Origin of the sequence: Absicoccus intestinalis, assembly GCF_033971885.1 — a bacterium.
In the GTDB taxonomy this organism is placed as follows: Bacteria; Bacillota_I; Bacilli_A; order Erysipelotrichales; family Erysipelotrichaceae; genus Absicoccus; species Absicoccus intestinalis.
In genome coordinates this window covers 1-57671 of the sequence record NZ_JALBUS010000008.1, presented here as the reverse complement: position 1 = coordinate 57671, position 57671 = coordinate 1, and the positions used below count along the sequence as shown (strand labels likewise).

Below are 57671 nucleotides of genomic sequence, written 5' to 3'. Positions count from 1 at the left end.
AGATTGGCTTATTTTTTGATACTTTTCGATTAAGTTTGGCATGGTTATTTGGATATGCAGGAATGTGGTTGATGAAATGGACAGCCGCATCCATCATTTTAAAGCAAAATATATACAAAGAGGCACTCCAAGCAATTGTATTTCGAACAGCTACTAAATTAGGAGACATAAAAATCACGTATGGAAATGTTGTATCTCTAAATGTGGGACAAATTTCTAATATTCTGAAATTTATAATTTTTGTATATGTAATTAAGAAGTTAATTGAAATAATAATTCTATTAATTCAAGCTACAAAAAAAGATAGTTGGAAGATAAGTTGGAATTGTATGATATTTCTTGTAATAGCTTTGTATCCATTTGTTTGGTACTTTGTTTTAAAAAATCATTCGTATATTCATAATTTCTTTACGTACCGTAATTTATCAATTACCGTTTTATCTTTACTTTTTTTATTACAATTTGCTTTAAATGCAATTAAAAATACAATCAAGGAGGAAAACACATGAAATTTTTAGTAACTGGTGGAGCTGGATTTATTGGTGGTAACTTTATGCATTATATGGTCAATACATATCCAGAAGATGAATTTGTGAATTTGGATAAGTTGACCTATGCAGGAAATTTGGAAACTTGTAAACCCATTGAAGATAAACCCAATTATAAATTTGTGAAAGGTGATATTGCCGATCGTGATTTTATCTTTCAATTGTTTGAAAAAGAGCATTTTGATGTTGTTGTGAACTTTGCAGCGGAATCTCATGTCGATCGTAGTATTGAAGACCCTGAAATCTTTGTAAAGACCAATGTGATGGGAACCACTACATTATTGGATGCTTGTGTAAAATATGGTATCAAACGATATCATCAAGTGTCTACGGATGAAGTTTATGGTGATTTACCTTTGGATCGTCCGGATTTATTCTTTACGGAAGAAACGCCAATTCATACTTCCAGTCCATATTCTTCGGCAAAAGCAAGTGCAGACTTGTTTGTATTGGCTTATCATCGCACATATGGTTTACCAGTTACAATTAGTCGTTGCTCGAATAACTATGGACCTTATCATTTCCCAGAAAAATTGATTCCATTGATCATTTCACGTGCTTTGAATGATGAAACCATTCCTGTATATGGAACGGGAGAAAATGTGCGTGATTGGTTGCATGTCTATGATCATTGTACGGCCATTGATTTGATCATTCGTAAGGGAAGAGATGGCGAAGTATACAATGTGGGTGGACACAATGAGCGTACAAACCTACAAGTTGTGAAAACGGTATTGCATGCATTGAATAAGCCAGAAAGCTTAATTACATTTGTTGCAGATCGAAAAGGTCATGATCTTCGTTATGCCATGGATCCAACCAAATTAGAAACTGAATTGGGATGGAAACCAAAATATACATTTGATACTGGTATCCCACAAACCATTCAATGGTATTTGGATAATAAAGAATGGTGGGAAAACATCATTAGTGGTGAGTATCAAAACTATTTCCAAAAAATGTATGTGGATAAAGGAAGAGCAGAAGAATAATGAAAGTATTAGTAACAGGTGTAGCTGGTCAATTAGGCCATGATGTCATGAATGAATTGGCATCACGCAATTTAGAAGGATATGGTACGGATCTTGCAGAAACATATGCAGGCATTCAAGATGGAACCAGTGTTTGTCGTGCACCGTATGTATCTTTAGATATTACAGATGCACAAGCCGTTCAAACAGTGATGGATGAAGTGCATCCAGATGCCGTTGTGCATTGTGCAGCATGGACAGCCGTTGATAAAGCGGAAGATATGCCAGATGTCGTTCGTAAAGTGAATGCAGAAGGTACGAAGAATATTGTGGATGCTTGTAAAAAACAGGATATTCCCGTGATGTACTTTTCAACGGATTATGTATTCAATGGTGAAGGAACCAATCCTTGGATGGAATATGGACACCGTGAACCATTGAATGTGTATGGACAAACCAAATATGAAGGGGAATTAGCTGTTGAAAGTTATCCAAAACATTTTATCATTCGAATTTCTTGGGTATTTGGAAAGAATGGAAATAATTTTATCAAAACGATGTTGCGTTTAGGGAAAGAGCGTGGTGCCGTCAGTGTTGTCAATGATCAAATTGGTATGGTTACCTATACTTACGATTTAGCTCGTTTAGTGGTAGATATGATTCAAACGAAAGAATATGGAACCTATCATGCAACCAATTCCGGTGATTTTATTAGTTGGTATGATTTTGCCAAAGAAATCTTTAAACAAGCCGGTATGGATGTACCAGTAACCCCAGTGGATAGTAGTGCATTCCCAGCCAAAGCCAAACGCCCTAAGAATAGTCGTATGAATCAAACCGAATTGGACAAACACGGATTTACACGTTTGCCTGATTGGCATGATGCATTGGCACGATATTTAAAAGAACTGAAGGATTAATGAAAAAGGTCAGTAAAAAATGGTTTACTGACCTTTCGTTATGTAATTTTCATAAATCGAAGCTGGATTTTTACAGGCATTGTAAAAAAATAACGTATCATTTAAAATAATGTACAAATACTAAAGAAATAAAAGGATTGCAATGGAGTAATAAAAATGGATAGTGGATATAATTTAAAAAAAATACAAGAAATTGAATTAGAAATATTAGATGAAATCATTCGTATTTGTGATAAATATCAAATAAAGTATGACTTGGAAGGTGGCAGTTGTATTGGTGCCGTTCGTCATAGTGGTATGATTCCTTGGGATGATGATATTGACTTAGGTATGTTACGTAGTGAATACGATCGTTTTGTTGCTGTTTGCAAAAAAGAATTGGATGCATCTCGTTTTCTTTTTCAGGATATGAATACAGATCCCAATTGTGGATTGATTTTTGGAAAAGTTCGTCGAAAAGATACGATCCTCAGTGAGACTTATTCACATCAGCTTTCTTTTCATCAGGGTGTTTGGGTCGATATCTTTGCATATGATAATGTTGTGGATGATGATTCACAACGTATGAAAGAAAGAAAAAAAATAAAACGGTTACAAAATTTATACATCATTCGTTGTGGATATAAGTGTCCAGAAGGTGCTTCACGAGTGGAAAAACTAGGATATTTTTTGATAAAACCCTTTACCTATCTTTTTAGTTATAACTATTATGTTACTCATTTAAATCAAAGAATGAGAAAACATAATACTGAATCTTGTTCATATGTTTTTAACTATGGTGGTGCCTATCCAGACAAAGGTTTATTTTCAAAAACATTATTTACAAATTTGATCAATCATGAATTCAATGGTCGTCAAGTAAAGATATTTAAAGATTATGACTTATATTTAACCCAATTATTTGGTGATTATATGCAATTGCCACCAAAAGAGAAACGAAATGGTGGTAGTCATATTGTTTTTCAGTTTCAAGACAATCGAAACACAAGGTCATCATGAAATGACCTAGTGTTGAAGAATATATATAAAAGTGTTAAAGTAACCGAGTAAAAGTTGAGGATATATATGCAAGAAAAGTTCATTTTTTCTTATTTAAACAAAGATCAAAACGGTTTGTTTCGTGATTTGACATTGACGGCTAACCAATCGCTTATTGAGTTTTGGCCGTCTCATAAACAATTTAAACATTCCTATCAGAACATTATAAAAGATATATTCTTGAGCAAAAAAATCAATTCTTTCGTGACCATGCCATTCCAGTCTTTTTTTTATTACCTTGATAAGTATCCATTCACTTCATCTACAATTTATCATGTCATCATTCCGTCATCGAGTATTTGTTATTATTCAATGAATTATCTAGAAAAATTGAAACAAAAATATGAGAATGTATTTTTATATGCTCTTTTGACCGATTCATTAGAGGCGAATTCACCACATTTGAATTATGTCAGAGATAAATTATCTTCAAATGTTTGGGCTAAAGTTTTGACATATGATAAATATGATGCTAAGAAATATGGATTTACTTGGTTCGGTTATACATACTATTCATCCTTTGATTTTGTATCACCTTCACAACAAACATCTGATTTATATTTTGTGGGATATGATAAAGGAAATCGAGCATCTTTGATTGGTAAAATATTTGATACATTAGAATCACAAGGTGTAGATTGTAATTTTAAAATGGTATCGAATCATGCGGATACATTTGTAAATGGATCTCAATTGGCTTATACAAGAAAGAAGCAAACATATCCTGAAGTCGTTGCTGATGTCAAATCGAGCAAGTGTATTTTAGAAGTTTTACAAGAACATCAACAAGCGCAATCGATACGATATTTTGAAGCTATTGTGTATAATAAAAAACTATTAACAAATAATGTACATATTAAAGAATTACCTTATTATGATCCTCGATATATGTATTATTTTCAATCGGTGGATGATATTGATCCATGTTGGATAAAATCCGATTATACAGTAGACTATAAGTATCATGGTGAGTTTTCACCTGTGCACTTAGTTGATTTTATTAAACAATTAGAAAAGGAGAAAGTATGAATTATGCCATCATTTTAGCCGGCGGAGTTGGTCAGCGAATGCGAACGTCGGGGTTGCCAAAACAATTTTTAAAAGTTTTTGGGAAACCGGTCATCATCTATACATTAGAAAAATTTGAAATGTGTAAGGACATTGATAAAATTATTATTTCTTGCAATGTAAATTGGTTAGAATATATGCAGGAATTAGTAGATACATATCAATTAAAAAAAGTAATTTCTATTATTCCAGGTGGAAAAGATCGTCAAGGCAGTATTGAAAATGGATTGCGAGAAATCGAAAAGAATGGTGGAATCAATACCGACATTGTGGTCATTCATGATGGGGTACGACCATTGATTGAAATGTCGATCATTTCTGAAAACGTTCGTGTTGCCAAAAAATATGGCAGTGCCATGACCGTAAAACCGGTCATAGAATCGGTTGTTATCACAAATAAAGATACAGCTACTTTTAAAGATTTTAAAAAGCGAGATGATACATATAGTTTAACATCGCCACAAACGTTTCAATTGTGTCAATTAAAAGATGCTTATCAACATATGGTCAAAGAAAATGTAGAATTTCCTATATTAGATGCGGCACTGGCATATACCTATTTGGGAAATTCTATCCATATCGTTAAAGAGAACAACAATAATATAAAAATCACAACACCAGAAGATTATTATATCTTAAAAGCTATGTTGGAATTGGAAGAAAACAAATATGTTTTTGGAATTTAGGAGGATATATGGAAAAAAGAGATTTAGATATTATTCTGAATAGCCCAGTAAATTGGCGCATGTATCAAGACAAAACAATTTTGGTCACGGGTGCAACCGGTCGTTTAGGACGCTATATCGTCGAAACCTTGGTTGATGTGGATCTAAGGTATAACTTGAACTTGCGTGTAGTTGGTTTAGCACGGTCTAAAGAAAAATCACAAATGGTTTTTGGAAATTTATTAGAATTTCCAAATGTATCTTTTTTGTATCAAGATGTGAATACACCGATTGATTTTGATAGCGATATACATTTTATTTTCCATACAGCTGGACCGGCAGCGCCAAGAGATTTTAAAGAGAATGCTGTTGAAACTTTATGGGCACATGTAAATGGCACTCATAATGTTCTTGAATGCGCAAAGACGCATCATACGGAAAGAGTCTTTTATATTTCAACGGTTGAAACATATGGTGAATGGAAAGAAGAAAGAAATATTACTGAAGAAGACATGGGACCTTTACGCAATTTGAATGCTCGCGCATGTTATCCAGAAGCTAAACGTCTTTGTGAAACAATGTTGGCTTCTTATAAAGAGGAATACAACGTAGATTTTTGTGGCGTGCATTTCTCACATACTTTGGGGCCTGGTATCGTATTAGATGATGGACGAGCTTTTGCCGAATTCTTACAAAATGCGTTACGTGGGGAAGATATTGTTCTTCATTCGGATGGCAGTGCGATGCGAACATATACGTATGTTGCCGATGCTATGAATGCTGTATTCTTAATTATGGAAAGAGGCGAAAGCATTCTCTATAACGTAGGTGCCGAAGAAAATTTAATCAGTATCCGTGATTTAGCCCATTTGATTGCAAATTTATCTCCATCCGAAAAGACACAGGTGAAGTTTTCCGAAGAAGCAAGCAAAATGCCATATTTACCTTTTAAACTTGCCATTATGGATACATCTAAGGTACGTGACTTGGGATGGCGTCCACAAGTTGATAATGAACATATGTTTAAGTGGACATTGGAGTCTTTTCTATAATGTATAGTGTAGCTGTTTTAATGAGCACATATAATGGCGCTGCATTTATTGAAGAACAGATTGAAAGTATATTTCAACAAAAAGACGTAAAAGTTACACTTTTTGTGCGTGATGATGGATCCAATGATGATACCATTGCGATAGTTCAAAAATATCAGCAAGACCATCCCATCACAATTTTACCATTTGATCAAAATGTGGGACCTGGCATGAGTTTCATGAAATTGTTATTTCATGTGATGGGAACCGAAAAGAATTTTGATTATTACGCTTTTTCGGATCAAGATGATATTTGGTTACCAGAAAAATTGATACGTGGCATTGAAAAAATAGGAAAGGGTCCTACTTTATATTGTTCCAATCAATGGTTGTATTGTGATGGAAAAAAAGAACAATTACGTTATGATTTTATTCCGGATCAAACACTAGTTGGCCATATTTCAAAAAATGATTTTTCAGGGTGCACCATGATCATGAATCGTTCGATGGCTCAATGTGTAGTTTCCATTCCTTGTCCACCAAAAAGTCTATTGGATCATCGTATGCATGATGCCTGGATTGCGCTAATCGCTATATTGGTTGGTCAACTCGTTTATGATCCAAGATCCTATATTTTATATCGTATCCATTCCAATAATACAGTTGGCATTCAGAAAAGTTCTTTGAGTGAGCGAATTAAAGATGTAACTGGAATGCATACAAATAAATCAAAGTATCGAAACATTCGAAGCAATACGGCCAAGCAACTATTAAAAGGAGATTTGTGTTATAAACAAGAAGATAAAGAATTATTGTATTTATTAGCAAATTATCAAGCCGATTGGAAAATTAAAAATCAGTTGTTAAGAATAAAGTCCATTTATCAAAAAAGTGGCGAGTCATCGATTGTATATAAAATGAAAGTTCTAGCAAATATCATTTAATAGTGGGAGGAATACCTTGCAACAAAAAAAGTCGATTCAAGTAAATGCTGTATTGAATATCATTAAGCAATGTTGTGTTATTGTTTTTCCTCTTATTACTTTTTCTTATATTACCCGTGTATTGGGAAGTGGAAACTTAGGAAGATATAGTTTTTCCGATTCGGTGATTCAATATATCATTGCCTTAGCTAGTTTAGGCATACCAACATATGCCATTCGGGAAGTATCACGAGTGCGTAAAGACCCAGTACAAATGAAGAAGTTGACCGATGAACTTTTTTCAATCAATGTCATCATGATGATTTTGTCTTTGGTGTTGTTATTCTTATTAACAAAATTTATCCCAAGATTGAATCGTGAATCTGTTTTATTGGCCATTCTATCTATTAATGTGATTTCGAGTACCCTCGGACGAGACTGGATCAATAATGTATTTGAAGATTTTTTCTATTTGACTTTACGATATATCATTATTCAAACCGTTTCGATGATCTTTATACTAACCTTAGTAAAAACAAAAAATGATTTAATTCTATATACGTGGATCATGGCATTCTCATATTCTTTCAATTATATTTTGAATATTTTTTATACACGAAAATATATATCCTATGGATTTACATTTCATTTAAATTTAAAGACACATTTAAAGCCCATTATTTATTTGTTTTGTATTACCATTGCAGGCATGATCTATGTGAAATCAGATATCATCATTCTTGGTTTTTTTCGACCAGATAGTGAAGTCGGTGTATATTCGATTGCTTCCAATGTATATTCAGTCATCAAATCCCTTCTAAATGCTGTTATTATTGTGGCCATTCCAAGAATATCTGCATACTTGGGCGACAATGATAGAAAGAATTATATGTCCTTATTAAGTGGATTGCGAAATGTACTGTATGTATTTATTATCCCTAGTATCATCGGACTGTTCTTTTTGAGTAAGGATATTCTTTCTATTTTGGCACCAAATTCATTTGCGTATGGATATATCTCACTTCGTATCCTTTGTTTTGCATTATTTTTTGCGGTATTTGGATGTTTTTATTCACAAGCTGTTTTAGTTCCAAATCGAAACGAAAGAAGCTTCTTTTATGCAACCATCATCTCTGCCATTGCGAATATTGGTTTGAATTTTATCTTGATTCCTTTATGGGGACTGAATGGGGCAGCGATTACTACTGTTTTGGCAGAAGGAATAGTCGTCCTCATTTGTAAGCGAAGTTCGATGGATTTGACAGATCAATTTCGAACGATGAAAATAATTCCTGTTTTGTTGGGCTGTGCGAGTATTATGGTGATTTGTTATTTCTGTCAAGCATGTATTGGCTCACTCATTCTTCGTATCTTATTTTCGGTTATTTTTTCTGTTTTATCCTATGGACTTATTTTACTGATGGGTAAAAATGAAGTGGCTATTTCCGGTTTGAAAATGATTCAAGCAAAATTAAAAAGTAAACAGAGATAGATGTATTTAGCTGGAATTATTCATTTGGAATGTTTAACCTATGCTATACTATAGATGCATTAGGAGGAATTCTTATGAAGTGCATGCATTGTGGTCATGAACTCAATGGAAATGAAAAGTTTTGTCCCAATTGTGGACAACCTGTAGATATACAAGTAGAAAAAACGGTTGAAGAACAAAATTGGTATTTTGTCGAAAATAATGAGTCCAAAGGCCCTTTTACGGAATCGCAAATGAAAGAATTTTATGATGTGGGACGGATCAACGAGTTGACCTATGTATGGCATGATGGACAATCGGATTGGGAATCCCTAAAAGCTTCAAGTTTATCTTTTGGCGAATCGCAGGAAACAAAAGTGGATGGATGGTTTTTCATCGATCTTCACCAAAACCAGCATGGCCCTTATACAAAGGCGCAAATGAATGGTTTTTTAGCCAATAATACCATTGGTGCCAATACCTATGTTTGGCGGGAAGGCATGGCGGATTGGGACACCTTAAATCATACCGAATTGTATAGTCGATCCATGTATCCGCAAATACAAACCAATGGATCCGCATGGATCAAGCATCGAAGCATTCTTTCTTGTATCTTGTTTAGTATTTTTACTTGTGGTATCTATGCCATTTATTGGCAATACAGCATTGCTCGGGATACGAATATCCTGCTTCGGTCCAATGGCTATCAAGAAGGAACAAGCCCGGCACAAGTTGTCATTTTTTCCATGATCACCTTTGGTATATATGGTATTTATTTTGTATATAAAGTGGCAAAAAACATGAATCAAATCGATGAAATGTATGACAACAATGCCATATTGTATGTGATCTTAAGCATATTCGGACTATCCATTGTGGCCTATGCGATCATTCAGGATAATATCAATCGTATGATAGATGCATAATCTATCCTTGACAATATGATTCACTGTTCTATAATATTGAGGTAAATCAGATGAAGATAGAGGCAGCGATGCGTCAGAGTATGAAATGGAGTTGGCAGACGGTGAAGTTTCAGAAAGGTAATCATCGCCGAAAGAAATAAAATGGCAATTTTATTTCTTGGGGTTCTAAGAAATACTTAGTTCACTCCTTCGTTGCAGAAGAGGCGTTATCTGAAAGCAAGGCATGTAGGCTATGTGAAGATAACACATAGCCTTTTTTCTTCATTTGTAGAAAAAGGAGAGAGAGAAATGAAAAAATTATTAACGGCAATCGCGGTCGCATCCTTAAGCATGTCTTTGGTGGGTTGTGGCAGTGGTTCTTCCAATTCAAGTGCAGATTCAGACACATTTACAGTAGGTATGGAATGCAACTATGCACCATTTAACTGGCAACAAAGTAAGAAATCATCTACAGCTTCCAAACTAGGCAGTGGAGCTGGTTATTGTGATGGTTATGATGTTGTCATGTCTCGTAAAATTGCGAAGAAATTAGGTAAGAAATTGGTGGTAAAGAAGATCAGTTGGGATGGTTTACAACCAGCCGTTGAATCGGGTGAAATTGATGCCATCGTTGCCGGTATGACTGCCAATAAGAAGCGTGAAAAAGGAATCGATTTTACAACACCTTATTATCAAAGTGAAACCGTCATGATCGTTCGTGCAAATAGTGAACAAGCCGGTTATACGAGTATTCAACAGTTCTCTGGACAAAAAGTCATGGGACAAAAGAATACAAACTATGATACGATTATTGATCAGATCAATGGCGTAAAACACGAGACACCAAAAGCAACGTATCCAGAATTGGTGGTTGCTCTACAAAATGGTGATGCCGATGGTATTCCAGCTGAATTACCAGTTGCCAATGGTATCGTATCTGCCAACCCAGATTTGACCATTGTACATTTTGCTGATGGTCAAGGATTTGATAATGATACATCTGTATCCATTGGTTTAAAGAATGGAACACGTAAAACAAAATACTTCAAGAAAGTGCAGAAAGCTTTGGATTCTATCTCTCAAGAAGAGCGAATGAAATTGATGGAAGATGCTGTTAAGCGTGCACCTACAGAAGACTAATAAAGTGAGGAGTAGATAGAATGCAAATTGATTTTGCGTATGCATGGCAAACATTAGTGAATTCATGGCCCATGTTTGCTTACGGAATTCGTTTAACAATGGAATTTGCCATTGTCGGAACTTTAGTGGGTTTACTTTTAGGATTGGTGGTTGGTGCCATCCACGCGGTCGAAATTGACCCTTTTGATAAACCTGTTACCCGATTTTTCAAACATCTTGGTCACATTATCACCGGTTTATATGTTTGGGTATTCCGTGGAACGCCAATGATGGTACAAGCCGTATTCTTGTATTATTTATTAAAACCAGCTTTGGGATGGACAGGCTTTACGGCTGGTATGTTTATCATTTCTATCAATACGGGTGCCTATATGGCTGAAATCATTCGTTCAGGTATTCAATCCATTGATAAAGGCCAAACAGAAGCTGCTAAATCTATTGGTATGACCAATACGCAAACGATGATGCAGATCATCTTCCCACAAGCCATCAAAAATACCTTTCCGGCACTTGGTAATCAATTGATTGTCAATATCAAGGATAGTTGTATGTTGAATGCCATTGCCGTTACGGAACTTTACTTCCAAGCCACTTCGATTGCCGGATCCAACATGCGTTATATTGAAGTCTATATGGTAACTGCTATTCTCTATTTGATTCTAACCACTATTGCAACGATCATCTTGAACTATGTCGAAAAGAAAATAAATCACACCGACAAAGTGTCCTTTAAAGCCAATGTCTAGGAGGAATCAAAATGAGTGATACAGTTATTAAAATTGAACATCTACAAAAACACTTTGGTAAACTCCAAGTATTGAATGATATCAACTTCCAAATCACCAAGGGACAAGTCGTGACGATCATTGGTTCATCGGGATCGGGTAAGAGTACGATGCTTCGTTGCATCAACTTATTGGAAGTACCTGATGGTGGAAAGATCTATTATGAAGGAAAAGATATCTTAGGTGGTGACTTAGATGTCACGAAATATCGATCCAAAGTATGTATGGTTTTTCAGAGTTTCAATCTTTTCAATAATAAAAATGTTTTGGATAATTGTACCATAGGGCAAATCAAAGTCTTAAAACGCTCCAAAGCCGAAGCCGAAAAGATTGCGATGGAACATCTAAAAACCGTTGGTATGGAATCCTTTGCTCATGCCGCAAGTACAACGCTATCGGGTGGACAAAAACAACGAGTTGCCATTGCCAGGGCTTTGTGTATGAATCCGGATGTCATCTTATTTGATGAACCAACCAGTGCACTGGATCCAGAAATGGTTGGTGGTGTATTGGATGTCATGAAAGATCTAGCCAAAAAAGGAATGACCATGGTCGTGGTTACTCATGAGATGCAATTTGCTCGTGAAGTCAGTGATTATGTCGTTTTCATGGATCAAGGTGTCATTGCCGAAGCAGGAGAACCCGAAGAATTATTTGGCAATCCAAAAGAAGAAAGAACCAAACAATTCTTATCTCGTTATTCCAATCGTTAACGTCGTAGAAATACGACGTTTTTTTGTTATAATGAAAAACGAGAGTGGGGAAGAGATATGAAAAAAGTCGTGTTCTTTATACTTTGTGCATTGGTTTTGAGTGGATGTGGCCCTTACACCAAAGCAGAGAAAGCCCAATTAAAAGCAGCTGGTGTATATGCCCAAGCCAAAGACTGTACGCATACAGATAGTGTGAAAAAAATGCTATCTGGTGATTTTCAGGGTAAATATATTCAAAGTTATTGTGATTTAGATATTTCATCTACATCGGGTGTCAATACGTTGTTAAAAGGCGGCGTACCTACAAAGGTCGTTCAAGCTATGATCAATCGGGAAAATTATCATGGTTCCTTGGCCAAACGATACGCAGCCTACTATAAAAAACAGAAGACCAGTGCGAAACAAACGATCCTGGCTGTGAATACGAATCAAGATTTAGAACCGTATTCAAAAACGATCCTTGTGCATAAAGATACGAATCCAGCTTATCTAGTCAATAAATTCTATGCCTTACCCGAAGGATATGAACCCAGAGATCTAAAGCCCATCCAAAGTGTATGTACAGTAGGAGATACTGGATGCAACAGTGATGAACTCTATTTGCGAAAAGAAGCAAATACCGCTTTTCAAAAAATGGTGAAAGCCGGGAAAAAAGAAAATCTTAAGATCGTTGCGATTTCGGGATATCGTAGTTATGACTATCAATTAAATTTATGGACGACCAATGCCAATACGTATGGACAAGACTATGCCGATGCTTATTTTGCGCGAGCCGGCCAAAGTGAACACAATACTGGACTTGCAGTCGATATTACCTTTAATGATCATCCTTTTAATGAAATTGAAAACTACAAAGGCTATAACTGGATCTTAAAGAATATGCATTCGTATGGATTTATCCTGCGTTATCCCAAAGAGAAAGAAAAGGTAACACGCTACAGCTATGAAAGTTGGCATCTACGCTATGTAGGAAAAAAGGTAGCGAAGACTTGTTTTGAAAAGAATTGGACATTAGAAGAATATTGGGGGAATCAATGAAAAAAATCAACAAAAAGAAAGCACGACGGAATCGTGCCATATTGGTAGGTATCGTTGTGGTATTATGTGTGGGTGTATGGAACCATACCCGCTTGCAGCTGTGGCATGCTGGATATACCTTTAATCAACAAAGTGTCATCCTGCAAAGTGATGATGTATCCCATTACTTGGATACAAAGATTGATATCGATGCATGGGATACCAAGAAAAACCAGCAACATTATTATGACTATGCCACCGTTCATCAACAAACCGGACTTTCGAAAGCCAAGACCATTGCGTATGTCGATGGTGTCTATCAAGTGGTTCCATCCCTGAAAAAACTGGGTTATTCGATGGATACGATTCGTTCGTTGATGAAACAACATATGTCCATCAAAGAATTCAAAGCTTTGGCCAGTAGCAAGGTTTCTTTTACAACAGCTAAACAGTATTTAAAGATCAATGGATTTGTAGCTAAAGATCTAAAAAAATATGTGGCATCTAAGAAAAAGCCATTAGCTGCCATATTATCCATTTCTCATGCGCAGATCAATTCCAAAAATAAGGTGACACGGACTTATAGAATTGCCAATCCTTCGTATTTGACTTTAGTGAAAGATGGCTATGGGATTTCGAAAAACTATGTGCCCAATGATTTAGTTACCGTAAATCTGGCTACGGCTTCTGCGGATACACCGAATAAAATGCGTAAGGCAGCGGCCACGGCTTTAGAAAAAATGGCCAAGGCGGCCAAGAAAAAAGGCTTGGAACTGGTGATCAACAGTGCCTATCGATCGTATGCGCAACAAGAAGAACTTTACAATGAATATCATGCGATGTATGATACCCAAACAGCGGATGATCTCGTTGCCAAACCAGGCTACAGCGAACATCAATTGGGCTTAGGCGTTGATATGACCAGTCAAAGTGTCGTAGATGGAAAGTATTCGACATTTGGTGAAACGAAAGAATATCAATGGATGAAGAAGAATGCCTATAAATACGGTTTTATTCTTCGTTATCCATCTTCCAAAACAAGTATAACGGGTACTTCGAATGAACCATGGCATTATCGTTATGTCGGAAAGAAAGCTGCGAAAGAATGCTATATAAACAATTGGACCTTGGAAGAATATATCTTACATTATGGGTTTGATACCAAAATAATATATGCCGAGTAGAATCTACTCGGCACTTTCTTGTTCATCATCATCGTATTCATCTTCATCGTTTTTCGGTTCGGGTGGATCCATTTTAAAAATAGGTCGAATAGTCATGCCTAACAAAAGATAGCGAACCACATCAAACGCAACATAGAAAATAAAAGTTCGCATCGGATAGGTGGTATCTTGTGCACGCATATAACCAATAAAAGTTGGCAAGTAGAGGCCAATGCGAATCAGCTCACCTAAGATACAAGCTTTGACCAGTTGTTTCGATTTGGGGTGTTCATAATACATGAACAAAACCGGAACGGTCCATAAGATTGCACTAATCAGGCAGGATACAAACATATCATGATTGGCAAAAATATATTGGTAATCGTTGCTCGCAAATAAACTATGAAAGATTTGAATGAGGATCGGGAATAGCCCTAAACTACAATAGACAACGATACCAATACGCACGGCCAGTTTTTGATACGTTAAGGTCTCGACCAAAGCCTCCGATACCTCATCATCAATTTCTTGATGAGGCAATTCCACTTGTGGCTGCTCCATATCTACGACTTGTACGGTATCATCTTCTCCCATATTCAATTGTGAAATGGTTTTCTTTTGTTGCTTGGCAAGGTCTTTGGCAAAACGAGGATCTTCAAAATTCCCATTTTCATCCACTTCAATGATATGATCAAAAAAGACCTTTGCGGAAGGATCGTTTTTTAGATAGCTGCCCGTGCTCCATAAAACTTGGAGCTTTACGATCATACAAACCAATAAAACCAAGTACGAAAGCAAATGGCCCATATCGGTAATGGTTGTAGAAATCGGTACATACAGCAAGACCACCGAAAACGCAAAAGCCAGCCAATAGACATAGCGATAGATTTTTGATCCCGTTGTCAATAAGATAAAGATGACCATATAAATACCGACTTGCGAAAGTAAGATTCCTGATAATAGCACATCAAAGCCATTGGCATCCACTTGTAAAAAAGCGGTATTTAAGGCATAGGCCACACCTATACTATAGGCGATCAAAAAAAGGATCGTGATCAGTAAGCGTCGCTCCACCCGTCTTCGACAATTTCGATAAAGGATCAAATCTTGTTGATTGACATTGTTCATATGAATTATTATATCATATATAGAAATGGAGATAAAATATGAAGCAAACCGTAACAATCCACTGTATCGTCGAAAAAGCCCATTTGGCATCGACCATGAAAAGCGGGTCCTTGGATGTATTAGCGACACCGCAAATGATTGCTTGGATGGAACAAGCTGCCTGTCTGTGTCTGGACTTAGAAGAAGGTCAAACCAGTGTTGGCATTGCGATGAATGTAAGCCATGATGCACCCAGTCCGCTTGGCGCAGAAATTACGATCCAAGCAACCCTCACGGAACAAAAAGGCCGAATCCTTCAATATGATGTTGTGGCTTACCAAGGCCAAACTTGTATTGGCAAAGGCAAACATACACGATGCATTGTCAACAGTGAGAAATTTTTAGCAAAAGTCTACCAATAATGGGACCGTGTGATTCAAAAGAGAACAGAAAAGCACAAAAATAGGTCTAGAATCGCCAAAAATGGCATGTTTTCATAAACTATGGTAGTATTATTTTATGAACAAGAAGAATCAAAAGCGAATACAAATGCTCCAAGCCAGTTATCGCCATCATAAAAAAGGATTCTTTACAACCATTTTGGTGATTCTTGCACTTGTGATCTGTATTCCTGGAGTCGATGCTTTGATCCATCCGAAACGCTACATTGCCTGTAGTGGGGATACGCTCGAAGTTACCGTCTCGTACTATGCCCAAAATGATGAAGCGGGACAACGCGTGGTATCTATTCCTCGTGGGTCAGAAGTGGAATTGCGACAAACCGGTGAAAATACATCGACCATTGTCTATAAGAATGAAACATTGACAGTGGATAATACTCATTTGGTCAATAAGCTGGAAGATGCCATTCAGATTCAATATGTGTATCCACGCCGCTTGTTGAATCTTATGACCAACAAACAAGGAAACCTATCTTCTACGGTTGTTCGTAAAGGGGAAAAGGTCAAAGTTGTTTCGGTCAAGACCGAAGACCTCGATCGCAAGACGGGTCGGATCCAATGGTATCAAGTGAAGAAAAATGGTAAAAAATATTGGATCAATGGGGCTCATGTCGAAACGACCAAGAGTGCGGCGACGGCGAATTACGCCCAAGACATCACGTATTCTACCTATTGGGATGATTATTATGGCAAAGGCTATTCCAAAGATGCCTATGTGGATCAAATCGATTATAAACCGCAACCGGCCTCTCGCTACAAAGACAATCCGATTCGTTCGGATATCAATTCGGTACATGTCTCTTTAAGCAACTTAAAAAATCATAAACAATATTATCTATCCCTGATCAAAAAAACGGGCATCAATTCCATTACCATTGAGTGTAAAGGCGATGGTGGCAATCTATTTTATGATAGTGATGTACCTAAAAAATATCTTTCAAAACCATCCGAAGCCTTGTCCGGATCGGTCATGTCCAAACAAGAACTGAAAGATCTCATCCATGAATTTCAAGATGCCGGCTACTACATGATTGCTCGATGTGTTACGTTTAAAGATTCGATATTTGCGAAACAAAATAAAAAAGAAGCCATCGTGGATAAAAAAGGCAACTTCATCGAAATCAATGATGAATATTGGCCAAGCATCTATTCGCGAAAAGCTTGGATGTATAATGTTGATATCTGCAAAGAAATTGCCCAGATGGGCATCAATGAAATTCAATTTGATTATTGTCGTTTTCCAGATGGTACGGCTAGTCAAAAAGATGATCTGAATATGCGCAATACATATAAGGAAAGTAAAGCAGCGGCCATCCAGGGTTTCTTTACCTATGCCAAAGATCAACTCAGTCCGTATCATGTTTATGTCGCTGCTGATGTGTTTGCTTGGCCTATCGTTGTTCAAGATGACCAAGATATCGGTCAATTCTTCCCAGCCATTGCCAATGTGGTCGATGTCGTTTGTCCCATGCCATATACCGATCTTTTCTCACAAGGTGCTATGGATATTCCCAATCCAACTGCTGCACCAAAGAAGACCTTGTATAAATTCTCCACGATTTCCAAGCGACAAATGGAGGAAATCGGTACCCAAGCGATCTATCGTACATGGATCCAGGCTTATAGTCCATTTGATGCCAAGGATGTCAAAGCCGAGATCAAAGGTATCAATAAAGCAGGATTTGAAGGCTATCTGATCTGGTTTGGCAATGGGGATCCCAACGATCTAAAAGGTGTACAAAAAGGTTTTGTTGATAGTAAGATCAAAAACTGAGCAATCATTTGCTCAGTTTTTTACATAGGCCCAAAAGGATCAGGGCCCCTAATGTATCAATGCCTACATCGATGGGACTGCCATTTCGCCCGGGAATAAAGAGTTGATGAAATTCATCACTGCAAGCATAGATAACTACGATAATAAGGGTTTTCTGAATGGTCGGTTTTTCTTGGGCCTGATAGACACAAAAAGCCAATAAAGCATAGATGGACATATGGGCTGCTTTCCGAATCATCCATACCGATAGATGGCCATGAAACAAATGATAAAACCATCCACTTTGTAGAGTAGAAGCACTCGCATCTTGATTGGAAAACCAGAAAATCAAGAACATTACGCCGATCGCCAGGATCTTCCAGATTGTTTTACGCATGTTGAGCCTCCAAAAGCTGAATGGCCAATTGATACTGCGCTTTTGAAAATAAATTATAGGTCTTGATACAATGATCGGGAAACGAATCTCGCATATCGATATCATCCAAGATCAGATAGATCTTGACCGGATGTAACTTGAGATAGGCTCTGATTTTATCAGGACGCGATTGATTGTCTTTCGATGTCGTATCGATGACATAGGGATCCAATTGACGCAAGCTCAATAACGCTTTGATTTGTTTCAATGAATAAAATTCTTTCCAAGAAGAAGTTATGACGATCTTTAAATCAAATCGATCACATAGATCTTTGACATATTGACAAGCTTCCACATCAAAATTCGCATTGACCTGGCCAATCGTATAGTTGTTGATGTGGATAAAACTAGGATGTTTCCAAATGCGCAACCATTTCTTTCGATCCGGGACAACTTCATTTGTATACATATAGGGATTGATGACCCCATCAAAATCTAAAAAAAGAATACCTTGCATACAAAATATTGTAACCGAGTCTCAACGCTTTTCCAACTGTGATAGAATAGAAACATAGGAGGAAATCACATGAAGCAACATATCGTCCTATTAACGGGAATGTCTGGTGCCGGCAAATCCAGTGCCATGAATGCCCTTGAAGACTTAGGCTATTATTGTATTGACAATTTTCCGAAAGAATTATTGTCCCAATTGGAAAATGTCCTACAAAAAGAACAAAAATATGAATATATTGCACTGTCCGTGAGTGCGATCGATTATATGACCTTTTTTAATTTTTTTGATGATACATCTACGGATGTCCAGATCATTTTCTTGGATTGCAGTGATGAAGAATTATTATTACGCTATCGTTTTACCCGAAGAAGACATCCATTGATTGCCAATGGCATGGCTACGACCTTAGAAGAGGCCATCGAATTGGAACGGGATTACTTCAACAAGATGCAAGGCAACCAAAAAGGCACCATTCATTTTGATACGACCAGGATGTCGACCTCGGAACTGGCCAAACGCATCCGTAATCGATTTAAAGGCAATGAGACTGCCAAATTTACGATCACCTTTCAATCGTTTGGATTCAAACATGGCCTGCCCATGGATGCCGATCTTGTGATTGATGTGCGCTTTTTACCCAATCCATTTTATGAACCCGCCCTTCGTAAGAAGACCGGCAATGATAAAGCAGTCTATGATTATGTCATGATGGCCCAAGAAACCCAGGATTTTATTACCCGATTGAAAGCCTATTGTGATTTTGTTTTTTCAGCCTATAATGAACAACACAAATCCCATTTGATCGTGGGCGTTGGCTGTACAGGTGGACAACACCGCTCTGTGACCATTTGTAACTGGTTATACGATACCTATAAAGATACGTATCGTTGCTTTAAAAGCCATCGCGATATTGGCGATCAGGAAATCGGATGAAAAACGTCGTTGTGATTGGTGGCGGATCCGGCCTTTCCAGTATGTTGAGCGGTATGAAAAAACTGGAAAATGCCAATATTACCGCCATTGTAACAGTGGCCGATAATGGTGGCAGCACGGGTCGCTTGCGCCAAACCTATAATGTACCAGCCATTGGCGATATTCGTCATGTTTTGACCGCCATGGCCAATGTGGAAGATGAATCTTTATTTGCGGAACTGATGAATTATCGATTCAGTGGCAATCAAGATATCGGTGGTCACAACCTAGGCAATTTGATGTTTCTAGCATTGATGGATATTACCGGCTCATTTATGGGAGCCATTGAAGCCATTAGCCACGTATTGAATGTACGCGGCAAGATCGTGCCCAGTACCTTAGATATCGTGACTTTATATGCGATGATGGAAGATGGCACGATGATTCGTGGCGAAGCCTCCATCCCGAAAGCACACAACAACATCAATAAAGTCTTTTATCAACAAAAGGTTCATCCCTTTTTGGATGCGATCCAAGCCATCCATAATGCGGATTTGATCATTTATGGTATTGGCTCTTTGTATACTTCGATCATCCCCAATTTGATCATCCCTGAAATCAGTCAAGCCATTCATGATAATCCTTGTCCCAAAATCTATTTTTGTAATGCGATGACCCAACAAGGAGAGACCGATAGCTATAGCGTAGAAGATCATATTCGGGCATTGGAAAAACATTCCTTTAAAGACGCGGTAGATCTGGTGGTCGTGAATCAATCCTACTTACCAAAACCAATCTTGGAAGCTTACGCAAAGCAGCATTCCTATCCGGTCAAGATCAAAGAAGCGGAACATGACTATGGCATTATGCAGCGATTATTGGTACAATTTGATACCCAAGGACGTATACGTCATGATCCGAAAGCGGTTTGTGAAGCGGTAGCCGAAATCTTGGAAAAGATAGATAGTAAGGAGGATCTCCGTGTCCTTTACCAGCGAAGTGAAAAAACAAATCTGTAAAGAACCAACCGATCGAAATCAAGCACGGGCACAAATTTGTGCCCTCTTTCAAATGCGTGCCAGCATGCATATGAACTTTCGTGGTTTGTCGGTTTCCTATCAAACTGAAAACGCAACGATTGCCAAACATCTGTTTCAAATGTTGAAACAAGTATATGGGGTCAATCCACGTTTATCGGTCATTCGCAATATGCGTTTAAAAAAAAGCAATATGTATCGCGTGGAAGTATATGATAAAGCCAGCGAGATCTTAGATGATCTCGGCATTTTGACCGATACGGGCATCCACTATAAACCCTTGGGACGATTGATCCGATCGGATAAAATGGCACGAGCTTATTTGTGTGGTTGTTTTCTAGCCAGTGGATCGATCAACGATCCCAAAACCGCCAATTATCATTTGGAGATGTCAACCACCGAAACGGAGCTGGCCCAAGCCGTTCAACATTTGATGGAACGCTATCATTTACCTGCGAAGATCACCAAACGCAAAAAATACGAAGTGATCTATTTAAAAGCGGGTGAAAAAATTGCTGATTTTTTACGGTTGTGCAATGCCAGTCAAGCCCTGTTTGATTTTGAAGACAGCCGCATCCAACGTGACTTCTTTAATCAAATGACACGGCTGGATAATTGTGAAGTGGCCAATGAAATGAAGACCCAAAAGGCCGCCAAAAAACAATTAGAAGCCATCGCGATCCTGGAGGCCAATCCGCAAAAGGTAGATATTTCGGATAAGATTCGTCATGTGATGGAAATTCGCAAACAATTTCCCGATGCCAACATGAATGAATTGTGTGAAGAAGTCTATCGTGCCTATGGCGATATCATATCAAAATCGGGAATGAAGCATCGCTTGAATCGGATCAAAGAGATGGCGGCATCCATACAGGAGGAATCCACATGAAAAAATTCACATTATTATTAGCCTTGGGTATATTGCTGAGTGGATGTTCCAGTTCCATTGAACTACAAAAACATACATTTACCTATGAATTGGGCGCCGATGTATATGGCAATCCCAAGCTCTATATCAAAAATGCCGATCATTACGACACCAAGAATATGAAGGTCGTACCCCAATCCAAAGGCATCTATAAAGAAAAGAATCGTTTTGTGAACAAAGGAAAAGAGTATCTCGTTTGTGGTACCTATGATTTTACCTTGATCAATGGAAACCAAAAAATCCCATTTAAGATTAAAATCAAAGATACCCAAGCACCACTGGTCAATCAATCACCAACTGAAATCACATGTAGCGTTGGTGCCGAACCCGATTATCAAACCGCTTTTGATGCCAGTGATCTATCCGGCGTGAACTATGAAAGTGATGTTGATACATCCACCACCGGAACCAAAGCCACTACCGTACGGATCTATGATCGATTTGGCAATACAGTTGAAAAAAAAGTGAATATCGTCGTGCAATAGTCTATAATGATTGACATGACAAAGGCAGATAAGATCTTGATCGTTGGTATCATGATTCTTTCGATTGGTTTGATTTTTCCTTTATTGCACAATGCACCGACATCCAAAGTCGCGGTTGTCCAAGTTGCCAACAAAGAAGTATTACGCATCGATCTAAGACAGAATAAAGAATATACCGTAAAAGGGAAGTTGGGACCGGTTCATATTCAGGTGAAAGATGGTGCAGTTCGCGTGCGACAAGAAAACAGTCCACATCATACGTGTTCCAAACAAGGATATGTATCCAATGCGAATACGCCCATTGTTTGTCTTCCCAATGAAACCGTGGTTCAAATTGAAGAGGGAAATGATTCCAGTGAGGATACGGTGATTCAATGATGAATACAAGAAAAAGTGTCAATTTAGGATTTTTGATGGCCGTGGGCATTCTTTTACAACTCATTGAAAGCTTTGTGCCCATCGTGATGATCGTTCCCGGATTTAAGATTGGACTCGCTAATTTAGCTAGCTTATTTGCCTTGATGATCTATGATAAAAAATCCATGTGGATCGTCGGTATGGGTCGGATCTTTTTAAGCGCCATACTACAAGGGACGCTTTTTAGCGTCGCCTTCTGGCTTTCGTTATCTGGCGGCTTGTTGAGCTTGCTGGCGATGTCGATTGGTGCCGATGTCAAGGTATTTTCTATCTATGGCATTTCCATCTTGGGAGCCGCTTTTCATAGCGTAGGCCAAGTGATTGCCGTAACATGGATCTATCAACAATATTTTATGCAGCTGTTTTTGCCAATCTTATTGGCCCTTTCCATTGTGAGTGGTTTAGTTGTGGCCATCCTATCACAAAAAATGCTGGATCGATTGAAAGGAAGGATCGTTGAATGACGCAACCATATATGGGCGCTTTAAAACAAGTCGAACGCCTAATGCAAGATAGTTTGGGAACGTATTCGCAAAATTCCATGAATCAATTACATGATCTTTGTATCCAAATGAGCCAGGATCCCGTGTATGATGTGGATTATTTAAAATTGATGGAATTATATGGCCGAAAATATCGCAAAGAAAAAAACGAAGAAGCCTTACGATTTGTGGTCATGCGCATGCAACAAGTTTCCTTAGCCAGACAAACGCCCAAACGTACATATGCAGGGGTCGTTTTTACCAATCGACCATTGGATGCTTTTACCATAGCCTTTCTAAAAGAATTTCCATCCCTTTTACATACGTATGAAGAACGCTATAAAGTACGTATTTTGCAGATTGCGACGCTCGTTTTTGTGGTGGCACTGATCGTATTGGTCTTGCTTTTTCATTTATCTTTTTTGATAATTTGGCTGTCCTTGCTTCTTATGTTTGGTGTTTTTGTTTATTATACCTTTCAGTATGGATATGCCTCCATTGTCAAAGAGCAAATGCAAGATTTGATTCAATTTGTGGATCCCACTTTGAAAAAGTTAGATGAAAGACAGATGTCCAAATGATTTGTGACATCTATTTTTTTATTCACAACGGTTGCTAAATACTTCACAAGCAGTTACAATATAGATAACTATGCGGAGGTTGTAATGACTACGAATAATAATAATAATAATAAAAATGTACCAAAAGCCACCTTTCAAAGATATCCAGTTTATTTAAAAGCCTTACGAAAATTAAAAAAACACGGTGTGGAACGTGTCATGTCCAAAGAATTGGCCGAACTGGTCAACATTGAACCCACAACGATTCGTCGTGATTTTTCTTTTTTAGGCAATCTAGGCAAACAAGGCTACGGCTATAGTGTAGATCGATTGGTCGAGATCTTTAATCAGCAATTGGGAGTCGATTTTGACGAGAAGATCATTCTCATTGGAGCAGGAAACTTAGGACGCGCTTTGATGAACTACAACAAATGGGATTACGTTGTCGGTGAAATTGTTTGTGCCTTTGATCGAGATGAATCAAAGATCGGGATGGAATTATATGGTGTTCCCGTCTATTCGATGGATGAACTAGAAGAAAAAATTCCGCAGGGATGTCACATTGCGATCTTAACGATCACGCACGGCGTTCAAAAGACTGTTGATCGCTTGGTGGAGTGCGGCATTACCGGATTTATTGATTTTACATCCAAGCATTTTAATGTCCCAAAAGGGGTTGTTGTCAAGAGCGTGGATGTGGTATCATCAATACAAGAATTGGTTTTTGAATCCAATTCCATGAATAAAAAAGCATAGAAACAGGACGGACATATCGACAGTAGCGACTTGTGATGGTGAAAGACAAGAATAGATATCAAAGAACACCTGTGGAGCTGGACTGGAGAAAATAAGTAGACAGTCTCGTTCGATACGTTACATCGATCAAAGGGTACATATTCATATGTAAATGAGGATGGCACCGCGGTTTATTAAATCGTTCCTTTTAGGGAGCGATTTTTTTATTTTCTGGGAGGAGAAGAACAATGTTAGTTAAAAAAATGAAAGAACAAGCCGCCCAATTGGATGGTCAAAAAGTAGACATTCAAGGGTGGGTGCGTACCAATCGCGCTAGTAAAAAAATTGGTTTTATCGTGATCAATGATGGATCGTGTTTTACCAATGTACAAGTCGTTTATGAACAAGATCTACCAACCTTTGAACAAGCGGGAAAGATCACCTTGGGATCGGCTGTAGAAGTCAAAGGAACTTTTGTATATACACCCAAAGGCAAACAATCCTTTGAGATCCATGCGGATTCCATTGAAGTATTAGGCGCTTGTGATCATGATTATCCCATTCAAAAGAAACGTCACAGTTTTGAATATATGCGCGAAATTCCACATATTCGACCACGTGCCAACAGCTATTATGCGATCTTCCGTTTGCGTTCGGTGTTGAGCATGGCCATCCATACCTTTTTCCAAGACCAAGGCTTTGTCTATGTCCATACACCAATCATTACGGGCAATGATGCCGAAGGAGCTGGCGAATGCTTTACTGTCACGACCCGCAAAGACGACAAATATGATCAAGATTTCTTTGGGAAACATGCGCAATTGACCGTATCTGGTCAGTTACATGTCGAACCCTTTGCATTGACGTATCGCAATGTCTATACCTTTGGACCTACGTTCCGTGCGGAAAATTCCAATACGACTCGTCATGCCTCGGAATTCTGGATGATCGAACCCGAATTGGCCTTTGCCGATTTAGCCGATGATATGGATTGTATTGAAGCCATGATCAAATATTGCATCAACTATTGTTTGGAACATGCACCCGAAGAAATGGCATTCTTCAATCAATATGTCGATAAAGGCCTGTTGGAACGAATCACGCATGTTGCCAATTCTCCATTTGTGCGTATGACCTATACCGAAGCAATCGAGCATTTAGAAAAAGCCAAAGATCAATTTGAAAATCAAGACATCTATTGGGGCATGGATCTGCAAAGTGAGCACGAACGCTACATTTCCGAAAAGATCGTCAATGGTCCCGTATTCTTGACGGATTATCCAAAAGACATCAAGGCTTTCTATATGCGTGTCAACGAGGATCAAAAGACCGTGGCCGCTTGCGATTTATTGGTTCCTTACGTGGGAGAATTGGTTGGTGGTAGCCAACGAGAAGAACGATATGACGTACTAGAAAAACGGATGCAGGAATTGGGTATGGATCAATCCACCTTGCAATGGTATCTGGATCTGCGTCGTTTTGGCGGATGCAAACATTCCGGCTTTGGTTTAGGATTTGATCGTATGTTGATGTATGTGACTGGCATGCAAAATATTCGTGATGTCGAACCATATCCAAGAACACCAAGAAACTTGATTTTCTAATCACTGCCGTCACATTGACGGCTTTTTTAAAGTTTGGTATAAATACGGTATGGCAAAGAAAACATTTCATTCGATATCTCCTGTTCGTCGTTCAATATTATTGGTCACGACCATTGCCTTGATCGTTATTTCGATTTTTTTATATGTCACACGACCTACCGATGTGGATCGGATCAATGAAACCTATTTGGATACGATCCAAGATACCTCCATCTTGAAAAATAATATCAAGACCCATTTTAACCAAAATTATCAAGTGAAGACCTATACCATGTATGGCGAATCACTCAAGCTCTATCACGATACAGCACTAAACAAAACGGATGCACTGATGGGCGCGAATTTGGTCTTGGTCAATGTCGAGACCCAGGAAGAAATCAATTATACCTTTGGTTCAGGTGCGGATGAAGGCATCAAGACCAATCAATTGGATCCTGGATTGTATGAAGTCTATGTGTATGATCATTTTGAAAAAAAACGCGTATACTTCAATAAAAAGGTGCACATGGAACCCTTTGAAACGGTTCGTCGAAAGCATCGCGTGAAACATATTTCCATGGATGCCGATACCGATTATTTAAAAGATCAGGACATTCATCTAAAAAAGAATTATGCCTTTATTTCCGTTACGGAAAATATTCCCAAAGCCGATACGGTCGACGTGATGATCGATCCATGCGGTGATATTTATGATACCGAAAACAATCAAGTGGCCGATGGATTAACGGCGGGAAACCTGACGGAACAAGCCGAAGCGTATGATTTTGCCACCAAAGTCAAGGCAGAACTCGAAAAATATGGTTTAAACGTGCAATTGACGCGCAAAAAAGAGGGGACCCCTTCCTATAGTGGTCGAAGTGGTCGTGTAGCGAAAGGGTATGAACACAAAGCCAAGATCTTTTTAAGTGTTGGTTTTAGTCAATACGATACGACGGAAAAACCATTCATGATGGTTTCGCCACATACATCGGGGGTATTAGCCGATAATATTTCGTATATCATGCAAAAAAATGGTATCAAAATGGATGATACCCAATCCAGTGCTCGACAACTGCATGAAGATGGAGTCCTTTTTGATGGCTATAACGATGAGAATGATAAATACGAAGTCTGGCCACAATTGCGTGAAAGTGGGGGCAAAGCAACTTATGCGGGTCGTACCACTTCATCCAAAGAAAATCAACGCTATAAAGATAGTCCAGGTATGTATGGTGTCTATTTCCAATTTTTGAATGGGGACGATACAAGCAGTATTCAGTATTACCAAAAGAATAAGACCAAAATAGCCAAAGCATTGGCCAAAGGTGTTGCTTATTATTTGGATGTAAAGAAAGAAGGATCAAATTGAAAGTCAGTTTAAGTCGGATCCAGAAAAGCTATGGTACCCAGATGGTTTTGAATGGGGCTGGCTTGACGGTCAAAGCCAAAGAAAAAATTGGCTTGGTCGGTCGAAATGGTTGTGGCAAGACCACCTTATTAAAGATCATCTGTCAACAAGAACAACCCGATAGCGGACACGTCGTGATTGCCAATGATACTCATGTGGGGTATCTATCGCAAATTACTTTTTATGATCAAGACAATACCGTCTATGAAGAATTACTCCGAGCTTTTGACCATGTGCGACAACTGGAAAAAGATCTATTGAAACAAGCCGATATTTTGGCAACCGATGCCAGTATGGTGCAACTTGAAAAATACGATCGCATGCAAAATGAATTCGAAATGCTCAATGGGTATAATTACGAAGTAGAATTAAAAAATGTCTTCTTTCATTTTTCGTTTACAGAAGAGGATCTGAATAAACCCATCAAAGCGTTTTCCAGTGGTCAAAAGACGCGCATTGCCTTGGTAAAATTGTTGTTGTCCAAACCCGATGTCTTATTGCTGGATGAACCAACCAACCACCTCGATGTTGAATCGATCGAATGGTTGGAAGGGTATGTCAAAGCGTATCCATTTGCCATTATCGTGGTCTCTCATGATCGGGTCTTCTTGGATCATGTTTGTGATGAGATCATTGAAATTGACCATGGCAAGACATTGCGCTTTCCGGGCAATTATACCCATTATGTGCAAGCGAAAAAAGAATATATTGCCAAAAATCATGAAGCCTATGTTCGGCAGCAACAAGAAATTCAACGCTTAACGGCATTGATCGATAAATTTCATGCTAAAAGTTCTAAGGCCGCTTTTGCGAAGTCCAAACAAAAATATCTGGACCGGATGGATACGATCGAAGATATGCAAGCGGATCATTCCCAAATGCGTGCCCATTTTAGCTCGGCTCGCAAAGGAGGCAACCAGGTCTTAGAAGTGGAACATCTCCAAATTGGTTATGATCAAGCGTTGAGCACCGTTGATTTTTCCTTACGAAAAGGTTGGCGTATGGCCATTGTGGGGCCCAATGGCATTGGTAAGAGTACCTTGGTCAAGACCTTGATCCAAAAGATCCCACCCTTACAGGGAACGTATCAATGGGGCCATCAAATCGATGTGGGCTATTTTGATCAGGAAAGTGCCCAGATGACATCGGATAAAAATGTATTGGATACTTTGTGGGCACATGATTCCATGGCCAATCAGACCGAGATTCGGAATATTTTGGCTTCCTTTTTGTTTACTGAAAATGAAGTCTTTAAAGATGTCAATACACTATCCGGTGGCGAACGTGTTCGCTTAGCCTTAGCTTGTCTGATGTTGGAACACGACAATTGTTTGGTTTTGGATGAGCCCACCAATCATTTGGATATTCCGAGCAAAGAAGCTCTGGAAGATGCTTTGATGCAATACGATGGAACCGTATTGTTTGTATCACATGACCGGATGTTTCTGAAAAAGATGGCAGATCATGTGCTGGAAATGGGGCCAGAAAGCCATGTGTATGCCTTGTCCTATGAGGAATATCTCGAGAAGAAAACGGCCGATGATCTAGAAGAGATGCCACTGCAGCAACAAGAAAAAAAAGAATCCAAAGTCACTTTTCAAGATACCAAGCAGTTAAAGAATCGGGTCGCTAAATTGGAAACGCTCTTAGAACGTGCGGAATCGGAGTTGGAAGCATTACGTGACAAACGATTTGAACCCGAATATTACCAAGACTTTCGCAAGATGGACCAGCTCAATGCGCAAATCGATGAAAAACACAATGAAATTGCGCATCTGGAACAGGAATGGGAAGAAAAGATGGCCCTTTTGGAGCAAGCCACTTAGAGCACGATCGTGCTCTTTTTGTGTGCTATACTAAAGAGGAAGGAGGATGGATCCATGGTACATCTACATGCTCGCAGTTATTATTCGTTGCTTCGATCGCCACTATCGATTGCCTCATTAGTGGATACGACCAAATCGATGGGGCTGGAACACGTAGCCCTGACGGATTGGAAATCCATGTATGGTACGATGGCCTTTTGGTCCTATGCCCAAAAAAAACAGATCCATCCGATTCTTGGCTTGGAAGGAGATTGTCAATATCATGAACAAACATTCTCCTTTGTGTTTCTTGCCAAAAATGATCAAGCGTTGCAGCAGCTGTATCATGTTTCCACCCAATGGATGCATGAAAAAGAATATACTTTGGATGAATTGGCCCAGCAAACCAGTGCCTGCATCGTGATAACGACAGATAGTTTTGAGCGATGGGTCAATCATAAAGAAACCGATGTATTGATCGAACATCTAACCCATTGCCAATCTTTATGGAAAGATTTTTATGTAGGAATCGCCAAGAATGATTCTATTTATCGAAAAGAGATCAATCAAAAAATAAGGGCTTGTGCCCAGAAACAAGGCATGCCTACGGTCGCTTTATCTTGCATCTATTATCAAAAGCCGGAAGATGTCAAGCAATTGCGGATCTTACGAGCCATTGCGAAACAAACGACGATCCAAGACCAGACCTTAGATGTCCAAAATGATCGATATATTCGAACGGATACGGAAATGAAAAAACTTTATGATCCGGCTGATCTTGAAATGACCGATCACATTGCATGTCAATGTAACGTTCAGATGGCCATGACAAAAAGTCATCTACCACAATTTGAAAATAAGCTTCATATCGATAATACCGCTTATTTGATCAAATTATCCAAGGCGGGTCTGGAAAAACGGATGAATCACAATGTGCCAGCAACCTATGTGAAACGGCTTGAATATGAACTCTCGGTAATCGTTAAAATGGGGTTTACCAATTATTTTTTGATCGTCTGGGATTTTATTCGCTATGCCCGTTCACAAGGTATTTATGTCGGGCCTGGACGAGGATCCGCAGCTGGCTCGCTGGTTGCCTATTGTTTAGGTATTACCCATATTGATCCAATCAAAAATCATTTATTGTTTGAACGCTTTTTAAATCCAGAACGTATTTCGATGCCCGATATCGATACCGATTTTCCCGATGATCGACGCGATGAAGTGATCGAATATGTACGCCAAAAATACGGCGATGCTCATGTGGCTCATATTGTCGCTTTTAATACCATGAAGGCCAAGGCCGCCTTACGAGATGTGGCACGGGTATTGAATTATCCCATTCGTAAAGTGGATGCGATCGCTAAAACTTTGAATCGGGAAACCTTGTTGGAGGCATATCAAAACAATGCATCCTTTCATCGATTGATCGATCAAGACAAAGAAAGTCGGGAATTGTATGACTGGGCAGCAAAAATCGAGGGAACACCGCGACATATTTCTTTGCATGCAGCCGGTATCGTGATCTCGGATCAGCCCATCGAAAAGATTTGTCCGCTAGTGGCTGTGGATGAAACCATCCAAGCTACCCAATTTCCGATGGAATATCTAGAAGATCTCGGCTTGATCAAAATGGATTTTTTGAGCATTCGTAATTTGACCACGATTGCTTCAATCGTAAAAGCCATTGAAACCGATCAACATCGCACCATCGATATTTTAAAATTACCTTTAAACGATGCGAAAACCTATCAATTGTTTTCAAGAGGAGATACCATGGGAGTCTTTCAATTGGAATCCGATGGCATTCGTAAATTGTTGATCCAGATGCAGCCCAAACGATTTGAAGATATTGCCGCTGTATTGGCGCTGTATCGTCCCGGACCTATGCAAAATATCCCTATTTATTTAGAGAATCGCAAAGAGCCGCGCAAGATCCAATATTTGGATCCGCGATTAGAACCCATCTTAAAAGATACCTATGGAATCATAGTGTACCAGGAACAAATCATGCAGATTGCGCAAACGATTGGTGGTTTTCGTTTGGCACAAGCCGATAATTTACGAAAAGCCATGGGAAAGAAAAAGATGGATCTGATGGTTTCGTATCGCCAACAGTTTATTGATGGTGCAATACAGAATCAATGCACCAAAAAAGTGGCGGAAGAAATCTTTGACTTAATGGAACGATTTGCGGAATATGGTTTTAATAAATGTCATAGTTATGCCTATGGTATGGTGGCATATCAAATGGCGTATTTGAAAGCCAATGTGCCTTTATATTTTTATCAAAGTATCTTGAATAGTGTCATTGGTTCGGAATCCAAGACGAGCATGTATATCTATGAATGTCAAAGACGGCACATCCCGATTTTGTATCCAGATGTCAATGCATCCCAAAATGGCTATACGATCGAAAAGAATGGCTTACGCATGCCACTGGAAGTCATGAAAGGCATTGGCCAATTGGTGCATCAACAATTGGAGCCAGGAAAACCTTATAAGAACTATATTGATTTTGTGGTTCGCTCTTCTGCGCAAAAAGTGAACGAATCCAATATGCGCATCTTGATCGATGGCGGTGCTCTGGATGGTTTTGGTTTGAATCGAGCCACCATGCAAGAAGCTTTACGGGATGTCTTACAATATGCATCGATCGTACAAACAAAAACCAATGAAGGGGTTTTGTTTAATTATGATATTGTATCGCCCCCTAGGATCTTGCCGATGAAAGAAGATCCATTGGCTAAATCAAAAAAAGAAAAACAGGTATATGGCTTTTATTTGACCGAGCATCCCATTGCTCGTTTACGTCAACAAATGCAGCCTTGTATCCCCATCCAACAAGCTTTACAAACGATGGGCTATATAACCATTGTAGGACAGATCAGTCGATATCATATCCACCGAACCAAGAAGACCCAGTCGATGATGTGTTTTCTTACTTTAGAAGATGAGAGTGCACAAATGGATATTGCGATCATGCCGCGTATGTATGAAAAAGAAAAAGAAAACATCCAAGTCGGTGCGTTTGTGAAGATCCATGGGAAAAAGGATCGATCGGATTCGATGATCGCGAATGCACTGACATGGATCAAAGAAAAGTAAAAAAAGATTGACGTGAAGGGGTCCTTTGGATAAAATACTATTGTTGCAGACTCCGCAGTCGGCAACCGCACAGAAAAGGTTTGAAAGATGCTTCGCACACCTTAATGGCGAGTATTCATGAATAGGAGGTGCACATATGTACGCAATTATTGAAACTGGCGGAAAACAAATCAAAGTTGAACAAGATGCTGTAATTTATGTTGAAAAATTAGCGGCTAACGAAGGTGATGAGGTCGTATTCGACAAGGTATTGTTCGCAGATGGTAAAATTGGAAAACCATATGTAGAAGGTGCTAAAGTTACAGGTGTCGTTGAAAAACAAGGAAAAGGTAAGAAGATCACGATCGTAAAATACCGTCCTAAGAAGAGTTCAACTCGTCGTAAACAAGGACATCGTCAACCATATACAGCTGTGAAGATTGCTTCTATTGAGGCTTAGTAATGTTCATTGCTGTTCACGAGCAAAGACATCAAAAAAATTGGGAACTCATTGTGGTCAGTGGGCATGAAGATCAGCAAGAACATGAAGAATTTGCTCTTGTTTGTGCACAAGTGAGTGCCATCAGTGTAGGGATTCTCAACAGCATTGATCAACAATGCCCAAACAGTTGTGAGCTCACCATGGAAGATGGCTTTGTGAGTATTCATGTAAAAGAGTCTACCCCTCTTTTACAATCGATCCTTGAAACATTTGTTATTCAATTGGATACGGTGGCTCAAGTGAATTCGAAAATAATCAAAATAAAGAAAGTTGAGGTGTAACCGACATGAAATTCGTTTTAAATAATCAATTATTCGCATCAAAAAAGGGAGTTGGTTCGACTAAGAACGGTCGTGACTCAGAATCGAAGCGTTTAGGATGCAAAGTAGCTGATGGACAAGCTTGCCATGCAGGAAGCATCATTTATCGTCAACGTGGAACAAAGATTCATCCCGGAACTAACGTAGGTCGTGGTGGCGATGACACATTGTTCGCATTAGTGGATGGTGTTGTTAAATTTGAACGTTTGGGAAAACATAAGAAACAAGTTTCTGTTTACCCACAAGCTTAAGACGAAGGACCCCGGCAATACCGGGGTTTTCTTTTAGAAAGAAGGTGTGGAAATGGCAATGTTTGTCGATCAAGTAAAAGTCAATGTCAAAGCCGGAAATGGTGGAAATGGTATCGTTAGTTTCCGTCATGAAAAATATGTTGCTTACGGCGGTCCTTTTGGCGGTGATGGGGGCAAAGGCGGCGATGTCATCTTTGAAGCCGATCCCAATATGATCACATTAATGGATCTTCGTTATCATCGAAAGATCAAGGCGACACCGGGAGAAAATGGCAAGACGAAAAAAATGCATGGAGCCAATGGCCAAGATACCATCGTGAAGGTGCCTTTAGGCACGATCGTAAAGCATGCAGATACGGGTCAAATTGTAGCGGATCTTACCCAACCGCATCAGCAACAAATTGTCGCTCATGGTGGTCGAGGTGGCCGGGGCAATTATCATTTTAAATCCAGTCGGAACACGGCACCTAAATATGCCGAAGATGGCAAACCCGGAGAAGAATTTGATTGTATCGTAGAGTTACGGGTATTAGCCGATGTAGGTCTGGTTGGTTTTCCAAGCGTTGGCAAATCCACTTTTTTAGATGCGGTCAGCCGGGCCCATCCAGAAATCGGTGATTATCCGTTCACGACACGAGCACCGAACGTTGGTGTGGTGGAAACCAAAGATGGACGCAGTTTTATTTTGGCAGATTTACCCGGATTGATCGAAGGAGCCAGCCAAGGCAAAGGTCTGGGACATGAATTTTTGAAACATATCGAACGTTGTCGGGTCATTCTACATGTGATCGATATGGGTGGTGAAGAAGGCAGGGATCCTGTCCAAGATTACAAGATCATCAATGATGAGCTGGGCTCTTATCAAATGCGCTTGTTGGAAAGACCGCAAATCGTGGTCGCAAATAAGATGGATCTGGATGCGGCAAAGGAAAATCTGCAACGCTTTAAAGCCACCTATCCCGATGTCCCGGTATTTGAAACATGTACGATCATTCACGAAGGATTGGATCCCGTCTTACGCAAAGCAGCGGATCTGTTAGCCAGCACGCCACCATTTCCAATCATGGATGACTGGGGTCAAGATGCTGGGGTTACCTATACTTTGGAAGCCAAACCCAAAGACTTTGAAATCATCAAAGTGGAACCGCATGTCTTTGAAGTCAAAGGGCCAAAAATTGATCGATCCTTTGACATCACCAAGCTCAACACGGAAGAAGACTATTATTTATTTAGTCAGCGGATGCGTTATATGGGCATTGATGATGCGTTGCGTAAAGCAGGTTGTCAAGATGGCGATACGGTTCGAATTCATGGATTTGAATTTGATTTTATTGAAAGCTAGAGCAGAACGATCGTTCTGCTTTTTATTTGTGCTATAATACGAACATGGAAAATTTAGCACAAAAAGTTTTACAATTTATCGTCTCCAATCCAAAAGAATGGGACTATTGGACCCATACGCAAAGGCTGGCTCCCGTTTCACAAGCACCATCTATACAATCGTTTGTGGACTTTATTTCAACCCATAAAGACGAGAAAATCTTTGTGGGTGGTGATTATGATTGCGATGGGATCCTGGCCACAACGATCATGGTCCATGGTTTACGTCGCTATGGCATCGAAGTGGGTTATTATATACCCGATCGCATTCGAGAAGGCTATGGCCTTCATCCCCAAACTGTACAGAAAGCCCATGCCAAAGGGTATACGACCATCATTACGGTCGATAATGGGGTAAAAGCAATCGATGCTTTAGAAAAAGCCAAGTCGTATGGAATGACAACCATTGTAACCGATCATCACGAAATCGAAAATCCCGTACCTTGTGATCTTCTCGTGCATCCAACCAACATGGAACCCGTATTTTCAACTTTATGTGGTGCCGGTGTTGCCTTTGAGTGTATCCGTGCTTTAGGCCTCGCTACCGGTTATGATCTGGAATTGGCTGCCATTGCGAGCATTGGCGATGTCATGATCGTCAAAGGCCAAACGCGAGCCATCATCCAACAAGGTCTAAAACGATTGAATGAGAAAGCGGAATCGCATATATCCCCATTGGCGAATGACCGGCAATTGAATGAAGTCAATGTTGGTTTTCAAATTGTTCCTAAATTAAATGCGGTCGGCAGGTTATCCAATTTAGGCAATGTGAATACTGTGGTTCGATATTTTTTATGCAGTGATCGCAGTCAATTGTTCACTTTCCAGCAACAAATCAATCAATTGAATGATCGCAGGAAAGATTTATCCATGCAGATGGTCAATCATGCCAAAGCGAAATGTGCCCTACAAGAAGAGGTCTTATTGGTCAGTGATGCCTCGTATCATGAAGGTATCATTGGATTGGTGGCTGGAAATTTATGCAACGCCTATCATAAACCAGCCATTGTCATGACAAAAAATCAAGAGGGGTACAAAGCATCCATGCGCTCGCCCGAAGGTTTCAACTGCATGGCCTTTTTGAAAGATTTTCCATCTTATGCCACATTTGGAGGCCATGCCCAAGCGGCGGGGTTTAGTTTGAGTCCGCAAGATTATACCCTTTTCAAAAAATATATTCATGATCGGATCCAGACCTTTCAATGGGAAGAGCCTCATTTGGAAACTCTATCGGTATTGCCGGAAGAATTAAGCCTATCTGCAATCCAAAGTTTAGATCAACTCCGACCTTTTGGGCCTGGTTTTGTCTGTCCTTCTTTTGAATTGATCCATCCTGAAATTCAATCGATGTTTCCCATTCAAAATGGCAAGCATGTACGATATATCTTGCGGAATGGATTGGAATGTATGAATTTCAATCAAACGGAGCAAGAAAAACAAAAAAGTGTGAATCAAATTTATAGTTTTGTCGGTCAGGTACAAATCAATCAATTTCGAGGTCAAAGAAAACCGTCTTTTATCATTGAAACCATCAATTATATTGGCTAGATGAGTCATCGTGTTGTAAAATAGCGATATAAGAAAAGAGGAAAAGAATAAGTATGGATATTAAAAAGTATATTGCCAGTATTCCTGGATTTCCCAAAGAAGGAATCATTTTTAGAGATATCACACCGATCCTTCAAGATCCAGAGGCATTGCGTTATGTCACACAAACATTCGTGGATTTTGTGAAAGAAACCCAGGCGGATTTTGTGATTGGACCAGAAGCGCGAGGCTTTTTGTTTGGTGTACCCGTTGCCTTAGAGTGCAATTTGGGTTTTGCCCCCATTCGCAAACCAGGCAAATTACCACGCGAAGCGATTTCGGTAAAATATGGTCTAGAATATGGCGAAGATGAGTTATGCATGCATACCGATGCCATCAAACCGGGACAAAAAGTCGTTGTGATCGATGATTTATTGGCCACCGGAGGAACGACACAAGCAGCGATTCAATTGGTTGAACAAATGGGTGGTCAAGTTGTTGGTTGTGGCTTTGTGATTGAATTGGATGATCTTCATGGTCGCGAAAAAATTGGGGATATTCCGGTTTGTTCCTTAGCTCATTATGCCGGCGAATAAATAGTTAAGAAGAAAGAGAGGGTATGGACATGAGTGAATTTAAAGAAGTTTCTTTTGATGAATGTATGGAACATGTGAAAACTTATATCCATAACCCGGACAGTTTAGAAAAGATCCAAGAGGCGTATGCCTTTGCATTTGACGTCCATAAAGATCAAAAGCGCAAAAGTGGGGCTCCTTATATTACGCATTGCATTCAAGTAGCGGATACGTTGGCGCAAATTCATTGTGGGCCACGAACCATCGAAGCTGGCTTGCTGCATGATACTGTGGAAGATTGTGATGCAGTCACATACGATACGATCAAAGAAAAATTTGGTGAAGAAGTAGCTGAAATGGTGGAAGCGGTTACCAAGGTTGGTAAGATTAAGTTCCAAGATGAAGAAGATTATCAAGCGAGCAATCATCGGAAATTGTTTATTGCGATGGCCAAAGATGTGCGTGTCATCTATATCAAATTGGCCGATCGTTTGCACAATATGCGGACGCTTCAATATATGAAGCCCGAGAAGCAACAGCGAATCTCTAAGGAAACTTTGAGTGTTTATGCCCCTATTGCGCATCGTTTGGGTATGAATGAGATCAAGAGCGAATTGGAAGATCTTTCTTTTAAATACCTAAAGCCAAGGGAATATGAGAACATCAAAGAATTGGTCCAAACACGGGTTTCCGAACGTAACGAACAAGTCCAAATGATGATCAATGATATCCAAACGATCTTGGATTCATATCATATTCCATATCGTATCTTTGGTCGAAGCAAGCATTTTTATTCCATCTATAAAAAGATGGTCAACAAAAATAAGCGATTTGAAGAAATTTTAGATTTGTATGCGATCCGGATCATTACCGATACGGTAACGCATTGTTATGAAATATTGGGCTATATCCATGCAACCTATCGGCCGATTCCAGGGCGATTCAAAGATTATATTGCGATGCCGAAAGCCAACTTATATCAATCTTTGCATACAACGATCGTTGAACCTACGCATGGTAATATTTTTGAAGTTCAAATTCGTACGGAAGAAATGGATGAAGTTGCGGAACGTGGTGTCGCTGCTCATTGGAAATACAAAGAAAACAGCAATTTCAATCATCAGACGCGCCAAAAAGATATTGAAGACTCATTAGCCTGGTTCCGGGATTTTTCCCAAATGACCGATGAAGAGAGCGAAGATGCCAAAGAATATATGTCCGTTCTACAAAAAGACATCTTTGAAGCCAATGTCTATTGCTTGACACCAAGAGGCCGTGTCATCACCTTACCGCCTGGTTCTTGTCCTGTCGATTTTGCGTATCGCATTCATACCGATGTTGGACATAAAACAGTGGGAGCCAAAGTCAATGGGGCCATCGTTCCATTGAATACACGATTGAATAATGGCGATGTCGTTGAGATCCTCACCAATAAGAATTCACCGGGACCATCGCCAGATTGGATCAAGATCGTTCGGAGTGCGCATGCTCGAAATAAGATTCGTTCTTTCCTGCAAAAGAAAGATCGCGAAGAGCAGAAAGAAATGATCAAACAGGGCGAACAGATGTTGAAAGAGGAGATCGTGCGGCGGCATTTGGATGAAAAACTCATTGAGCCCCAACGATTGGAAACGATCATTGGTTCTTTATCCTATAAAACGTTGGATGATTTCTACATTGGCTTGGCCAATAAGAGAGTATCGATGCAATCGGTCATGGATCGCATTGATACGACTAAGGCCAAAGCGATGGAAGATGATGATATCATCAAATTGTACAACAAGCCAAATCCAATGCGTAAAAAATCCGAAACCGGCGTGATCGTACCCGGTATCGATACGATTGCGGTTTCCTTGGCCAATTGTTGTCAGCCGATTCCTGGAGATGAGATCGTTGGCTTTATTTCACAAGGACATGGTGTGAAAGTCCATCGCAAAGATTGTCCGAATGTGGCACATGAAACCAAGCGATTGATTCCGGTGCAATGGGAAGAGGATCTGGAAGAGAAACAATACGAAGCGCAATTGATCATTTATAGCGATGATCGCAATTATCTATTGAGTGATATTGTGACCGTGATCCAACAATGTAACGTTAATTTACGGCATGTGGATTCAGGTGTCGACACCAATCGATTGACTGCAACGACCAAATTGACCTTGGGCGTGAAAAATGCAGCCCATCTTCAAAATTTGATGTCCAATTTGAAAAAAGTTCGCTCGGTTCGTGATGTGGTTCGTGTCATACAATAAAGAGGTTGTCTTAGGGCAACCTCTTTTGTAGTTCGATCTTGATATATAAAAGCCGAGAAACCATTTCTCTGAAAATATGTTTGGGTCGATGTTCTGGATACCAGATGGCACTGTATTGGTGAAAGTGTTGCTTCGCAATGGCACAAGCCCGACGAGCATGCGTTCCACTGGTAATGATCAATACAGGCTGGTTTTGGATGATTTCTTTGGAGTAGACCATATTTTCCCAAGTATTCTTGGATCGGGTCTCACAGATGATTGGCATGGAACATTGGGCAAGAATATAATTTTTCATCGCAATGGATTCGGTATATTGATTTTTGACGGCACCACCTGTAATTACCAACGTTTCAAATTGATGATCTTGATAGGCCTGAATGGCTCTTTGGCAACGTTTTTTTGCGGATGTGCATAAACTCCCATCTGCATGGGTTGGACACCCTAACAATAATGCATAGGGATAGACGCCCTTGGGTCTGGGAATGGGCGGAAAGTAATATTCATAGACGAAAAAACATACAAGGATCAATAGCAAAAGTAGGATCATTTTTTCAGGACCGCCTTTCTATGAATGGGTCGTGGCTGCACACTGTTATATAGAGTAAGCGTTTGATTTTCAATGAATTGATCAAATGCCTGCATTTCTTTGAATTTAGTGGCACAATCCTTGCCTTTCAATAGTTGTTGGCCTTTTTCATTGAAGCCCAAGACGATCAGTCGATCAAATCGATTGTGATCTTTCATTTTATCTTTGGTGATTTGTAGCAAAATCATCAAACAGGTTCGTTGGATCCGTGAGCGGGAATAGGTCTTGGAAATGGCAGTTTCAAGAAAATCAGACCACGTGTCTTGTTTGGCAGCTTTCTTTAAGCGATATTCAATGCCTTCATTGACCAAAAAATACTGTTCTAAGGTTTCGGGTGGACTCAATTGAAGGAATGTTTTCAAATAGGGATAATAATTTTCCCATTGTTGGTGGGTTTGAAAATAGGTATCATACAATACTGGCTTTCCACTAAAATAGTCCAGACGGGTTTGCGTAGCGGATGGATAGCTTGTATCTCTTTGCATCGATACCGGTTGGATTCCCCTTTTTTTGCATTCGTGCACATAATAGAGGGCCAATTGATCATTGGGCAATATATCCAATTGAAGATTATGATTCATGCTGGTAGAGGCATCGATTGGTTTTGATTGAATCGATTCATAGGTTTTTTCCAAATGATGGATGTCATTGGATTCGGAACCAAACAACAAATGATCGATGGGAATCTGGTGTAGGGCTTGTAAACTGTATTTCGCAAAATAAGCGGCACTTTGTGCCGTGTAACAGACGGGCAGGCCAATCACCAGGTCCGCTCCATGTTCCAAACACAGTCGTGCTTTATCTTCCGGTAAGAGCAAAGAGGGCAGACCTCTTTGGCTGTAATACATGGAAGTAAGGATAACAAGAGTATCAAAATGTTTTTTCGCATAAGCAAGCTGATAGGCGTGCCCTTGATGAAAGGGATTGTATTCAGCAATAATTCCACAGATCGACATACTTATAGTCTAACATATTTTATTGACATTCTTGTGTGCTTTTACTATAATATCAAATGCGACATGAGGTGAAGATCGTGAAATTTACAAAAACAGACTTCTTGCATTCCGAAAATGGAATCATACATATTGATGAACATCTCGCTATGGAAGAAAACGATCTACTCCATCATACTCAAGTCAAGTCCATTCCTGAAGTGCATGTTACGGGCACTTTACAGTTTGACGGAAACGCACTGGTTTTCTCTGATTTGGACATGGACGGTGTGATGATCGTTTGTGATTCGATTACTTCAGAGGATATCGAAGTGACATTTGACACGACGTCGCAATCAACCTACTCATTTGTTCGACTCGATCAATTGGATGAGGATGCCGATGATGAGATCATTGTTGTAAAACATGACTTCATTGATCTTAATCCGGAAATATTTGAAACGGTGTTGTTAGAGGCACCAATCAGCGTGAGTCGATTGCCACGTGACCAATATCCCAAAGGGGATGGCTGGCAATTGCTTTCTGATCAAGATCCGATAGAAGATGAAGATACGATCGATCCACGATGGGCAAAGTTAAGTGAATTCAAACTGGATGATGATGACTAGGAGGTGCGAGCATGGCAGTTCAACAAAGACGAGGATCTAAAACACGTAAGGGAAAACGTAGAAGTCACTATAAATTAGTGCCACCAACATTGGTTCGTTGCCCGAACTGTGGCGAATACAAATTGGCTCACAAGATGTGTTCTTGTGGAGAATATCACGGTCGCCAAGTCGTTGAAAAGTAATCCTTAGGCATAGATGAAGATCTATGCTTTTTTTAATTAAATTTTGTACTTTCCATAGGTTTTGTTTGTTATAATGAAACTAGTGAAGTTAGGAGGTTATCTCATGTTGATCAAAGATGACGCCTTGCGTGCCGCTGTTGCTTCAGCCTTGCGCATTAAAGAAGACGAAATTACCCCAGAAAAGATGAAAGAACTTATCAATTTACAAGTTCCTGGAAAAGAAATTGAATGTTTGGATGGTTTGGAATATGCGGAAAATCTAGAACGCTTAAATGCATCCAATAATAAGTTAGAAACATTAGAACCCATCAAGGATCTTCGCAATCTGGAAGACTTGAATGTATCGATCAATCAATTGCGTGATATTCAAGCGTTGCATGGATTCCGACAATTGAAACGATTGGATATTTCTCGTAATAATTTGTATACGATGGATGTTTCTAGCATTGCCGCTATGATCGATCTGGAATACTTGAACTTGGAGCGTTCAAAGATCGACAGTATTGAATATATCGAGCATTGTCGAAAACTGGAAACGGTCAATATCAATACTGAAAATGGTCCATTTAGCTATGCCATCTTAGGTACTTTGAAGCATTTAAAGAAATTGAAGATGGCAAGAATGCGTTTATTTGATGTGGAGGATCTGACGTATCTATCCCATATCGAAGAATTGGACCTTTCAACCAATTTGATGTCTGATCTTTCACCCTTGTTGTCGATGACCAATCTGACCAAATTGGATGTATCCAACTGTCCTTATTTGACCGAATACGATATATTATCGAAGTTTCCAAGACTAAAGGTCTTAAATCTTTCCTATAATCATCCAAAGAGCTTTGATTTCTTAAAAAAATTACACTATATTGAAGAAATCTATATGGAACAAACCGGATTTACCGATATGCGTTTGTTGAATGGCTTTCCTAGTTTACGTATGGTGAATGTTTCCATGAATGCTTTGACACACTTGGATGAATTTACGAATGTAAAGAATTTAGAGTCTTTTTCGGCTCGTTTCTGTCAGATCTACAATATTGATTTCTTGAAGAATGCCAAAAAGTTGGTTCATTTGGATTTGTATACCAATCATATTCGCAATATTGATGTATTAAAGGGATGCAAAGATATGGTGGATCTGAACTTGGCTCGAAATAGTGTAAAAGATATCAGTTGTCTGAAACAAATGAAGTTATTAGGTATCTTGTCTTTGGAGGATAATGATGTCAAAGATATTCGCGTATTGAGCAATTTGGAAAATTTATGTAATGTTGATCTCTACAACAATATCATTACGGATCTGAGCCCATTAGAAAAATGTCCATTTATTTCTTACTTGCGCTTGGATCACAATGCCATCAGTGATTTGACGCCTTTATCACATCTGCAATTTTTGCGTTCCTTAACCTTGAAAGGCAACTATATCACAGATGTGACCCCATTAAAAGATCTTCAACTCTTGGAAGCCTTACGATTGGATGATAATCCAATTGCGGATACTTCCGTATTGGAGAGCATGGAATTTTATGATAAATTTACTGACTAGGTCCGTATTGACGGACCTTTTCATTTATCTATAGTGTGATAAAATAAAAGCATGGCAAAAACAAAAGCAAGTGGAGCTCGTTTTATAGAGATCCTTTCGATTTTACGCAAACATAAAATTCAACAAGGAATGGATCCTGTAAAATTTCGTGAGATCTTGGAAGATCTAGGACCTACATTTGTGAAGATCGGACAAATCATGTCGACACGACAAGATATGTTTTCACAACGATATTGTAAGGAATTGGAAAAATTAAGATCGAATGTACGTCCCATGCCAATGAGTGATGTAGACAGCGTCTTGACCCGTGCATTTGGTCCGAATTGGCATTCGCTGTTTCCTTATTTTGATGAAGATCCGTTGGGTTCGGCTTCGATTGCTCAAGTTCATGCTGCTAAACTAGCCAATGGAGAGCATGTGGTCGTCAAGATTCAACGTCCCAATATCTATCAAATCATGGAACGCGATATCAAATTGGTTCGCAAAGCCGCTCGGTTTTTGAATTTATCCGATATTGTGAGTTCCGTTGTTGACCTGGATATGGTCTTGGATGAATTTTGGACCACTTCCCAACAAGAAATGGATTTTACCATTGAGGCTCGCTTTGCCAAGCGTTTTAAGGAAACCTATGCCGATGTGAAATATATTGATGCACCCGTCATTTATGATCAATATACGTCCCGCTATGTTTTGGTCATGGAATATATTGATGGGATCGATGTGAATCAATCCGCTCAATTGGATGATCATGGCTACGATCGGACCGATCTAGCGAAAAAATTGGCCTATAACTACATTTCCCAAATTATTGAGAATGGTTTTTTTCATGCGGATCCACATTCTGGTAATATTCGGGTGCGAGATGATGTGATCGTATGGATCGATTTTGGGATGATGGGGATCCTGGATTCACGGGAGCGAGAAATCATGAAGGATGCGGTCCAAGCCATTGCGATGCGAGATACCATGAGTGTCGTGGATGATATCTTAGCTCTAGGAAAGCCCAAAAAAGAAATTGACTATGCGAAATTCATGGTTGAAATTGAAGAATTTATGAATCAATACATCAATATGCCGTTTTCGCAAATCGATGTCGCCAAAATGATCCAAGACGTTTTTGCGATTTGCCATAATTATGGCATTCAATTGCCAAAAGGAGTCTCTATGTTGGCTCGTTCGATGACCGTCATGGAAGCCACCTTGGAAGATCTCGATCCCAATACGAATATGTTGCAGATTGCAGCCAATCATAAAGCCACGATGCGCCAATTTCATTTGAAACATGATTTCAAACAATGGATGCGGGATAATGTACGGGCTTATGAAAAAACCTTACATATTCCGGGGCAGACCAGCGATGTATTAAAGATGCTGGAAAGAGGTCAATTAAAGATGAATCTGAATTTATTGGGCTCGAATCAGCCCATCGCTAAATTGGATCGAATGGTCAATCGTTTGATTGTTTGTATCTTGATTTCAGCCCTCTTATTAGGATCCAGTCTATTATGTATGACCAATATGAAACCCGAAATCTTAGGCATTCCGGCGTTGGGCTTTTTTGGCTTTGTGGTGGCCATCCTGATGAGCTTCTGGCTCTTTGTGAAAATGTTAGTATTGCATCGAAGAAATAAAATGTTTTAAGCGTATGAAACCAAAAAAAAGTTCTTTATTATTAAGTGTTTGTATTCTATTTGTGATGATCGGTTTTGATCAATGGACCAAAAGTGCCATTGTCCATACTATTCCATTAGGACAATCCATTGAAGTCATTCATCGTTTCTTTTATTTGACGTATATTCAAAATACTGGTGCTGGATTCTCCATTTTTGAAGGCTTTGGCATATGGTTTTTTGGTGCCATCACCCTGGTTGCCTTGGGCGTGATGATTTATTTTTATTTTCATTGTGACAACGATTTACGCACCCAACTTTGTTTATCCTTTGTGGTTGCAGGGACCATTGGCAACTTTATCGATCGATTCAAACTGGGCTATGTGCGTGATTTTTTCTCTTTTTTAATTTTTGGACAGCCATTTCCCGTATTTAATGTGGCCGATATTTGTATTACCGTTGGCTTTGCGGCTTTGGTGATCATTCTTTTCTACGATGATTGGAAGGTGAAATCTCAATGGAAAACAAAATCATGACAATTTCCAATGAAATGGCAGGTGGCCGTTTGGATAAGATCATTTCTACGTATTGTGCGCTTTCGCGATCACGCGTCAAGGAATTGATCGATCAAAATAAGATCCATGTCAATGGCAAGCAGGAAAAAGGAAGCTATACGTGTAAGGTGAATGATCGTGTTGTCATTGAAATTCCCGATGATCAGCCTTTGGATGTCCAACCAGAAAAGATGGATCTGGACATCATTTATGAAGATCATGATGTATTGGTCATCAACAAACCAAAGGGACTGGTGGTCCATCCAGCTCCTGGACATATGGATCATACATTGGTGAATGGATTAATGGATCATTGTGATGATCTATCAGGAATCAATGGCATCTTGCGCCCAGGCATCGTGCATCGAATCGATAAAGATACATCGGGGCTTTTGGTGGTGGCCAAAAACGATCAAGCCCATATGGCTTTATCCCAACAATTGACCGATAAGACCTGTCATCGGGAATATGTAGCCATTGTTCATCATCCATTTGATCACAGTTATGGAACGATCAATGCGCCGATAGGACGGGATCCTAAAGATCGCCAAAAAATGGCGGTAACGGAAAAAAATTCCAAACCGGCCATCACGCATTTTCAAGTAATCGAAAATTTTAAGGACTATGCATATATTCGTTGTCAATTGGAAACGGGACGAACGCATCAGATTCGTGTACATATGGCATATATTGGACATCCCATTGCGGGCGATCCCAAATATGGATATCGCAAGACCATTTCGGCCAATGGCCAATTACTGCATGCCTGTGCTTTGGAATTTATCCATCCCACCACGCAAAAACGAATGCATTTTGAAGCTCCCTTGGACCCAACGTTTGAAAGAATATTAAATGCGTTGGAATTGGGAAAGAGTATATAAAGCAATCCGCTTGATTGGCATCGACAAATAGAAACGGAAGGACAATATGAAACGAAACAATGTTTTGACATGGGATGAATATTTTATGAGTGTTGCGCATTTAAGTGCCATGCGTTCGAAAGATCCGAATACCCAAGTGGGGGCTTGCATCGTGAATGCCGATAAACGCGTGGTTGGCCTGGGCTATAATGGCTTTCCCCGCGGTTGTGATGATGATGTATTTCCCTGGCAACGAGAGGGTTCTTTTTTAGAAACCAAATATCCCTATGTCGTACATGCCGAATTGAATGCTATCTTAAATAGTATCCAAGATCTGAAAGGTTGTACCATTTATGTTTCGCTCTTTCCATGTAATGAATGTGCCAAAGCCATCATTCAATCGGGCATTCGTTGCGTGGTCTATGAAAGTGATAAATATAAAGGAACGGAAGAAAATATCGCCAGCAAGAAGATGTTTCGCGATGCCGGTGTAGAGTTGGTGCATTTAACGTATCAGACAAAAGTGGATGTACAGATCCTGAAAGATGAAAATAGCGGCCAATAACGGCCGCTTATTTGATTTTTTTTGTATTCGCAAAATGCAACTTCGCAACATGACATAATTCAGATGGACCAAATTGATCGACAAAATGTTGTGCACAAAGATCCACTTGTTTGCCAGCGCCTTTTTCAAAGTGAAATTGATACTTGGCTTCCATGGCATCCCATGCTTCTAAGAAGGCATTTCGTGCCAAGATGCTTCCACACGCAACGGATAGGTATTTGTTTTCGGCTTTGGTCTCAAAATGGATATTCGGAATGACTTCCGGCTGATCTTGAAGGTATTTGTAGTAAGACTTTTTTTGGACAAATTGATCAATGATCAAAAAGGAGGGCAGGACATAGCCTTTTTGATGGAGGTTGAGATAGGCTTGATTGTGTAATAAACACTTGATATCGACCATATTATGCGTTTGATGCACTTGATTGTATTTGTCATTGGATACGACCAAGATCGTATAGGGACATAATTTTTTGATTTCTGGTGCCAGTTGACGAATCTTTTCATCATTGATCTGTTTGGAATCTTGAATGCCCAACGAACGCAATACATCGACTTGTGCTTTTTCAACAATGGTTGCACTTACGACGACCGGTCCAAAATAATCACCGGTACCGACTTCATCACTGCCAGCTTGTGGATAAACATCGGTTTGTTCTTTAGTATCGGGAACCAACCAATCTAAATTTTTTCCCTGGAAAACGACTTTACCAGATGTATAAGCCGTAATGGTACATTCACGCAATTTAATTTGATAAAACGTATAGGCCGGATGACTTTCTTTTTGAATTTGATCAGCCACACGATTTTTTAAGTCGAAGATTTCTGCTTTCGACATTTTTTTTGTCAGAGTATTCATGGCTACATTTTATCATAAAATATGGTAGAATGAGACATGATACTTCAATCGAACTATTTTGTAATCTACGACTTTGTGCTCGTATTGATCAGTTTTTTCATTTTATTGCGCGCCTTTCATAAAGGCTTTCTGCGCCAACTTTTTGATCTTATGGCAACCATCCTTTCATTTGTAGGCGCTTGGTGGTTCTATGATGATCTAAGCCAAGCCTATCCACTGGTTCATCTATCCAGTTTGATTGATGATCCATTGAATAAGTTGGTATGGTTTGTGCTTTTGATCCTTGGCATTCGTATTTTTTTACGTTTGTTTCTGTTTCTTGTCGATGCCTCACGCCCCAAAAGAAAAAAGAGTGCCCTTTCTTTGATCAATCATATGGCCGGTTTAGGCATTGGATTTGTGGAAGTTGGATGCATCTTTTTCCTATGGACGGCGTTTTGTCAATTGCCATTTGTGGAAAATGGCGATACCTATGTGCAACACAGTGTTGTGATCCATACTGTGAACCAATGGAAAGAAGAGGTGACTGACCATGTCAACAACCTACGATGAATTTGACCAAGCCATTGACTGGCAAACCGTATTGAAGCAAATTTCTCATTTTGCTTCTTTTTCTTGTTCGCAACAAGATATTTTGGCAAGTATACCCTTGACCAATCTGCATGAAATACAATGGAAATTGGATATGGTCAAAGAAACTATAAAGATCCATCAACAAGGGGTCGTCGTAGAATTTGGTGGTTGTAAAGATATCCAACCCTATATCCAGCAAGCCACTAAACAAATGGTCCTTTCCGGACATGATCTGAGTGATATCGCGATCTTTTTGGGAACTTGTCGAAATGTCCAAAATACATTGCGCAATACCGATGCGTCACGATGCATGGAATTAGCCAATACGATGGATCCCTGTATACCGTTAATGAAAGCCATTGATCGACAAATTGATCGAACCGGATCAATCAAATTGGATGCGACCCCGAAATTGGCTGGTTTACATCGTGCCTTGACGGGGGCTCGCTTGGCTTTGCAGGCCAGTGCAAAAGCTTTTATCAAAGCCCATAAAGAGCATTTGATGGATACGACCACAACGACCATTGGCAATCGCTTGTCGGTTTTGGTCAAAGCACAGGACAAAAACTATTTTGGGGGCATGGTCCATGGCCAGTCGCAAAGTGGTTTGGCTTTTTATGTGGAACCTCAAGCGTTTGTTGCAGTCAATAATCAGATTCAAGATCTCGAAGGAAAGATTGAACAAGAAAAAGAACGGATCTGCCGAGAATTGAGTCAACAAGTAGCGAAAAAAGCGATCCTTCTTTTGTCGAATCTGGAAACGATGACGGTATTGGATGTCGCTTTTGCGAAAGGAATGTGGGCATATCAAAAGGATGGATGTGTGCCCATGATCCAAACGCGAGATCATGCTTTTTTATTGGAACAAGCACGACATCCTTTGATCGATCCCAAAAAAGTGGTGGCCAATACGTATTCGTGTTCCAAAAATCAATATTGTTTAATGATTTCTGGGCCAAATATGGGAGGAAAGACCGTCACCTTAAAGACCATTGGTTTGTTTGTGACTTTGGCACATGCTGGTTTTCCGGTGATTTGTCATCGTGCCATCGTCCCCTATTATACGTCATTGTGGTTTGATATTGGTGATCACCAATCGATTGAACAGAATTTATCTACGTTTTCCTCCCATATTTCAAAATTAGCCACTATTTGTGCACAAGCCGATGATCGCACGTTTGTATTGATCGATGAACTTGGAAATGGTACGGATCCTTTGGAAGGGACTAGTTTAGCGGTTGCCATCTTAGATTATTTGATCCAGAAACAAACCACGATCATTACGAGTACCCATTTCAATGAAGTGAAAGCCTATGGCAAGACCAATGATTCTATCTTAGTTTCCAGTGTGGAATTTGATCAAGAGACCCTTCAACCTACCTATCGCTATCTGGAAGGTATTTCGGGTTCTTCGTATGCCTTTTCGATTGCGGCTCAATATCATCTGGACCCGCAAATTTTGGCCTCGGCCAATCAATGGAAACAAACCCATATGCAGAAAGTGGATCAAGAGTTAGCTCGTTTAGAAAAGATGCAAAATGAAGTTCAAGCCAAAGAAGATCGTTTTGATGCTTTGATTGAAAATGCCCATGATCTGCAACGAAAGGCCGAAAAAGAAAGGCAACAATGGCAACGAAAAAAAACAGATCTGGATCGTACGTATCAAGAGCAGTTGCATGAAATGTTGGAAAAGAAACAAGATCAAGCACAAGCCATCATTCGTGCGTTGCAGCAGCAGAAACAAGGAAAGTTGCATGAACAAACGGCTTTGTTGCATCAATTGCATGTGATGGATCAAATCCCGCAAGAAGAGGAGGCTGTAGCCGAATCGTTGCAAGTGGGCGATTATGTACAAATCAAAGGGTTACAATCGCATGGTACCATTATTGATATTCGCAAGAAAGAAGCAACAATCGAAACCAATGGGATGCGTATGAAGGTGAAATTGAATCGGCTGACCAAGATCCATAAACCACAAGTCAAACCGGTCGTACGCAAGACCCATGTGGATCCCAGCTTTCATCGGTTTCCGTTGGAATTGAATTTGATTGGCATGCATGTTGAAGAAGGCATTGAAGCATTGGATCGCTATTTGGATCAAGCCATCGTTCATCATGTCAAACAAGTGCGTATCATCCATGGCATGGGTACCGGACGGTTGCGTGCGGCTGTGTGGGATGATTTGGATAAAAATCCCGTGGTAAAATCAAAAACGGCCGCTGGTCCAAATGAAGGTGGATTGGGAGCAACGATCGTATTATTGAAATAAGGAAGGGAATGCGTATGGCTATTTCTCAAAATCTACAAGATAAATTGGCTTTGTTGCCGGATCAGCCGGGTTGTTACATCATGAAAGATGAAAACGGCGAGATCTTATATGTGGGGAAAGCCAAGGTATTGAAAAATCGAGTGCGTTCGTATTTTCATGGGGTCCATAATGAAAAAACGACGCGATTGGTCAGTCACATTCGTGATTTTGAATTTATTGTGACGGATTCGGAAAAAGAATCGCTTTTGTTGGAAATCAACTTGATCAAGAAACATCATCCTCCCTACAATATTTTGTTGATGGATGATAAAAGCTATCCATATATCGTGATGACGCATGATGATTATTTTGCTGTTCGTTTAAGCCGGCGTGTGACTTCCAAAAAAGACACCTATTTTGGTCCGTATCCGAGCAGTGGGGCTGCCAATGAAATCGTGAAGCTGATCAATACCCTTTGGCCCATTCGTAAATGTCGTACCCTTCCTAAACAGGCTTGTTTGTATTATCATATGCATCAATGTCTGGGTCCTTGTATCCATGAAGTGGATAAAGAACAAATGGCTACGTATCGAAAAGAAATCAGTGCGTTCCTAAAAGGGGATGCGGATGCCATCATAAAACAACTCCAAGACAAAATGATGGTGGCCAGTGAAAATTTACAATTTGAAAAGGCCCAAGAATATCGGGATATGATTGCTTCCATTCATCATGTCATGGAAAAACAGATCATTGATTTTAAAGATCGCAAAGATCGAGATGTATTTGGATGGTATGAAGATAAAGGGTATATTTCGTTACAAGGATTCTTTATTCGGGATGGTAAGCTGTTGGGACGGAATTTTACGGTCATGCCCATCTACGAAGAGACGATGGATGCGTTTGTGAGCTTTATCTTGCAGTATTACCAAAATAATTTGATTCCCAAAGAAATATTAGTGCCAGAAGGCACGCCAACCGATATATTAGAAGATACGTTAGGCGTTCATGTATATATTCCACAGCGCGGGGATAAAAAGACCTTGGTGGATCTGGTTTGTAAGAATGCCAAAACAGCCCATGAACAAAAATTTGAACTGGTTTTTCGTAAACAAAAGGAATTGGATCAGGCCAATGCCCAATTATCGGCCATTTTCCATGCACCGATCCATACGGTTGAATTGTTTGATAATAGTCATTTATCAGGAACTTTTAATGTCAGTGGTTTGGTTGTATTTGTGGATGGTAAGCCCGATAAAAATCAATATCGTCACTATCATTTGGATACCTATCGATCGGATCTGGATAGTATGAAAGAAGTGATTTATCGCCGATATGTGCGATTGTTGAAAGAACAAAAACCTATGCCAGATCTCTTACTGGTGGATGGGGGAGCCCAACAAATTGAAGCAGCCAAAGAAATTCGGGATGCATTGGATCTAGATTTACGAATTGCTGGATTGGTCAAAGATGACAAACACAATACCCGAGCTTTAATGAATGATCAGTTGGAAGAGATTCCTCTACAAAAAGAATCCAGTTTGTTTTTTTTATTGACAAGAATGCAAGATGAAGTGCATCGATTTGCGATTTCGTATCATCGGAAACTGCGCAATCAATCCATGACCAAATCCATCTTAGATACGGTAGAAGGGATTGGACCGGCCAGGAAAAAGGCTTTGATGAGGGCATTCAAAAGCATGAAAAAAATGAAAGAAGCCAGCATCGATGAATTGGCGCAAGTGGTGCCAAAAGGGGTCGCACAAAGCTTATATGATAGGTTACATGAAGTATGATATAATGCTTGCGAGGTATTGAATATTGGAACGAAACGTACTTTTGGCACGTATTCTATTGTTGGTTTTATGTGCTATCTTAACCGGAACTTGCTTCTATCGATTGAATGAATCGTATGATCCTTTGGCGCGCTATCCGTATGCGACCGAAAAGAATCGGGAAACGATCTTAGAATATATGGATGCACGGGATATTGATTATATCATTTCCCAACAAATCCGACCTTCTGTTTTTATGGATTTTATCAAGATCCCAGGCTTTAATATTCGTTTAGCGAATGAATATCACTTGGCTAAAAAAACGCAAAAAGAATCGGATGCGTACATCGTTAACTTTGTGAATAAGTATTCCAACTATTTTACATCCAGTGAATTAGTGGATCTATTGACCTATTATACCTATGCGGATCTGACTACTTTTTATGAAAATGATGCCACCACGACAAAAAAATTGACCCTAGCATCCGATCCTACCGATAAATATTTGATCTTGGATTCCAAGACATCGGTTTATCGTTATCAACCATCCAATTTGGTTTCCCAAGATTCCATCCAGATCCAAGCCGATGTGCTCGATGATTGGAACGAGATGCAAGAAGCCTATAAAGCTATGTGGAATGGGGAAAGCTTAAGTGCTATATCGGGGTATCAATCGTATGATACGATCAATGAATCCTATATTGCCTTGGAAAATCAATATGGAGAGACGGTACTCAATCGTTTTCAATTGCCAGCTGGACAAAATGAAGCGCAGCTGGGATATACCATTCAATTGATCGATCCAACGGTTTGGATCGATGCCTGTCAAGCCAATCAGAATGATGATGGCACATACAATTATGAAAATGCCATCAAATCCTTATCCCAAAGTCAACAAAATCAAATTGTGTGGTTGGAGGAAAATGCGTATCGGTATGGTTTTGTGATTCGCTATCCAAAAGAGAAACAAAATGAGACCAATATGGCTTATCAACCTTTTGTATTGCGTTATGTTGGCAGAAAAGCGGCCAACAAAATGTGGAAAAATCATGTATCCATGGAAAAAATGGATTTTGAAGAATATCAGGAGTAGGAGGTAACGATGCGTATCATTGTCGCTAGTGATTCACATGGAAGTAATGAAATTCTAGATACGATTTATGATCAACACCCAGAAGCGAGTTTATTTCTGCATTGTGGTGATCTATGTGAAGATCCACGAAATTATCCGAACTGGTTATTTGTGTTAGGAAATAATGATTTCTGGGGTGAATTTCCTACGCGTCGGATTCTTTCCGTTGGGACTCATCGTCTATTGATGGAACATTCCCATCGTTGTTCTTTTTTTCATCGAGAAGAGGAGCTCGTTCGTTTAGCGAAAGGACATGCTTGTGACATCGTATGTTACGGTCATACCCATCGCAGTCATATCGAAAAAAAAGCCGGGATCTTTTTATTAAATCCCGGTTCTGTCTGGATGTCTCGTGATGGCAATCCACCAAGCTATGCCATCTTGGATGTGGATACGACCATTTCGGCCCAAATTGTTTTTTTGGATCAATAAATGATCTGGCCTTGGCCACCACAAAATTGAGTCACACGATCAATGAGCTTTTGCGCCGTCGTTTCCAATAAAGCATCGGAAGTAACTTCATTGCCTTGGATAATGAAATAAATATTTTTGGAATGTTCATCGACCAATGTTTTATTGACTTGACGAATCTCTAAGTGACAAATGATTTCATTGGCATCATCAATATAGCTGTATTCACCAGCCTTGACAGGTTGTGGTTCATCCAAACCAAGGGGAACAAATCGTTCACTCCCATCTTGTAGTCGTAATGTGACGTTGCCATCGATCTTATCGATATCATGAGCTCCCAATGCTAATTCCGTATCGGTAGAAATGATATTGTAGATATCCACCAATTTATTGATGGAAGGAAGATCGTTGCGCTTTTGCAGCAATTTGATCAAAGTTTCCGATGCCGGGGGATTCTTGCGACGACGAACCCCTACCTGATCATGTAAGGTATAAAAGCCTTGTACAATGGCTTCTTGTTTGGCATTGATGCCTTCATATTTTTGTTGAAGTTGTTGGATAGCTTCTTTTCGATAAGCAAGATAATCCGAAGAAAGGGAGGTATTATCGATCCCTTCTATGACAACGGCTTTTACTTTGACACCAAGATCCAAGACTTCCTTTGTAACGTTAAATTGAAATGTCATGTGTATCACCTCGATAGTATCGTATCGAGAAAAGATACAAAGAGGAACTAGAAGTATTTGATATTGGATATCAATGAAATTTATAAAAAAAGACCTTCTGTGAAGGTCATCAAGTCTAGGTGGCGTCCTGGGAGGGTAATAAGAAATTATAAGATTTGCGATTGTGTACAATTCTAAGCGTTTATAGGCTTGCAGACAAGGCACGTTTTATTGTTTTACCGTTACAGGCCATTCTAAACATTCTCATACATTTAACAAGTACGGCATTTAGTACGGCACGAAGTACGGTGCTGTTTTTTTTATTCTCATAATAAGAAGAAATTAACCTGTTATAATTAAATAAAAAACAAAATATTTAGAAGAAACTAGAAATAGAATGGAGTTTTAACAAATGAAGGGATCAGAAGCTCAATTATTAAGATTTATGGATGGTGTGAACAATCGCTATGTCATTCCTGTTTATCAGCGAAAATATGACTGGAAGATTGATAATTGTCGTCAATTGTATGAAGATTTGAAGAAAATTGTTATTGATGGAAGAAACAGTCATTTCTTTGGAAGTATCGTTTCACAAGTTGTTCCAGATGGTAGTAACATTGAATTTCATATAATTGATGGTCAACAACGGCTGACAACAGTAACACTTCTGCTTCTTGCTATTTGTAATTTGATTCGGAAAGGAAGTATAGAATCTGAAATAGATCGGCTTGATGAGCAAATAATGTACAGATTCATTATCGCACAGTGGGCAAAAGATGATGATCGAATCAAACTTCGTCCAGTAAAAAGTGATCGTGGTGCATTTGAAAAGCTCATTGCCGGTGATCCAGAGGAGTACGAGTTAGCATCAAACATGACAATCAATTATCGCTTTTTCTGTGATCAACTTTTAAAAGAAGAAATACCCGTTGATAGTTTGTATGAAGCTATTGGAAAATTACAGATTATAAGCATTACATTGGATGGAGATGATAATGCACAGCTTATTTTTGAAAGCCTAAATTCTACTGGTCTAGCCCTTACAGAAGGCGATAAGATTCGAAACTATATTTTAATGGGACTTAAACCCAAAGAGCAAAATGAATATTTTAATAAGTATTGGATGAAGATTGAGGATTGTACGGGGAACGATGTTAGCAGTTTTGTCAGAGACTATTTAAGTATCAAACAGCAGATTACACCAACCATTCATAATGTTTATCATTCATTCAAGAATTATGTAGAATCTGAAAAAATTCCAGTGAATTCTCTTCTTGAGGATATGGTCAAATATGCAAGGATCTATATAAGACTTATGACAGGAAAGAGCGGTCTTTACAGTCAGAAACTTGATGACTGTATGTATCGTTTACATCGACTCGAAATCACGGTTACAGAACCATTCTTTATGGAGATTTTGCGATTGAATCAGGATGGACAGAAATTATCTGTGGATGATGTCACCCAAATTTTCCTGATTACAGAAAATTATTTGTTCCGACGGAACATATGCGATGTACCTACAAATGCTTTGAATAAAGTTTTTCTAAATCTTAATCGGGAAGTCATTCGATATGATAATACGACGAACGATTATGTGGATAAGTTTATTTACACGTTGCTTTCAAAAAAAGAAAGCGGTCGATTCCCTGATGATGAAGAATTTTCACAGGCATTGGAAATAAAATCTGTTTATCAGATGCGAGGAAAATACAAGGCCTATCTATTTGAACGATTCGAGAATTATGGAACGTTAGAGACAAAGGATGTTTATACATTATTGGATAATGGAACTTATTCGATTGAACACATCATGCCACAGCATTTAACGCCAGCTTGGATAGAATCTCTTGGACCAGAAGTAGAAGAAATTCACGCAAAATGGCTTCATCGTCTTGGAAATCTTACTCTTACTGCTTATAACTCCAATATGAGTAATGCAACATTTGAGGAGAAACGAGATGCAGAACGTGGATACAAGAAAAGCGGTCTTCGAATGAATCAGCTTATTGCTACCAAGGAGCATTGGGGACCAGATGAAATTCAAGAACGTAGTAATGAAATGGTCGAAATCGCTACAAATAAGATATGGCCAATGCCTGCTTCTACATTTATCCCAAAGGAAAAAGAATTTGATTCCTGTTCACTTGATGATGAAGACTTTGATTTGAAAGGACGTGATATTGTCAAGTATAGGTATCAGAATTTAGAAACTCCAGTATCGAGCTGGGCGGACATGTTCGAACATGTAGTAAAATACCTACATTCAAAAGATAAATCGGTTCTTTCTAGTCTTGCATATAGTACAAGCAATTTTATCGAATTGAGTAGTTATTTCACTAGTGATCCAAATAATCTTAGACAACCCTTAAAAATTGATGAAGATCTGTACGTGGAAAAAAATACAAGTACCTCAATGAAAATATCAATTCTTCGTAGATTATTTGTACAATTTCATGCGGATCCAATGGATCTGATATTTTATTTGCGTGATGCAAAACAGGATAGGATAGCTGATAACAATCGATTCAATCTAAGAAAACGCTATTGGACATACGCTTTACCGCTCATTCAAGAAGCAAATACTAGAAGCTTTAGAAACTGTCATCCAAATACAACAAACACGATTTGCGGTTCTTTCGGAATAAGTGGCTTCTGTATCAACTGTGTTGCCAATTATGATGAAGCTAGAGTAGATTTTTATCTGAGCAAGAGTAATGCAGATGAAAACAAAACGGCATTTGACTATTTGAAAGAACATAAAGATGAGATTGAGGATGCGGTTGGTAGTACTCTTGTTTGGAATCGTGCAGATGAATATAAAACTTCATGGATTTCTCATTCTTTGAAAAACGTAAGTATAACCAATGAGGCTGATTGGCCTCGCATGACAAAGTTTCAGGCTGAATGGAGCAAAAAATATTTAGATATAATTTTGCCAATATTGGAAGAATGGTATGGTGACAATGACCTTGACAACGCTGCAAAAGAAAAAATTGCCTATTACGCTAGACAATGGAGTAAAAAGAAAACGGAAGATGGAATTATTCAAGTTGATCTCGATCATAGCAGTAGAACTTGCACACGTTTCAAAACAAAGGAAATGTCTGAAATGCTTCCAGATACAGAAGAACTAAGTGGTTGGAAAACGTATAATCATTATTTCTTTGAAATCACAAATAAAACTGGACATTCTGTTTACATTATAATGTGTCTGAATTCGACAAATTTGAATACAGAGCAAAAAGCACTTTATGATCGAATTATTAATGATAGTTCCAAGACATTAACGGAAGGATGGATTTGGAAGACCCTGTTTAGATCTGCTACATTTGAGTTAAATGATGCACTCACAGAGAAAGATATTTTTGATAAATTGGATTTAGCACTTGAAGATGTATTGAATAAGCAAAAAGAATTTTTGGAAAAGATAAATCTTTCGGGTAATCTTTTGCATCAGATTAACCAATAGTTCTCAAAAAATGAATTCTAAAAGTTGAACAAAAGCAAAGTTTGACAATGAGCTGTCCCAAGAAGTTTAATTAAAATTCTAACAGATTGGAGACAGCTCAATGTAGTACTAATGTTTATGACGTAGGATAAAACTTGGTAAGCGTCAGATAAAACAGTGGATTCCAATTCATCAATAAATCTCCGATAATTTTAGTGAATTCAATTAGAGTTTTTGGAGCTGCTCCAAGAACTTTAAAAAATTCTAGATTGGAGTCTAAATTA

The 57671-nt window shown here is 39.2% G+C and carries 56 protein-coding genes, 1 riboswitch and 1 other annotated feature (1 of these 58 running past the window's edge); of the genes, 49 read left to right on the top strand and 7 right to left on the bottom strand.

The genetic code is table 11. From position 1 onward, the window contains the following. From MOZ64_RS06555 to MOZ64_RS06485, 15 genes are all read left to right on the top strand, one after another. On the top strand, positions 1–509 hold the end of the coding sequence (locus MOZ64_RS06555; protein ID WP_320325785.1) for a hypothetical protein. Its footprint begins 784 nt before the window's first position; only the last 509 of its 1293 coding nucleotides appear in the window; the start codon falls outside the window, past its left edge; its stop codon occupies positions 507–509. Next, positions 506–1540, top strand: coding sequence for a dTDP-glucose 4,6-dehydratase (gene rfbB / locus MOZ64_RS06550; protein ID WP_128519543.1), 1035 nt, complete (start codon positions 506–508; stop codon positions 1538–1540). Before MOZ64_RS06555 ends, rfbB begins: the two co-directional genes overlap by 4 nt. Beyond that, positions 1540–2439: a dTDP-4-dehydrorhamnose reductase gene (rfbD, locus tag MOZ64_RS06545; RefSeq protein ID WP_320325784.1), complete on the top strand. Its 900-nt coding sequence runs from the start codon at positions 1540–1542 to the stop codon at positions 2437–2439. The genes rfbB and rfbD overlap by 1 nt, the downstream gene beginning before the upstream one ends. Positions 2440–2595: 156 nt before the next feature. Beyond that, on the top strand, positions 2596–3438 hold the full coding sequence (locus MOZ64_RS06540) for a LicD family protein (protein WP_320325783.1): 843 nt from the start codon (positions 2596–2598) through the stop codon (positions 3436–3438). Between the two features lie 66 nt (positions 3439–3504). Further along, entirely contained in the window at positions 3505–4506 is a 1002-nt protein-coding gene (locus MOZ64_RS06535; RefSeq protein ID WP_502547942.1) for a WaaS/CpsH family glycosyltransferase, read from the top strand. Continuing rightward, entirely contained in the window at positions 4503–5231 is a 729-nt protein-coding gene (locus MOZ64_RS06530) for an IspD/TarI family cytidylyltransferase (protein WP_320325781.1), read from the top strand. The genes MOZ64_RS06535 and MOZ64_RS06530 overlap by 4 nt, the downstream gene beginning before the upstream one ends. 8 nt (positions 5232–5239) lie before the next feature. Continuing rightward, entirely contained in the window at positions 5240–6262 is a 1023-nt protein-coding gene (locus MOZ64_RS06525) for an NAD-dependent epimerase/dehydratase family protein (protein WP_320325780.1), read from the top strand. Further along, a complete protein-coding gene (locus MOZ64_RS06520) occupies positions 6262–7185 on the top strand; it encodes a glycosyltransferase (RefSeq protein WP_320325779.1) in 924 nt (307 codons plus the stop codon). The genes MOZ64_RS06525 and MOZ64_RS06520 overlap by 1 nt, the downstream gene beginning before the upstream one ends. A gap of 16 nt (positions 7186–7201) precedes the next feature. Beyond that, positions 7202–8656, top strand: a complete 1455-nt coding sequence (locus tag MOZ64_RS06515; RefSeq protein ID WP_320325778.1) for a flippase — start codon at positions 7202–7204, stop codon at positions 8654–8656. Between the two features lie 74 nt (positions 8657–8730). Beyond that, positions 8731–9561, top strand: a complete 831-nt coding sequence (locus MOZ64_RS06510; protein WP_320325777.1) for a GYF domain-containing protein — start codon at positions 8731–8733, stop codon at positions 9559–9561. A gap of 49 nt (positions 9562–9610) precedes the next feature. Continuing rightward, positions 9611–9778: riboswitch (Lysine riboswitch) on the top strand. Positions 9779–9849: 71 nt separating this feature from the next. Next, complete coding sequence (locus tag MOZ64_RS06505; RefSeq protein ID WP_128519560.1) at positions 9850–10680, top strand: transporter substrate-binding domain-containing protein; 831 nt, start codon at positions 9850–9852, stop codon at positions 10678–10680. A 20-nt stretch (positions 10681–10700) separates the two neighbouring features. After that, complete coding sequence (locus MOZ64_RS06500) at positions 10701–11426, top strand: amino acid ABC transporter permease (protein ID WP_320325776.1); 726 nt, start codon at positions 10701–10703, stop codon at positions 11424–11426. An 11-nt stretch (positions 11427–11437) separates the two neighbouring features. Beyond that, positions 11438–12178 (top strand): amino acid ABC transporter ATP-binding protein, encoded by a 741-nt coding sequence (locus tag MOZ64_RS06495; RefSeq protein ID WP_173445786.1) that lies wholly within the window; start codon positions 11438–11440, stop codon positions 12176–12178. 57 nt (positions 12179–12235) lie between these two features. Beyond that, the gene (locus MOZ64_RS06490) at positions 12236–13216 is read left to right on the top strand and encodes a M15 family metallopeptidase (protein WP_320325775.1); all 981 of its coding nucleotides are present in this window, start codon (positions 12236–12238) and stop codon (positions 13214–13216) included. Continuing rightward, positions 13213–14379 (top strand): M15 family metallopeptidase, encoded by a 1167-nt coding sequence (locus MOZ64_RS06485; protein WP_320325774.1) that lies wholly within the window; start codon positions 13213–13215, stop codon positions 14377–14379. Before MOZ64_RS06490 ends, MOZ64_RS06485 begins: the two co-directional genes overlap by 4 nt. 3 nt (positions 14380–14382) lie before the next feature. Here the strand turns inward: MOZ64_RS06485 and MOZ64_RS06480 are convergent, their stop codons facing one another. After that, the gene (locus tag MOZ64_RS06480) at positions 14383–15486 is read right to left on the bottom strand and encodes a hypothetical protein (protein WP_320325773.1); all 1104 of its coding nucleotides are present in this window, start codon (positions 15484–15486) and stop codon (positions 14383–14385) included. 38 nt (positions 15487–15524) lie between these two features. On the opposite strand from MOZ64_RS06480, the gene MOZ64_RS06475 reads away from it, so the two are divergent. Next, positions 15525–15887, top strand: a complete 363-nt coding sequence (locus MOZ64_RS06475) for a thioesterase family protein (RefSeq protein WP_320325772.1) — start codon at positions 15525–15527, stop codon at positions 15885–15887. 97 nt (positions 15888–15984) lie between these two features. Continuing rightward, positions 15985–17700, top strand: coding sequence for a putative glycoside hydrolase (locus MOZ64_RS06470; protein WP_320325771.1), 1716 nt, complete (start codon positions 15985–15987; stop codon positions 17698–17700). A 4-nt stretch (positions 17701–17704) separates the two neighbouring features. Here MOZ64_RS06470 and MOZ64_RS06465 read toward each other — a convergent pair whose 3' ends face one another. Both MOZ64_RS06465 and MOZ64_RS06460 read right to left on the bottom strand, forming a co-directional pair. Beyond that, positions 17705–18076 (bottom strand): VanZ family protein, encoded by a 372-nt coding sequence (locus tag MOZ64_RS06465; RefSeq protein ID WP_320325770.1) that lies wholly within the window; start codon positions 18074–18076, stop codon positions 17705–17707. Further along, positions 18069–18572 carry an HAD domain-containing protein gene (locus MOZ64_RS06460; RefSeq protein ID WP_320325769.1) on the bottom strand — a complete coding sequence of 168 codons (504 nt, stop codon included), beginning with the start codon at positions 18570–18572 and terminating at the stop codon, positions 18069–18071. The genes MOZ64_RS06465 and MOZ64_RS06460 overlap by 8 nt, the downstream gene beginning before the upstream one ends. A gap of 69 nt (positions 18573–18641) precedes the next feature. Between MOZ64_RS06460 and rapZ the strand changes: the two genes are divergently transcribed. The 19 genes from rapZ (at position 18642) to MOZ64_RS06365 (ending at position 38815) form a co-directional block, all read left to right on the top strand. Beyond that, positions 18642–19502: an RNase adapter RapZ gene (gene rapZ, locus MOZ64_RS06455; RefSeq protein ID WP_320325768.1), complete on the top strand. Its 861-nt coding sequence runs from the start codon at positions 18642–18644 to the stop codon at positions 19500–19502. Beyond that, a complete protein-coding gene (locus MOZ64_RS06450; protein WP_320325767.1) occupies positions 19499–20500 on the top strand; it encodes a gluconeogenesis factor YvcK family protein in 1002 nt (333 codons plus the stop codon). The genes rapZ and MOZ64_RS06450 overlap by 4 nt, the downstream gene beginning before the upstream one ends. Continuing rightward, on the top strand, positions 20463–21407 hold the full coding sequence (whiA, locus tag MOZ64_RS06445) for a DNA-binding protein WhiA (protein WP_320325766.1): 945 nt from the start codon (positions 20463–20465) through the stop codon (positions 21405–21407). The genes MOZ64_RS06450 and whiA overlap by 38 nt, the downstream gene beginning before the upstream one ends. After that, positions 21404–21931, top strand: a complete 528-nt coding sequence (locus MOZ64_RS06440; RefSeq protein WP_320325765.1) for a hypothetical protein — start codon at positions 21404–21406, stop codon at positions 21929–21931. Before whiA ends, MOZ64_RS06440 begins: the two co-directional genes overlap by 4 nt. Before the next feature lie 15 nt (positions 21932–21946). After that, on the top strand, positions 21947–22309 hold the full coding sequence (locus MOZ64_RS06435) for a NusG domain II-containing protein (protein WP_320325764.1): 363 nt from the start codon (positions 21947–21949) through the stop codon (positions 22307–22309). After that, the gene (locus MOZ64_RS06430) at positions 22306–22812 is read left to right on the top strand and encodes a Gx transporter family protein (RefSeq protein ID WP_320325763.1); all 507 of its coding nucleotides are present in this window, start codon (positions 22306–22308) and stop codon (positions 22810–22812) included. Before MOZ64_RS06435 ends, MOZ64_RS06430 begins: the two co-directional genes overlap by 4 nt. Further along, positions 22809–23411: a hypothetical protein gene (locus MOZ64_RS06425; protein WP_320325762.1), complete on the top strand. Its 603-nt coding sequence runs from the start codon at positions 22809–22811 to the stop codon at positions 23409–23411. The genes MOZ64_RS06430 and MOZ64_RS06425 overlap by 4 nt, the downstream gene beginning before the upstream one ends. Before the next feature lie 84 nt (positions 23412–23495). Then, positions 23496–24146: a redox-sensing transcriptional repressor Rex gene (locus tag MOZ64_RS06420; RefSeq protein WP_320325761.1), complete on the top strand. Its 651-nt coding sequence runs from the start codon at positions 23496–23498 to the stop codon at positions 24144–24146. Positions 24147–24373: 227 nt separating this feature from the next. Next, a complete protein-coding gene (asnS, locus tag MOZ64_RS06415) occupies positions 24374–25729 on the top strand; it encodes an asparagine--tRNA ligase (RefSeq protein ID WP_320325760.1) in 1356 nt (451 codons plus the stop codon). Between the two features lie 49 nt (positions 25730–25778). After that, positions 25779–27077: an N-acetylmuramoyl-L-alanine amidase gene (locus MOZ64_RS06410; RefSeq protein ID WP_320325759.1), complete on the top strand. Its 1299-nt coding sequence runs from the start codon at positions 25779–25781 to the stop codon at positions 27075–27077. Then, the gene (locus MOZ64_RS06405; RefSeq protein WP_320325758.1) at positions 27074–28942 is read left to right on the top strand and encodes an ABC-F family ATP-binding cassette domain-containing protein; all 1869 of its coding nucleotides are present in this window, start codon (positions 27074–27076) and stop codon (positions 28940–28942) included. Before MOZ64_RS06410 ends, MOZ64_RS06405 begins: the two co-directional genes overlap by 4 nt. Before the next feature lie 54 nt (positions 28943–28996). Further along, entirely contained in the window at positions 28997–32029 is a 3033-nt protein-coding gene (locus tag MOZ64_RS06400; protein WP_320325757.1) for a DNA polymerase III subunit alpha, read from the top strand. A 53-nt stretch (positions 32030–32082) separates the two neighbouring features. After that, positions 32083–32154, top strand: a sequence feature (ribosomal protein L21 leader region). Between the two features lie 11 nt (positions 32155–32165). Further along, the gene (rplU, locus tag MOZ64_RS06395; RefSeq protein WP_128519581.1) at positions 32166–32468 is read left to right on the top strand and encodes a 50S ribosomal protein L21; all 303 of its coding nucleotides are present in this window, start codon (positions 32166–32168) and stop codon (positions 32466–32468) included. Between the two features lie 2 nt (positions 32469–32470). Further along, positions 32471–32791, top strand: a complete 321-nt coding sequence (locus MOZ64_RS06390) for a ribosomal-processing cysteine protease Prp (RefSeq protein WP_320325756.1) — start codon at positions 32471–32473, stop codon at positions 32789–32791. 5 nt (positions 32792–32796) lie between these two features. Then, complete coding sequence (gene rpmA, locus MOZ64_RS06385; protein WP_128519583.1) at positions 32797–33081, top strand: 50S ribosomal protein L27; 285 nt, start codon at positions 32797–32799, stop codon at positions 33079–33081. A gap of 58 nt (positions 33082–33139) precedes the next feature. Next, entirely contained in the window at positions 33140–34423 is a 1284-nt protein-coding gene (obgE, locus tag MOZ64_RS06380; RefSeq protein WP_320325823.1) for a GTPase ObgE, read from the top strand. Positions 34424–34467: 44 nt separating this feature from the next. Further along, on the top strand, positions 34468–36009 hold the full coding sequence (locus tag MOZ64_RS06375) for a single-stranded-DNA-specific exonuclease RecJ (protein WP_320325755.1): 1542 nt from the start codon (positions 34468–34470) through the stop codon (positions 36007–36009). A gap of 53 nt (positions 36010–36062) precedes the next feature. Next, positions 36063–36584: an adenine phosphoribosyltransferase gene (locus tag MOZ64_RS06370; RefSeq protein ID WP_320325754.1), complete on the top strand. Its 522-nt coding sequence runs from the start codon at positions 36063–36065 to the stop codon at positions 36582–36584. 29 nt (positions 36585–36613) lie between these two features. After that, the gene (locus MOZ64_RS06365) at positions 36614–38815 is read left to right on the top strand and encodes a RelA/SpoT family protein (RefSeq protein WP_320325753.1); all 2202 of its coding nucleotides are present in this window, start codon (positions 36614–36616) and stop codon (positions 38813–38815) included. Positions 38816–38825: 10 nt separating this feature from the next. On the opposite strand, the gene MOZ64_RS06360 is transcribed toward MOZ64_RS06365, so the two are convergent. Continuing rightward, positions 38826–39362: a YdcF family protein gene (locus tag MOZ64_RS06360; RefSeq protein WP_320325752.1), complete on the bottom strand. Its 537-nt coding sequence runs from the start codon at positions 39360–39362 to the stop codon at positions 38826–38828. Continuing rightward, positions 39359–40357, bottom strand: coding sequence for a nucleotidyltransferase family protein (locus tag MOZ64_RS06355; RefSeq protein WP_320325751.1), 999 nt, complete (start codon positions 40355–40357; stop codon positions 39359–39361). The genes MOZ64_RS06360 and MOZ64_RS06355 overlap by 4 nt, the downstream gene beginning before the upstream one ends. Positions 40358–40434: 77 nt before the next feature. Between MOZ64_RS06355 and MOZ64_RS06350 the strand changes: the two genes are divergently transcribed. The 7 genes from MOZ64_RS06350 (at position 40435) to MOZ64_RS06320 (ending at position 46279) form a co-directional block, all read left to right on the top strand. Further along, complete coding sequence (locus MOZ64_RS06350; protein ID WP_320325750.1) at positions 40435–40962, top strand: YceD family protein; 528 nt, start codon at positions 40435–40437, stop codon at positions 40960–40962. Positions 40963–40973: 11 nt separating this feature from the next. After that, a complete protein-coding gene (gene rpmF / locus MOZ64_RS06345; protein WP_128519590.1) occupies positions 40974–41144 on the top strand; it encodes a 50S ribosomal protein L32 in 171 nt (56 codons plus the stop codon). A gap of 103 nt (positions 41145–41247) precedes the next feature. Beyond that, complete coding sequence (locus MOZ64_RS06340) at positions 41248–42690, top strand: leucine-rich repeat domain-containing protein (RefSeq protein WP_320325749.1); 1443 nt, start codon at positions 41248–41250, stop codon at positions 42688–42690. 51 nt (positions 42691–42741) lie between these two features. Next, on the top strand, positions 42742–44331 hold the full coding sequence (locus tag MOZ64_RS06335; protein ID WP_320325748.1) for an ABC1 kinase family protein: 1590 nt from the start codon (positions 42742–42744) through the stop codon (positions 44329–44331). Between the two features lie 4 nt (positions 44332–44335). Further along, positions 44336–44836 carry a signal peptidase II gene (gene lspA, locus MOZ64_RS06330; RefSeq protein ID WP_320325747.1) on the top strand — a complete coding sequence of 167 codons (501 nt, stop codon included), beginning with the start codon at positions 44336–44338 and terminating at the stop codon, positions 44834–44836. Next, complete coding sequence (locus tag MOZ64_RS06325) at positions 44818–45735, top strand: RluA family pseudouridine synthase (protein ID WP_320325746.1); 918 nt, start codon at positions 44818–44820, stop codon at positions 45733–45735. Before lspA ends, MOZ64_RS06325 begins: the two co-directional genes overlap by 19 nt. Positions 45736–45781: 46 nt before the next feature. Next, the gene (locus MOZ64_RS06320) at positions 45782–46279 is read left to right on the top strand and encodes a deoxycytidylate deaminase (protein WP_320325745.1); all 498 of its coding nucleotides are present in this window, start codon (positions 45782–45784) and stop codon (positions 46277–46279) included. Between the two features lie 7 nt (positions 46280–46286). Here the strand turns inward: MOZ64_RS06320 and rnhC are convergent, their stop codons facing one another. After that, on the bottom strand, positions 46287–47135 hold the full coding sequence (gene rnhC, locus MOZ64_RS06315; RefSeq protein WP_320325744.1) for a ribonuclease HIII: 849 nt from the start codon (positions 47133–47135) through the stop codon (positions 46287–46289). Positions 47136–47171: 36 nt separating this feature from the next. Here rnhC and MOZ64_RS06310 point away from each other — a divergent pair, with 36 nt between their 5' ends. From MOZ64_RS06310 to MOZ64_RS06290, 5 genes are read left to right on the top strand one after another with little or no spacing between them, the layout of a single operon-like run. After that, entirely contained in the window at positions 47172–47687 is a 516-nt protein-coding gene (locus tag MOZ64_RS06310) for a CvpA family protein (protein ID WP_320325743.1), read from the top strand. Further along, positions 47668–49977 (top strand): endonuclease MutS2, encoded by a 2310-nt coding sequence (locus tag MOZ64_RS06305; protein ID WP_320325742.1) that lies wholly within the window; start codon positions 47668–47670, stop codon positions 49975–49977. The genes MOZ64_RS06310 and MOZ64_RS06305 overlap by 20 nt, the downstream gene beginning before the upstream one ends. A gap of 14 nt (positions 49978–49991) precedes the next feature. Beyond that, complete coding sequence (gene uvrC, locus MOZ64_RS06300; RefSeq protein ID WP_320325741.1) at positions 49992–51749, top strand: excinuclease ABC subunit UvrC; 1758 nt, start codon at positions 49992–49994, stop codon at positions 51747–51749. 25 nt (positions 51750–51774) lie between these two features. Next, positions 51775–52821: a M15 family metallopeptidase gene (locus MOZ64_RS06295; RefSeq protein ID WP_320325740.1), complete on the top strand. Its 1047-nt coding sequence runs from the start codon at positions 51775–51777 to the stop codon at positions 52819–52821. 9 nt (positions 52822–52830) lie between these two features. Beyond that, positions 52831–53292, top strand: a complete 462-nt coding sequence (locus tag MOZ64_RS06290) for a metallophosphoesterase family protein (RefSeq protein ID WP_320325739.1) — start codon at positions 52831–52833, stop codon at positions 53290–53292. Here the strand turns inward: MOZ64_RS06290 and MOZ64_RS06285 are convergent. After that, positions 53286–53957, bottom strand: a complete 672-nt coding sequence (locus MOZ64_RS06285; protein WP_320325738.1) for a B3/B4 domain-containing protein — start codon at positions 53955–53957, stop codon at positions 53286–53288. The genes MOZ64_RS06290 and MOZ64_RS06285 overlap by 7 nt on opposite strands. A 391-nt stretch (positions 53958–54348) precedes the next feature. Here MOZ64_RS06285 and MOZ64_RS06280 point away from each other — a divergent pair, with 391 nt between their 5' ends. Further along, on the top strand, positions 54349–57408 hold the full coding sequence (locus tag MOZ64_RS06280; protein ID WP_320325737.1) for a DUF4268 domain-containing protein: 3060 nt from the start codon (positions 54349–54351) through the stop codon (positions 57406–57408). Positions 57409–57671 lie beyond the last annotated feature (263 nt).

Coding starts and splice junctions, on each gene's coding strand:
- MOZ64_RS06530 (WP_320325781.1), top strand. CDS start 4,503: ATGAATTATGCCATCATTTTAGCCGGCGGAGTTGGTCAGCGAATGCGA.
- obgE (WP_320325823.1), top strand. CDS start 33,140: ATGTTTGTCGATCAAGTAAAAGTCAATGTCAAAGCCGGAAATGGTGGA.
- rplU (WP_128519581.1), top strand. CDS start 32,166: ATGTACGCAATTATTGAAACTGGCGGAAAACAAATCAAAGTTGAACAA.
- MOZ64_RS06335 (WP_320325748.1), top strand. CDS start 42,742: ATGGCAAAAACAAAAGCAAGTGGAGCTCGTTTTATAGAGATCCTTTCG.
- MOZ64_RS06425 (WP_320325762.1), top strand. CDS start 22,809: ATGACGCAACCATATATGGGCGCTTTAAAACAAGTCGAACGCCTAATG.
- MOZ64_RS06325 (WP_320325746.1), top strand. CDS start 44,818: ATGGAAAACAAAATCATGACAATTTCCAATGAAATGGCAGGTGGCCGT.
- lspA (WP_320325747.1), top strand. CDS start 44,336: ATGAAACCAAAAAAAAGTTCTTTATTATTAAGTGTTTGTATTCTATTT.
- MOZ64_RS06430 (WP_320325763.1), top strand. CDS start 22,306: ATGATGAATACAAGAAAAAGTGTCAATTTAGGATTTTTGATGGCCGTG.
- MOZ64_RS06370 (WP_320325754.1), top strand. CDS start 36,063: ATGGATATTAAAAAGTATATTGCCAGTATTCCTGGATTTCCCAAAGAA.
- MOZ64_RS06460 (WP_320325769.1), bottom strand. CDS start 18,572: ATGCAAGGTATTCTTTTTTTAGATTTTGATGGGGTCATCAATCCCTAT.
- MOZ64_RS06280 (WP_320325737.1), top strand. CDS start 54,349: ATGAAGGGATCAGAAGCTCAATTATTAAGATTTATGGATGGTGTGAAC.
- rnhC (WP_320325744.1), bottom strand. CDS start 47,135: ATGAATACTCTGACAAAAAAAATGTCGAAAGCAGAAATCTTCGACTTA.
- MOZ64_RS06390 (WP_320325756.1), top strand. CDS start 32,471: ATGTTCATTGCTGTTCACGAGCAAAGACATCAAAAAAATTGGGAACTC.
- MOZ64_RS06400 (WP_320325757.1), top strand. CDS start 28,997: ATGGTACATCTACATGCTCGCAGTTATTATTCGTTGCTTCGATCGCCA.
- MOZ64_RS06310 (WP_320325743.1), top strand. CDS start 47,172: ATGATACTTCAATCGAACTATTTTGTAATCTACGACTTTGTGCTCGTA.
- MOZ64_RS06535 (WP_502547942.1), top strand. CDS start 3,505: ATGCAAGAAAAGTTCATTTTTTCTTATTTAAACAAAGATCAAAACGGT.
- MOZ64_RS06290 (WP_320325739.1), top strand. CDS start 52,831: ATGCGTATCATTGTCGCTAGTGATTCACATGGAAGTAATGAAATTCTA.
- MOZ64_RS06465 (WP_320325770.1), bottom strand. CDS start 18,076: ATGCGTAAAACAATCTGGAAGATCCTGGCGATCGGCGTAATGTTCTTG.
- MOZ64_RS06365 (WP_320325753.1), top strand. CDS start 36,614: ATGAGTGAATTTAAAGAAGTTTCTTTTGATGAATGTATGGAACATGTG.
- asnS (WP_320325760.1), top strand. CDS start 24,374: ATGTTAGTTAAAAAAATGAAAGAACAAGCCGCCCAATTGGATGGTCAA.
- MOZ64_RS06495 (WP_173445786.1), top strand. CDS start 11,438: ATGAGTGATACAGTTATTAAAATTGAACATCTACAAAAACACTTTGGT.
- MOZ64_RS06480 (WP_320325773.1), bottom strand. CDS start 15,486: ATGAACAATGTCAATCAACAAGATTTGATCCTTTATCGAAATTGTCGA.
- rapZ (WP_320325768.1), top strand. CDS start 18,642: ATGAAGCAACATATCGTCCTATTAACGGGAATGTCTGGTGCCGGCAAA.
- rfbB (WP_128519543.1), top strand. CDS start 506: ATGAAATTTTTAGTAACTGGTGGAGCTGGATTTATTGGTGGTAACTTT.
- MOZ64_RS06360 (WP_320325752.1), bottom strand. CDS start 39,362: ATGATCCTACTTTTGCTATTGATCCTTGTATGTTTTTTCGTCTATGAA.
- MOZ64_RS06285 (WP_320325738.1), bottom strand. CDS start 53,957: ATGACATTTCAATTTAACGTTACAAAGGAAGTCTTGGATCTTGGTGTC.
- MOZ64_RS06435 (WP_320325764.1), top strand. CDS start 21,947: ATGACAAAGGCAGATAAGATCTTGATCGTTGGTATCATGATTCTTTCG.
- MOZ64_RS06340 (WP_320325749.1), top strand. CDS start 41,248: ATGTTGATCAAAGATGACGCCTTGCGTGCCGCTGTTGCTTCAGCCTTG.
- MOZ64_RS06375 (WP_320325755.1), top strand. CDS start 34,468: ATGGAAAATTTAGCACAAAAAGTTTTACAATTTATCGTCTCCAATCCA.
- MOZ64_RS06440 (WP_320325765.1), top strand. CDS start 21,404: ATGAAAAAATTCACATTATTATTAGCCTTGGGTATATTGCTGAGTGGA.
- MOZ64_RS06520 (WP_320325779.1), top strand. CDS start 6,262: ATGTATAGTGTAGCTGTTTTAATGAGCACATATAATGGCGCTGCATTT.
- MOZ64_RS06410 (WP_320325759.1), top strand. CDS start 25,779: ATGGCAAAGAAAACATTTCATTCGATATCTCCTGTTCGTCGTTCAATA.
- MOZ64_RS06500 (WP_320325776.1), top strand. CDS start 10,701: ATGCAAATTGATTTTGCGTATGCATGGCAAACATTAGTGAATTCATGG.
- MOZ64_RS06540 (WP_320325783.1), top strand. CDS start 2,596: ATGGATAGTGGATATAATTTAAAAAAAATACAAGAAATTGAATTAGAA.
- MOZ64_RS06470 (WP_320325771.1), top strand. CDS start 15,985: ATGAACAAGAAGAATCAAAAGCGAATACAAATGCTCCAAGCCAGTTAT.
- MOZ64_RS06510 (WP_320325777.1), top strand. CDS start 8,731: ATGAAGTGCATGCATTGTGGTCATGAACTCAATGGAAATGAAAAGTTT.
- MOZ64_RS06320 (WP_320325745.1), top strand. CDS start 45,782: ATGAAACGAAACAATGTTTTGACATGGGATGAATATTTTATGAGTGTT.
- MOZ64_RS06525 (WP_320325780.1), top strand. CDS start 5,240: ATGGAAAAAAGAGATTTAGATATTATTCTGAATAGCCCAGTAAATTGG.
- uvrC (WP_320325741.1), top strand. CDS start 49,992: ATGGCTATTTCTCAAAATCTACAAGATAAATTGGCTTTGTTGCCGGAT.
- rpmA (WP_128519583.1), top strand. CDS start 32,797: ATGAAATTCGTTTTAAATAATCAATTATTCGCATCAAAAAAGGGAGTT.
- MOZ64_RS06485 (WP_320325774.1), top strand. CDS start 13,213: ATGAAAAAAATCAACAAAAAGAAAGCACGACGGAATCGTGCCATATTG.
- MOZ64_RS06490 (WP_320325775.1), top strand. CDS start 12,236: ATGAAAAAAGTCGTGTTCTTTATACTTTGTGCATTGGTTTTGAGTGGA.
- MOZ64_RS06355 (WP_320325751.1), bottom strand. CDS start 40,357: ATGTCGATCTGTGGAATTATTGCTGAATACAATCCCTTTCATCAAGGG.
- rfbD (WP_320325784.1), top strand. CDS start 1,540: ATGAAAGTATTAGTAACAGGTGTAGCTGGTCAATTAGGCCATGATGTC.
- MOZ64_RS06475 (WP_320325772.1), top strand. CDS start 15,525: ATGAAGCAAACCGTAACAATCCACTGTATCGTCGAAAAAGCCCATTTG.
- rpmF (WP_128519590.1), top strand. CDS start 40,974: ATGGCAGTTCAACAAAGACGAGGATCTAAAACACGTAAGGGAAAACGT.
- MOZ64_RS06305 (WP_320325742.1), top strand. CDS start 47,668: ATGTCAACAACCTACGATGAATTTGACCAAGCCATTGACTGGCAAACC.
- MOZ64_RS06420 (WP_320325761.1), top strand. CDS start 23,496: ATGACTACGAATAATAATAATAATAATAAAAATGTACCAAAAGCCACC.
- MOZ64_RS06505 (WP_128519560.1), top strand. CDS start 9,850: ATGAAAAAATTATTAACGGCAATCGCGGTCGCATCCTTAAGCATGTCT.
- MOZ64_RS06450 (WP_320325767.1), top strand. CDS start 19,499: ATGAAAAACGTCGTTGTGATTGGTGGCGGATCCGGCCTTTCCAGTATG.